Annotated in this window: 48 protein-coding genes and 4 tRNA genes (2 of these 52 cut by a window edge); 16 read left to right on the top strand and 36 right to left on the bottom strand. The window is 70.6% G+C overall.

Features of this window, described 5'->3' with window-relative positions; all coding sequences use genetic code 11:
• The 6 genes from B3G12_RS11830 to ftsY form a co-directional block, all read right to left on the bottom strand.
• On the bottom strand, positions 1–264 hold the beginning of the coding sequence (locus B3G12_RS11830) for a hypothetical protein (protein WP_290500503.1). Its footprint begins 585 nt before the window's first position; only the first 264 of its 849 coding nucleotides appear in the window; it begins with the start codon at positions 262–264; the stop codon falls past the left edge of the window.
• Positions 261–752 carry an NUDIX domain-containing protein gene (locus B3G12_RS11825; RefSeq protein ID WP_145009342.1) on the bottom strand — a complete coding sequence of 164 codons (492 nt, stop codon included), beginning with the start codon at positions 750–752 and terminating at the stop codon, positions 261–263. The genes B3G12_RS11830 and B3G12_RS11825 overlap by 4 nt, the downstream gene beginning before the upstream one ends.
• A gap of 13 nt (positions 753–765) precedes the next feature.
• On the bottom strand, positions 766–2,334 hold the full coding sequence (gene ffh, locus B3G12_RS11820) for a signal recognition particle protein (RefSeq protein WP_144942533.1): 1,569 nt from the start codon (positions 2,332–2,334) through the stop codon (positions 766–768).
• 113 nt (positions 2,335–2,447) lie between these two features.
• On the bottom strand, positions 2,448–2,786 hold the full coding sequence (locus B3G12_RS11815; RefSeq protein WP_126875005.1) for a P-II family nitrogen regulator: 339 nt from the start codon (positions 2,784–2,786) through the stop codon (positions 2,448–2,450).
• Positions 2,783–4,102 carry an ammonium transporter gene (locus B3G12_RS11810; RefSeq protein WP_244944673.1) on the bottom strand — a complete coding sequence of 440 codons (1,320 nt, stop codon included), beginning with the start codon at positions 4,100–4,102 and terminating at the stop codon, positions 2,783–2,785. The genes B3G12_RS11815 and B3G12_RS11810 overlap by 4 nt, the downstream gene beginning before the upstream one ends.
• A gap of 270 nt (positions 4,103–4,372) precedes the next feature.
• A complete protein-coding gene (gene ftsY / locus B3G12_RS11805) occupies positions 4,373–5,491 on the bottom strand; it encodes a signal recognition particle-docking protein FtsY (protein WP_144942531.1) in 1,119 nt (372 codons plus the stop codon).
• Between the two features lie 31 nt (positions 5,492–5,522).
• On the opposite strand from ftsY, the gene B3G12_RS11800 reads away from it, so the two are divergent.
• Both B3G12_RS11800 and B3G12_RS11795 read left to right on the top strand, forming a co-directional pair.
• Positions 5,523–6,818, top strand: a complete 1,296-nt coding sequence (locus B3G12_RS11800) for an MFS transporter (RefSeq protein WP_342353645.1) — start codon at positions 5,523–5,525, stop codon at positions 6,816–6,818.
• 7 nt (positions 6,819–6,825) lie between these two features.
• The gene (locus tag B3G12_RS11795; RefSeq protein ID WP_290500497.1) at positions 6,826–6,960 is read left to right on the top strand and encodes a hypothetical protein; all 135 of its coding nucleotides are present in this window, start codon (positions 6,826–6,828) and stop codon (positions 6,958–6,960) included.
• 334 nt (positions 6,961–7,294) lie between these two features.
• Here the strand turns inward: B3G12_RS11795 and smc are convergent, their stop codons facing one another.
• Positions 7,295–10,945 (bottom strand): chromosome segregation protein SMC, encoded by a 3,651-nt coding sequence (smc, locus tag B3G12_RS11790; protein WP_290500495.1) that lies wholly within the window; start codon positions 10,943–10,945, stop codon positions 7,295–7,297.
• Positions 10,946–11,298: 353 nt separating this feature from the next.
• On the opposite strand from smc, the gene B3G12_RS11785 reads away from it, so the two are divergent.
• From B3G12_RS11785 to B3G12_RS11775, 3 genes are all read left to right on the top strand, one after another.
• On the top strand, positions 11,299–12,324 hold the full coding sequence (locus B3G12_RS11785; RefSeq protein WP_144942529.1) for a 3-oxoacyl-ACP synthase III: 1,026 nt from the start codon (positions 11,299–11,301) through the stop codon (positions 12,322–12,324).
• A 26-nt stretch (positions 12,325–12,350) separates the two neighbouring features.
• A complete protein-coding gene (locus B3G12_RS11780) occupies positions 12,351–15,092 on the top strand; it encodes an alpha/beta fold hydrolase (protein WP_290500492.1) in 2,742 nt (913 codons plus the stop codon).
• Between the two features lie 161 nt (positions 15,093–15,253).
• Positions 15,254–16,417, top strand: coding sequence for an NAD-dependent epimerase/dehydratase family protein (locus B3G12_RS11775; protein ID WP_260983365.1), 1,164 nt, complete (start codon positions 15,254–15,256; stop codon positions 16,415–16,417).
• 119 nt (positions 16,418–16,536) lie between these two features.
• Here the strand turns inward: B3G12_RS11775 and mutM are convergent, their stop codons facing one another.
• The 5 genes from mutM to coaD form a co-directional block, all read right to left on the bottom strand.
• Positions 16,537–17,466, bottom strand: a complete 930-nt coding sequence (mutM, locus tag B3G12_RS11770) for a bifunctional DNA-formamidopyrimidine glycosylase/DNA-(apurinic or apyrimidinic site) lyase (protein WP_290500491.1) — start codon at positions 17,464–17,466, stop codon at positions 16,537–16,539.
• Between the two features lie 7 nt (positions 17,467–17,473).
• Complete coding sequence (gene rnc, locus B3G12_RS11765; RefSeq protein ID WP_290500490.1) at positions 17,474–18,178, bottom strand: ribonuclease III; 705 nt, start codon at positions 18,176–18,178, stop codon at positions 17,474–17,476.
• A 1-nt stretch (position 18,179) separates the two neighbouring features.
• Positions 18,180–18,383, bottom strand: coding sequence for a 50S ribosomal protein L32 (gene rpmF / locus B3G12_RS11760; protein WP_094394193.1), 204 nt, complete (start codon positions 18,381–18,383; stop codon positions 18,180–18,182).
• 2 nt (positions 18,384–18,385) lie between these two features.
• Entirely contained in the window at positions 18,386–18,979 is a 594-nt protein-coding gene (locus B3G12_RS11755) for a YceD family protein (protein ID WP_144942687.1), read from the bottom strand.
• A 205-nt stretch (positions 18,980–19,184) separates the two neighbouring features.
• Complete coding sequence (gene coaD / locus B3G12_RS11750) at positions 19,185–19,655, bottom strand: pantetheine-phosphate adenylyltransferase (protein ID WP_144942524.1); 471 nt, start codon at positions 19,653–19,655, stop codon at positions 19,185–19,187.
• A gap of 144 nt (positions 19,656–19,799) precedes the next feature.
• Between coaD and B3G12_RS11745 the strand changes: the two genes are divergently transcribed.
• Positions 19,800–20,978 carry an aminotransferase class I/II-fold pyridoxal phosphate-dependent enzyme gene (locus B3G12_RS11745; RefSeq protein WP_145010310.1) on the top strand — a complete coding sequence of 393 codons (1,179 nt, stop codon included), beginning with the start codon at positions 19,800–19,802 and terminating at the stop codon, positions 20,976–20,978.
• An 8-nt stretch (positions 20,979–20,986) separates the two neighbouring features.
• Here B3G12_RS11745 and rsmD read toward each other — a convergent pair whose 3' ends face one another.
• Genes rsmD through thiL form a run of 4 tightly spaced genes read right to left on the bottom strand, consistent with a single transcriptional unit; the run spans position 20,987 to position 25,863 of the window.
• Positions 20,987–21,571 (bottom strand): 16S rRNA (guanine(966)-N(2))-methyltransferase RsmD, encoded by a 585-nt coding sequence (rsmD, locus tag B3G12_RS11740; protein ID WP_145009356.1) that lies wholly within the window; start codon positions 21,569–21,571, stop codon positions 20,987–20,989.
• Positions 21,568–23,814 (bottom strand): ATP-dependent DNA helicase RecG, encoded by a 2,247-nt coding sequence (locus B3G12_RS11735; protein ID WP_290500487.1) that lies wholly within the window; start codon positions 23,812–23,814, stop codon positions 21,568–21,570. The genes rsmD and B3G12_RS11735 overlap by 4 nt, the downstream gene beginning before the upstream one ends.
• The gene (locus B3G12_RS11730; RefSeq protein ID WP_290500485.1) at positions 23,811–24,758 is read right to left on the bottom strand and encodes a DAK2 domain-containing protein; all 948 of its coding nucleotides are present in this window, start codon (positions 24,756–24,758) and stop codon (positions 23,811–23,813) included. The genes B3G12_RS11735 and B3G12_RS11730 overlap by 4 nt, the downstream gene beginning before the upstream one ends.
• The gene (gene thiL, locus B3G12_RS11725; protein WP_290500484.1) at positions 24,748–25,863 is read right to left on the bottom strand and encodes a thiamine-phosphate kinase; all 1,116 of its coding nucleotides are present in this window, start codon (positions 25,861–25,863) and stop codon (positions 24,748–24,750) included. The genes B3G12_RS11730 and thiL overlap by 11 nt, the downstream gene beginning before the upstream one ends.
• Positions 25,864–26,209: 346 nt before the next feature.
• Here thiL and B3G12_RS11720 point away from each other — a divergent pair, with 346 nt between their 5' ends.
• Positions 26,210–26,626, top strand: a complete 417-nt coding sequence (locus B3G12_RS11720) for a DUF3515 domain-containing protein (protein WP_244944675.1) — start codon at positions 26,210–26,212, stop codon at positions 26,624–26,626.
• A 102-nt stretch (positions 26,627–26,728) separates the two neighbouring features.
• On the opposite strand, the gene B3G12_RS11715 is transcribed toward B3G12_RS11720, so the two are convergent.
• The 6 genes from B3G12_RS11715 to leuC form a co-directional block, all read right to left on the bottom strand.
• The gene (locus B3G12_RS11715) at positions 26,729–27,880 is read right to left on the bottom strand and encodes a D-alanine--D-alanine ligase family protein (RefSeq protein WP_144942519.1); all 1,152 of its coding nucleotides are present in this window, start codon (positions 27,878–27,880) and stop codon (positions 26,729–26,731) included.
• Positions 27,877–28,989, bottom strand: coding sequence for an NAD(P)H-dependent glycerol-3-phosphate dehydrogenase (locus B3G12_RS11710; RefSeq protein WP_414672756.1), 1,113 nt, complete (start codon positions 28,987–28,989; stop codon positions 27,877–27,879). The genes B3G12_RS11715 and B3G12_RS11710 overlap by 4 nt, the downstream gene beginning before the upstream one ends.
• A complete protein-coding gene (locus B3G12_RS11705; RefSeq protein ID WP_145009366.1) occupies positions 28,986–29,894 on the bottom strand; it encodes a lysophospholipid acyltransferase family protein in 909 nt (302 codons plus the stop codon). Before B3G12_RS11705 ends, B3G12_RS11710 begins: the two co-directional genes overlap by 4 nt.
• Before the next feature lie 121 nt (positions 29,895–30,015).
• Complete coding sequence (gene murA / locus B3G12_RS11700; protein WP_144942517.1) at positions 30,016–31,335, bottom strand: UDP-N-acetylglucosamine 1-carboxyvinyltransferase; 1,320 nt, start codon at positions 31,333–31,335, stop codon at positions 30,016–30,018.
• Positions 31,336–31,430: 95 nt separating this feature from the next.
• Complete coding sequence (leuD, locus tag B3G12_RS11695; protein WP_144942516.1) at positions 31,431–32,030, bottom strand: 3-isopropylmalate dehydratase small subunit; 600 nt, start codon at positions 32,028–32,030, stop codon at positions 31,431–31,433.
• Positions 32,031–32,075: 45 nt separating this feature from the next.
• A complete protein-coding gene (leuC, locus tag B3G12_RS11690; RefSeq protein ID WP_144942515.1) occupies positions 32,076–33,551 on the bottom strand; it encodes a 3-isopropylmalate dehydratase large subunit in 1,476 nt (491 codons plus the stop codon).
• A 159-nt stretch (positions 33,552–33,710) separates the two neighbouring features.
• Here leuC and B3G12_RS11685 point away from each other — a divergent pair, with 159 nt between their 5' ends.
• Positions 33,711–34,523: an IclR family transcriptional regulator gene (locus tag B3G12_RS11685; RefSeq protein ID WP_144942514.1), complete on the top strand. Its 813-nt coding sequence runs from the start codon at positions 33,711–33,713 to the stop codon at positions 34,521–34,523.
• On the opposite strand, the gene B3G12_RS11680 is transcribed toward B3G12_RS11685, so the two are convergent.
• The 13 genes from B3G12_RS11680 to B3G12_RS11620 all read right to left on the bottom strand — a co-directional run bounded on the left by B3G12_RS11680 (position 34,510) and on the right by B3G12_RS11620 (position 50,051).
• Positions 34,510–36,177 (bottom strand): GTPase, encoded by a 1,668-nt coding sequence (locus tag B3G12_RS11680; protein ID WP_290500479.1) that lies wholly within the window; start codon positions 36,175–36,177, stop codon positions 34,510–34,512. The two genes, B3G12_RS11685 and B3G12_RS11680, sit on opposite strands and share 14 nt — an antisense overlap.
• A complete protein-coding gene (locus tag B3G12_RS11675) occupies positions 36,174–37,955 on the bottom strand; it encodes a dynamin family protein (protein ID WP_144942683.1) in 1,782 nt (593 codons plus the stop codon). The genes B3G12_RS11680 and B3G12_RS11675 overlap by 4 nt, the downstream gene beginning before the upstream one ends.
• An 86-nt stretch (positions 37,956–38,041) precedes the next feature.
• Positions 38,042–38,114, bottom strand: a tRNA-Glu gene (locus B3G12_RS11670).
• Between the two features lie 152 nt (positions 38,115–38,266).
• Positions 38,267–38,338, bottom strand: a tRNA-Gln gene (locus B3G12_RS11665).
• A 151-nt stretch (positions 38,339–38,489) separates the two neighbouring features.
• Complete coding sequence (gene gltX / locus B3G12_RS11660) at positions 38,490–40,007, bottom strand: glutamate--tRNA ligase (RefSeq protein WP_144942512.1); 1,518 nt, start codon at positions 40,005–40,007, stop codon at positions 38,490–38,492.
• Between the two features lie 200 nt (positions 40,008–40,207).
• The gene (locus B3G12_RS11655) at positions 40,208–40,981 is read right to left on the bottom strand and encodes a fumarylacetoacetate hydrolase family protein (protein WP_145009375.1); all 774 of its coding nucleotides are present in this window, start codon (positions 40,979–40,981) and stop codon (positions 40,208–40,210) included.
• Positions 40,982–41,065: 84 nt separating this feature from the next.
• Positions 41,066–42,163 (bottom strand): branched-chain amino acid aminotransferase, encoded by a 1,098-nt coding sequence (locus B3G12_RS11650; protein ID WP_144942510.1) that lies wholly within the window; start codon positions 42,161–42,163, stop codon positions 41,066–41,068.
• 139 nt (positions 42,164–42,302) lie between these two features.
• Positions 42,303–43,391, bottom strand: coding sequence for a 3-isopropylmalate dehydrogenase (locus tag B3G12_RS11645; protein WP_290500475.1), 1,089 nt, complete (start codon positions 43,389–43,391; stop codon positions 42,303–42,305).
• A gap of 132 nt (positions 43,392–43,523) precedes the next feature.
• Positions 43,524–45,077 carry a methionine--tRNA ligase gene (gene metG, locus B3G12_RS11640; RefSeq protein ID WP_290500473.1) on the bottom strand — a complete coding sequence of 518 codons (1,554 nt, stop codon included), beginning with the start codon at positions 45,075–45,077 and terminating at the stop codon, positions 43,524–43,526.
• A gap of 123 nt (positions 45,078–45,200) precedes the next feature.
• Positions 45,201–46,226, bottom strand: coding sequence for a ketol-acid reductoisomerase (gene ilvC, locus B3G12_RS11635; protein WP_055083385.1), 1,026 nt, complete (start codon positions 46,224–46,226; stop codon positions 45,201–45,203).
• A 110-nt stretch (positions 46,227–46,336) separates the two neighbouring features.
• Positions 46,337–46,846: an acetolactate synthase small subunit gene (gene ilvN / locus B3G12_RS11630; RefSeq protein ID WP_055083383.1), complete on the bottom strand. Its 510-nt coding sequence runs from the start codon at positions 46,844–46,846 to the stop codon at positions 46,337–46,339.
• A gap of 3 nt (positions 46,847–46,849) precedes the next feature.
• The gene (locus B3G12_RS11625; protein WP_145009381.1) at positions 46,850–48,727 is read right to left on the bottom strand and encodes an acetolactate synthase large subunit; all 1,878 of its coding nucleotides are present in this window, start codon (positions 48,725–48,727) and stop codon (positions 46,850–46,852) included.
• A 343-nt stretch (positions 48,728–49,070) separates the two neighbouring features.
• On the bottom strand, positions 49,071–50,051 hold the full coding sequence (locus B3G12_RS11620) for an NAD(P)-dependent oxidoreductase (protein ID WP_290500468.1): 981 nt from the start codon (positions 50,049–50,051) through the stop codon (positions 49,071–49,073).
• A gap of 162 nt (positions 50,052–50,213) precedes the next feature.
• On the opposite strand from B3G12_RS11620, the gene B3G12_RS11615 reads away from it, so the two are divergent.
• A tRNA-Lys gene (locus B3G12_RS11615) sits at positions 50,214–50,289 on the top strand.
• Positions 50,290–50,412: 123 nt separating this feature from the next.
• On the top strand, positions 50,413–50,844 hold the full coding sequence (locus B3G12_RS11610; RefSeq protein WP_290500466.1) for an MmcQ/YjbR family DNA-binding protein: 432 nt from the start codon (positions 50,413–50,415) through the stop codon (positions 50,842–50,844).
• Between the two features lie 106 nt (positions 50,845–50,950).
• Here the strand turns inward: B3G12_RS11610 and B3G12_RS11605 are convergent, their stop codons facing one another.
• Entirely contained in the window at positions 50,951–51,490 is a 540-nt protein-coding gene (locus tag B3G12_RS11605) for a MarR family winged helix-turn-helix transcriptional regulator (protein ID WP_144942505.1), read from the bottom strand.
• Between the two features lie 282 nt (positions 51,491–51,772).
• On the opposite strand from B3G12_RS11605, the gene bcp reads away from it, so the two are divergent.
• From bcp to B3G12_RS11575, 6 genes are all read left to right on the top strand, one after another.
• Positions 51,773–52,246: a thioredoxin-dependent thiol peroxidase gene (gene bcp / locus B3G12_RS11600; protein ID WP_144942504.1), complete on the top strand. Its 474-nt coding sequence runs from the start codon at positions 51,773–51,775 to the stop codon at positions 52,244–52,246.
• Between the two features lie 141 nt (positions 52,247–52,387).
• Positions 52,388–52,472, top strand: a tRNA-Leu gene (locus tag B3G12_RS11595).
• Positions 52,473–52,522: 50 nt separating this feature from the next.
• Positions 52,523–54,130, top strand: coding sequence for an ABC transporter substrate-binding protein (locus B3G12_RS11590; RefSeq protein WP_290500463.1), 1,608 nt, complete (start codon positions 52,523–52,525; stop codon positions 54,128–54,130).
• Positions 54,131–54,231: 101 nt separating this feature from the next.
• Complete coding sequence (locus tag B3G12_RS11585) at positions 54,232–55,716, top strand: malate:quinone oxidoreductase (RefSeq protein WP_094394212.1); 1,485 nt, start codon at positions 54,232–54,234, stop codon at positions 55,714–55,716.
• Between the two features lie 200 nt (positions 55,717–55,916).
• Positions 55,917–56,363, top strand: coding sequence for a MarR family winged helix-turn-helix transcriptional regulator (locus tag B3G12_RS11580; RefSeq protein WP_055083370.1), 447 nt, complete (start codon positions 55,917–55,919; stop codon positions 56,361–56,363).
• 281 nt (positions 56,364–56,644) lie between these two features.
• A protein-coding gene (locus B3G12_RS11575; protein ID WP_055083368.1) for a YihY/virulence factor BrkB family protein crosses the window boundary here: on the top strand, positions 56,645–57,671 show its 5' portion. 53 nt of this gene lie beyond the right edge of the window; only the first 1,027 of its 1,080 coding nucleotides appear in the window; it begins with the start codon at positions 56,645–56,647; the stop codon falls past the right edge of the window.

Genomic DNA, 57,671 nt, shown 5'->3' with positions numbered 1-57,671 from the left:
TGCCGTCACGGGCGGGCACACGCGCAGGGTGCGGCTCTCGCCGTCTGAGGTGAGCACCACCCAGACGCTGCCCGGGTCACCCGCAGCTGCGAGTGCCAGGGGATCCACGCCCGGAGTGACGAGCACCGCCGACCAGCCGTCCTGGGTGACGGCGGTGAACGGGCTGCCCAGGGCCCCGGCGAGGAATGGCAGCTGGGGTGCGTCCGCGTGCAGCAGCGCCACAGTGCGCGTCTGCCGGGCCGTGGTGTGCGCGGTCTCGCTCATGCCCCGCCACCGTTCACCACGCGCTCCACCACGCCCCCGGTCTCGAGAACTCCGAGTGCGTCGCGCAGGTGCTCCGCGAGGCTCGCCGGGAGCACGGTCTCCAGGTCCTCCGGCGCGACCCACCGATGGGACAACAGCTCCTCCTCCTGCACCGTGATGGGCGTGTCAGAGGCGATCTCGCCGCCGTCGTAGAGGAAGGAGACGGAGTCGCCCCACATGCCCATGGCCACGCCGTGACTCACGGCCAGCAGCCGCCCCTCGGGAAGGTGCAGGCCAACCTCCTCCACCACTTCGCGGAAGCACCCGGTGCGGGGGTCCTCCCCCTCCTCCACGGTGCCGCCGGGCAGGGTCCAGCCGTCCTTGTAGTTGGGTTCCACCGTCAGGACGCGACCGCTCTCGTCACGGATCAGCGCGGCAGACGCGAGTCGCCGGGTGGGCAGCGTGGCGATGAACGCCCGCAGCTCGTCGTCGGGAAGGTACGAACCCATGACCGCCTACTTTCTACTTTCCGAGGAACTTCTCGAAGCCCTTGGGCAGGTTGAGGGACTCGGCGTCCAGTTCCTGCCCCTGCGCTCCAAAGGAGCTGCCGCTGGCCGCGGGCTTCCGGCCCGAGGCCAGCGCCGCGTTCTCCTGCGCACGCTTGGCCGGGTTCCCCGACTTGGACCCCTTCTTCTTGGTCTTGCCGCCCTTCTTGGCCGCGCCGCCGCGACCCATCCCGGGGATGCCGCCGGGCATACCGGGGACGCCCTGGCCCGAGGCGAGACGCTTCATCATCTTCTGGGCCTGGGCGAAGCGCTCCATGAGCTGGTTCACCTCGGAGACCGTGACACCGGAGCCGCGGGCGATGCGCGCCCTGCGGGAACCGTTGATGATCTTGGGGGCCACGCGCTCGTGCGGGGTCATGGAGCGCACGATCGCCTCCACCCGGTCGATCTCGCGCTCGTCGAAGTTCTCGAGCTGCTCCCGCATGCCGGCGGCGCCGGGCATCATGGAGAGCATCTTCTTCATGGAGCCCATCTTGCGCAGCTGCTGCATCTGCGCGAGGAAGTCCTCGAAGGTGAAGTCCTCCTGGTCGGTGAACTTCTTGGCCATGCGCTCGGCCTCGGCCTTGTCCCACTGCCGCTCGGCCTGCTCGATCAGGGTCATGACGTCGCCCATGTCCAGGATGCGCGAGGCCATGCGGTCCGGGTGGAACTGCTCGAAGTCCCCCACGCCCTCGCCGGTGGACGCGAACATGATGGGCTTGCCGGTCACCGCACGGACGGACAGCGCGGCACCGCCGCGGGCGTCGCCGTCGAGCTTGGAGAGCACCACACCGGTGAAGTCCACGCCCTCGTCGAACGCCTTGGCGGTGTTCACCGCGTCCTGGCCGATCATGGCGTCGATGACGAACAGGACCTCGTCCGGATCCACGGCGTCGCGGATGTCGCGCGCCTGGTTCATCAGCGCCTGGTCGATGCCCAGGCGTCCGGCGGTGTCGACGATCACGACGTCGTAGAGCTTGGAGCGGGCGAAGTCGACGCCGTCGCGGGCCACCTTCACGGGATCCCCCGTGGGGTCGTCGAACTCCGAGGTGGCGCCGGGCTCCGGGGCGAAGACCGGCACCCCGGCGCGCTGGCCGACCACCTGCAGCTGGGTGACGGCGTTGGGCCGCTGCAGGTCGGAGGCCACGAGCACGGGCTTGTGGCCCTGGTCCGTGAGCCACTTGCCAAGCTTGCCGGCCAGGGTGGTTTTGCCCGCGCCCTGCAGGCCCGCGAGCATGATCACCGTGGGCCCGGTCTTGGCGAGGTTGATCCGCCGGGTCTCGCCGCCGAGGACGTTCTGCAGCTCCTCGTTGACGATCTTCACGACCTGCTGGCCGGGGTTCAGCGCCTCCGAGACCTCCGCGCCGAGCGCGCGCTCCTTGACGATCGCTGTGAACTCCCGGACCACGGGCACAGCCACATCCGCCTCGAGGAGGGCCCGGCGGATCTCCCGGACGGTGGCATCGACATCGGCCTCCGAGAGCCGGCCCTTGCCGCGCAGGTTCTTGAAGGTCGCTGTGAGCCGGTCGGACAGTGAATTGAACACGGGGTGGTCGCTGCTTTCGTCTGACAACGGATGAATTCAGTGTCCCAGGTTAGCAAGCGAAGCCCCGCCCGGTCGCCCGGACGGGGCCTGTGCCGAAGACGTCGCGTGCGACCTCAGAGCGCGACGTCACCCAGTTCGCCGGTGCTCACGCGCACGGTGTTCTCCACGGGAGTCACCCACACCTTGCCGTCCCCGGGTTCGCCCGTGCGTGCGGAGGTGACGATGACGTCCACAAGGTCCTGGACCTCGCCGTCCTCCACGACCGTCTCGATGCGCACCTTCTCGAGGAGGTCCACCGTGTACTCGGCACCGCGGTAGACCTCGCGGTGCCCGCGCTGGCGGCCATAGCCGTGGACGGTCAGCACGGTCATGCCCTGCACGCCGTAGCTCTCCAGGGCGTCTTTGACGTCACTGAACTTCTCGGGTCGCACCACTGCGGTGATCAGCTTCACTGGTTGTCTCCTTTGCTGGCGGCGGGCACGGGGGCTTCGGCGGTCCCGGGCAGGGGCCGCGCGGGGGCCTGCCCGGCGAAGTAGCCGGTGGCCTCGTCCTTCAGCGAGTACGCGGACTCCGCGTGCTGGGTGAGGTCCACGCCGATGACCTCGTCCCGGCGGGTGATCCGCAGCCCCATGGTGGCCTTCAGCACGAGCCCGATGACCAGCGTGAGGACGCCGGTGTAGAGCGTCACGAAGAGGGTCGCGGCGAGCTGGGTACCCAGCAGGCCCCAGCCACCACCGTAGAACACCCCGGCCCGGCCCTCGGAGGGGATCGCCAGGAAGCCCAGCGCCACGGTGCCGACGATGCCGGAGACCAGGTGCACGCCGCACACGTCCAGCGAGTCGTCCAGGTGGATCCGGTACTTCAGGCCCACGGCGATCGCGGAGCACGCACCGGCCACGGCAGACAGCAGGATCGCGCCGAGCGGGGTCACGTTGGCGCACGCCGGCGTGATGGCCACGAGCCCGGCGACGACGCCCGACGCCGCACCCAGCGACGTCGCGTGCCCGTCCCGGATGCGCTCGGTGAGCAGCCAGGCCAGCATGGCCGCAGCCGGGGCCACGAGCGTGTTGGTCCAGATCAGGGCGGCCTGCTCCACGGTGGTTGCGGCGCCGGCGTTGAAGCCGAACCAGCCGAACCACAGGATGGCCGAGCCGAGCATCACGAGCGGCAGGTTGTGCGGGCGCTGGCCCGAGTCGCGGCCGAAGCCGCGGCGGGCACCGATGAGCAGGATGAGCACCAGAGCCGCGATGCCCGCGTTGATGTGCACGGCGAGCCCGCCGGCGAAGTCGATCGGCTCGCCGAAGATCCGGCCCAGGGCGCCGTCCTCGGAGAACAGCCCGTCACCCCACACCATGTACGCGAGAGGGAAGTAGACCAGGGTGACCCACACGAGCGTGAAGACCACCCATGTGCCGAACCGGGCGCGGTCCGCGATCGCGCCGGAGATCAGGGCCACGGTGATGATCGCGAATGTCACGGAGAAGTCTGAGGACAGCAGGTCCTCGGTGCCCATCAGGCCGTGCAGACCGAAGTGCGCGAACGGATCCGCGGTGAGGCCGCCCAGCACCGGGTCCCCGGCGAGCATGGAACCGCCCCACAGCACCCACACGACGCCCACCACGCCGAGCGCGGCGAAGCTCATCATCATCATGTTCAGCACACCCTTGGCGCGGGTCATGCCTCCGTAGAACAGTGCAAGTCCGGGGGTCATGAAGAACACCAACCCCGCGGCCACCACGGTCCACACGTGTCCGGCGGTCAACTCCACCCGGATCACCTCGTCCCTGTTTCGTGTCGGCACAGCCTTTGCGCCTCTTGCGCACAGTCAACGGGGCGGGTGTTACCGCGACGGCGCGGGTTCGTGACGCCGGTGTTTCACGTCACGTCCGCGTGTGACGATCGTGTTAACTCCTCAGGTGCCGGTGTTGATGCCGGTTCCAGTCCGGGGCAAGGGCCAGGGCGAGTGCCGGTGCCCCGACGACGACGCCCGCTCCCACGAAGGGGGCGGGCGCCGTCGGCATCGCGCGGGGAAGCAGGCTCAGTCGATGATTGCGTCCACGAACTGCTCGGCGTTGAAGGGGGCGAGGTCGTCCGGGCCCTCGCCGAGACCGATCAGCTTGACGGGCACGCCCAGCCCGCGCTGGATGGCGACCACGATGCCGCCCTTGGCGGTGCCGTCCAGCTTGGTGAGCACGATGCCGGTGATGTCCACGGCCTCGGCGAAGACCTTGGCCTGGGCCATGCCGTTCTGCCCGGTGGTCGCGTCGATCACGAGCAGCACCTCGTCCACCTCGGCTGCCTTCTCGATCACGCGCTTGACCTTGCCGAGCTGGTCCATCAGACCGGCCTTGTTCTGCAGCCGGCCAGCGGTGTCCACGAGGACCACGTCCGCCTCCTGGTCGATGCCGGCCTTCACTGCGTCGTAGGCCACGGAGGCGGGGTCCGCGCCCTCCTGCTCGGAGCGCACCGTGGGCACGCCCACGCGGGCTCCCCAGGTCTCGAGCTGGTCAGCGGCGGCCGCGCGGAACGTGTCTGCCGCGCCGAGCAGGACGTCCTTGTCCTCGGCCACGAGCACGCGCGCGAGTTTGCCCACCGTGGTGGTCTTGCCCACGCCGTTGACGCCCACCACGAGCACCACGGCGGGCTTGCCGGGCACCGCCTCGGTGTGAACGGAGCGGTCCAGCGTGGGATCCACGAGGGCGAGCATCTCCTCGCGCAGCAGCGCCTTCAGCTCCCCCGGGTCCTTGGTGCCCGTGACGCGCACACGCTTCTTCAGGTTCTCCACGAGCTCCACGGAGGCGTCCGTGCCGAGGTCCGCCATGAGCAGCGTGTCCTCGATCTCGTCCCACGTGTCCTGGTCGATCCGCTCGCGCGAGAGCAGCTTGAGAAGGCCCTTGCCGAGCACCGTGTTGGACTTCGCCAGGCGGCCGCGAAGCCGCTCCAGGCGGCCGCGGGCGGACTCGGGGCGCTCCAGAGTGGCGACGGGGCTGTCCTCGACCACGCCCTCGTCAGTGATGTCCGGGACGTCGTCCACGTCCCGCGTGCCCGGGTACCCACCCTTCGGGGCCTTGGGCTTGCGCAGCAGCAGCACGCCGAACACCACGAGCAGCACCACCGCCGCGGCGGCTATCACGATCCACATCAGTTCAGGAGTCATCACCCGTCTAATCTCCCATAAACTGCCAGGCGTGTCCCACCTCGAACCCCGCGATCCCGCCGAGCCCCGCATCCCGACAGACCCCGACGAGCCCCCCGTCGAGACCGTCCCGGACGCCGTGCCGTCTGCCTCCCGGGAGAAGGTCCCCGAAGCCATCAAGGTGCTGATCGCCGCGGCGTTCGTGATCGCACTCGGCTACGGGATCGTGGCCCCGGTGCTGCCCCAGTTCGCGTCGAGCTTCGGTGTGGGGGTGGCCGCGGCCTCCGCGGTGATCAGCGCGTTCGCCCTGTGCCGGCTGGTCTTCGCCCCCGTGAGCGGCACGGTGGTCAACAGGCTCGGCGAGCGCCCCACCTACCTGATCGGTCTGATCGTGGTGGCGCTGTCCTCCGCGGCCACCGCGTTCGCGCAGACCTACTGGCAGCTGCTGGTCTTCCGCGGCCTGGGCGGGATCGGCTCCACCATGTTCACGGTCTCCGCGATGGGGCTGATCGTCCGGCTCTCCCCGCGGACCATGCGCGGGCGGGTCTCCGGCTACTACGCGACGGCGTTCCTGCTGGGCGGCATCCTGGGCCCCGTGCTCGGCGGCGCGCTGGCCGGGCTGGGGATGCACGCGCCGTTCCTGATCTACGCCGCGGCACTGTTCGTGGCCGTGCTCGTGGTGTGGCTGCGGCTCAAGGACGAGACGCTCGGGGCCAGGCGAGGCGCGGCCACCCAGCCGGTCATGCGGGTCCGGGACGCGCTCGACGCCGGGGCGTACCGCGCCGCGCTCGCCTCCAGCTTCTCCACGGGGTGGACCGCGATGGGCGTGCGCGTGGCTCTCGTTCCGCTGCTGGCCACGCAGATCGTGGGCGAGGGCCCCGCCGTCGCCGGGCTGGCACTGGCCCTGTTCGCGGTGGGCAACGCGTGCGCGCTGACGGTGACCGGCAGGCTCACGGACCGGTGGGGGCGCAAACCCCTGGTTCTCACGGGACTCGTGGTGTGCGGCGTGGCAACCATCGGGGTGGGACTCAGCTCCACCGTGGTGGCCTTCGCCGTGCTCTCACTGCTCGCGGGCGTGGGATCCGGCACGCTGAACCCCGGCCAGCAGGCGGCCGTGGCCGACGTGATCGGTCCGGACCGTGCCGGCGGCAAGGTGCTGTCCCGCTACCAGATGTGCGCGGACGCCGGGCAGATCGCCGGGCCGATCATCGCCGGAGCACTCGCGGACGCCGCCGGCTTCGGGTGGGCGTTCGGGGTCTCCGGGGCCCTCATGCTGATCGCCGCCCTCGCCTGGTTGCCGGTGCGGGAGACGGCGCCGGACGCGACACGGACGGAGACGAAGGAGTGAGGGCACGATGAGGACGAAGCGTTCGTCGTCGAGCACCACGAGCTACAACGTGCTCGGCTTCTTCCTCGGTTATGTGCTTCGCGGCGTCCTGGGACAGCTCCTGTTCCAGAGTCTGGGGCTGCCCTTCTCACGGAGCTGCTGACCGGGGCCGTCGTCGTGCTGCTGTTCATGGTGGCGCTGCGCTGCGTCATCCTCCCGTGGCTCGGTCGAAAACCCTCCCGGTACCCTCCACGCGCAGTGACAAGTGGTCGTCCACGGCTGACTCCGCTTCTGTCCCGACGGCGATCGAGAAGGCCCTGCACGAGCACGATCCCCGTGTGCGAGCACGGAAGGATGACACGGGCACTGAGCTTCACGCGGCCATTGGTGCTGACGCCGTCGTCCGTATCAGGGGCTCGGGATCACAGGAGGACTCGCCCGCCGGAGGCCGACACGGGCCGGCGGCGCGACCGCGCGTCGCCGTCAGCGGTTTGTGACTAGCGCAACTGCGAGAGCTGCTGGCCCACCACCAGGCTCACGCCGTCGCCGCGCATGGACACCCCGTAGAGGGCGTCCGCGATCTCCATCGTGCGCTTCTGGTGGGTCACGATGATCAGCTGCGAGCTCTCCTTGAGCTGCTCGAAGATGGATAGCAGCCGCCCCAGGTTGCGGTCGTCCAGGGCGGCCTCGACCTCGTCCATCACGTAGAACGGGGACGGGCGGGCCTTGAAGATGGCCACCAGCAGGGCGATGGCGGTCAGGGAGCGCTCGCCGCCGGAGAGCAGCGAGAGCCGCTTGATCTTCTTCCCGGCGGGACGGGCCTCGACCTCCACGCCGGAGTTGAGCATGTCGTCGGGATCCGTGAGCCGCAGCCGCCCCTCGCCGCCCGGGAACAGGGTGGCGAACACGGAGACGAACTGCTCGGCGGTGTCCCGGTAGGCCTGCGTGAACACCTCTTCCACGTGCCGGTCCACGTCCCGGATGATGTTGCGCAGGTCCGTGCGGGAGTTCTTGACGTCCTCCAGCTGGGTGACCAGGAACGTGTGACGCTCCTCCAGCGCCGCGAACTCCTCGAGCGCGAGCGGGTTGACCTTGCCGAGCGCCTTGAGCTGCTTCTGCGCGCGCTGCAGCCGGACCTCTTGCTCCTCCCTGCGGAACGGCGCGCCGGGGTCGGTCATCTTCGGCAGCTCGAGCTGTCGCGGAGTGTCCTCCTCCTCGGCCCGCTGTGCCTCCTCCAGAACCACGTCCGCGTCAGGCACCGGCAGATGCGGCCCGTAGTGGTCCACCAGGAAGTCCGGGGTCAGCCCGAGCTCCTCGAGCGCGGTGGTCTCCAGCCCCTCGAGCCGAGCGCGCCGCTGCGCGAGGTCGAGCTCCGCGCGGTGCAGCTGCTCCGTGATCTGGGCCAGGTCCTTCGTGACCTCGTCGCGTTCCGCGCGCAGCCGCTGGGCGGCCTCGTCGAGTCCGGCGCGCCGGGTCTCGATCTCGTCCCGCTCGGCGGCGGCCTCACGGGTCGCCTCCTCCGCTCGCGCCCGCAGGTGCTCCGCAGCCGTGGCGACGGCGAACGCGACCCGGGCCTGCACCCGGCGTCGCTCAGCGCGGCGGGCAGCCTCGGCCTGCGCGGCCCGCTCGGAGCGGGCGGCCCTGGCCTGTGCCTCGGCACGTGACGCCGCGTGGCGCTGCTGCTCCTCGAGCCCGCGCAGCGCGAGCCGGGCCTCGGTCTCCGCCTCCCGGGCGGCGCGCGCGGCGGCCTCGGCGCGGTCCTTCGCCGCGGCAGCTGCCAGCTGCTCACGTTCGAGGTCATCCTCGTCCCCGGTCTCCGCGGACTCGGCGCGCTCGACGGCGCGGCGCAGCTCGTCGTCGCGCTGGGACAGCCGCTGCTCGGCCGTGGCGAGGACGTCCCGGCGGCGCTGCAGCTCGGAGTCCGCCGACGACGCCGTGGCCTCTGCCCTGCTCAGCGCCGCTCCTGCTGCAGCGGCCTCCTTCTGGGACCGGGTGGACTCCTGCCCGGCCTCCCGCGCCGCGGCGACGGCTCGCGCGCGCCGCGCCTCCGCGCGTTCGGCCTCACGGGCGGCCTGCTCGGCAGCGTCCCGCAGCTCGGCGGTGCGGGACTCCGCCTGTTCGATCAGCGCGTAGAGCTCCAGCGGTCCCGCAGCCTCCGCCGCACCGCCCTGCGCCCGGTGCCGGGAGTACACGCTGCCGTCGCTCGTGGCAACGCGCACCGCGTTGGCCGTGCTCTCGTCCCGCGAGCGCGCGAGTTCCAGCACCCGCACAGCCGTCTCCGCATCAGGGGCGAGGACGGTGGTCGCCAGTTCGGCGCGCACCGCCGCGAGCACCCGGGCGGCGTCCCCGCCGGTCTCCCCCGCGCGCACGACCTCGGCGGCGCCCACGCAGCCCTCCGGAAGGGTGAGCCGGGCGACGGCCGGGTCCCGGGCGTCGTCGTCCCCTCCTGAGATCACGAGGTGCGCCCGGCCCTGCCCCGTCTCCGTGAGCTGCGCGAAGACGCGCGCCGCCGCGGTGTGCGAGGAGACGGCGAGCGCTTCCGACCACGGCCCGAGGGCCGCGGCAACGGCGCGCTCCCACCCGGGGGTCACGCGCACGGCCCGCGGCACCTCACCCAGGACGGGGACCACGTCCGCCACGGAGGCGGAGCCGTCCGGCTGGCGCACGGACTGGCGCAGCGTCTCCAGACGCACGGTGTTGGTCTTCAGCTCGCTCGCGGCGGCCTGCCTGCGGGACTCCGCGGCGCGGCTCTCGCGCTGGGCGGCCTCGGCGGCCTCCTCTGCCTCCCGTGCCCGGTCGCCCGCCTGCTGGGCCCGGGCGGCCGTGGTCTCCGCCGCCTCCGCGAGGGATGAGGTCTCCAACCGGGCCCTCTCGGCGCGCGCCACGACCTCCGTGATCTCGGTGCGCACGCGCTCCACGTCCGCCTCCGCGGCGGTCAGCCCGGAGCGCGCGGCGGTGACCGCCGCGGCGAGCCGGGCCTGGCCCTCCCGCCGGTCCGAGGCACGCCGCACGAGCTCCGCGGAGTGGGCCTCGGCCGTGCGAGCCGCGTCCTCTGCCGACTCCTTTGCCGCGTGCTCGCGGTCCAGGGTCTGCTGGGCCTCCGCGACCCGTTCCGCGAGCCGCTCGGCCTCGGCGAGCGTGCGCGCGGCCTGCTCCTCGAGGGCGCCCGCGTCCCGCCCCTGGGGAGCGGGCTCCTCCGCGCTGCCCAGCAGCCGACGCCGCTCCCCCGCGAGCGCGGACAGCGCCCGGAAGCGGTCCCGCACGGTGCTCAGCTCGTACCAGCTGGTGCGCGCGGCGTTCAGCGCGGGGGCGGTGTGCGCAGCCCGGGTCTCGGTCTCCTGCAGCCGCTCCGCGAGCGCGGCGGCGGACTTCTCCAGCTCGTCCCTGCGACGCCGGGCCTCCGTGCTCGCCCCCTGGTCCGTGTCCATTCCCGCGCGGGCGGCCACGAGGTCGTCGGCGAGCAGGCGGGCGCGGGCGTCCCGCACGTCGTACTGGATCCGCTGCGCCTTGCGCGCGGTGCGGGCCTGCCGCCCGAGCGGGGTCAGCTGACGCTGGATCTCCCCGGTGAGGTCCTCGAGCCGGTCCAGGTTCGCCTGCACGGACTCGAGCTTGCGCAGGGTCTTCTCCTTGCGGCGCCGGTGCTTGAGGATCCCCGAGGCCTCCTCGATGAAGCCGCGGCGGTCCTCGGGCGTGGCCTGCAGGATCCGGTCCAGCTGCCCCTGTCCCACGATCACGTGCATCTCACGGCCCAGCCCGGAGTCCGAGAGCAGCTCCTGGATGTCCAGCAGCCGGCACGAGCGACCGTTGATCGCGTACTCGGAGCCGCCCGAGCGGAAGAGCGTGCGGGAGATCGTGACCTCGGAGTACTCGATCGGCAGTGCACCGTCCGCGTTGTCGATGGTCAGTGAGACGTGTGCGCGCCCCAGGGCGGCACGGCCGGAGGTGCCCGCGAAGATGACGTCCTCCATCTTCCCGCCGCGCAGCGACTTGGCGCCCTGCTCGCCCATCACCCAGGCGAGGGCGTCTACCACGTTGGACTTGCCCGAGCCGTTGGGCCCCACCACGGCGGTGACCCCGGGCTCGAAGTCGAAGGTGGTGGCGGAGGCGAAGGACTTGAAACCACGCACGGTGAGTGTCTTCAAGTGCACGCCGGGGGTCTCCTGTGTCGAGCTGGTGGACGCTCAGGCGGGCGGCAGGGGGCGCCGGGCCCACGCGGAGCGCGCGCTGCGGGGGTGGAAGCGAGTCTACCCGGCGCCACCCGCGGACCCGGGCCCGGCGACGTCGCCCGTGCCTGCCCGCTCCAGCCACTTCCCCGGGTGGCCACGGTCCGCGTGGCCTGGGCGTTCATCCGCAACTGGGCCAACGCCTCGCGCGGGCGGAGAAACCTGTCAGAATCGGCCGTTAGACTGGGCCGGTCCTACCCGCTTGTTCACCCGAGCGCCGAGGCTCGTCGCGACCGATTCCTTGACCGTACGGGTGGCGTCTGATCGAAAGCGCCACATTGACCGGTAACTCCACCATCGCAAACCGCAACGCCGCCATCCTGTCCGTGACCAAGACGGAGGCGGACGTGGTCATCCCGTCCACCCGGTTCGATGAGGAGTTGGAGCACACCTTCAAGCGCCTGCGGATGCCCAAGGGGCTGCTGGAGCGGCTCGCTGGCATCAAGGAGCGCCGCGGGTGGGCCCCCGGTCGGCACTTCACGGACGGCGCCACGGAGGCCGGGGAGGCCGCGCTGCAGCAGGCTGGGATCCGACCGGAGCAGATCGGGCTGTTCATCAACGCGTCGGTCACACGCGACAACTACGAGCCCGCGGTGGCCGTGGGCATCCACGAGCGACTGGGACTGCCCAGCTCGGCCCTGAACTTCGACATGACCAACGCGTGTCTGGGCTTCGTCAACGCCCTCACCGTGGCCTCGTCCATGATCGACGCCGGTGCGATCGAATACGCCCTGGTGGTCGCCGGAGAGGATCCCTCCCCATGGCACGAGGCGGCACTCGCCCGGCTGAGCCAGGACGGCATCACCCGCGACCAGGTGGTCCAGGAGTTCGCGACCCTCACCCTCGGCTGCGGTGCGGCCGCGGCCGTGGTGGGCCCCGCGGACCGCCACCCGGACGGGCACCGGATCGTCGGCTCCGTCACCCGGGCCGGTACCGAGTTCAGCCGGCTGTGCATCGGAGGCGGGGACGGCATGTTCACGGATGCCACCGGGTTGCTCAACCACGGCGTGGGCCTCGTCGTGGAGGCCTGGCTGGACGCCGAGAAGGACGGCTGGGACTGGCGGGACATGGACTCCTACGTCACCCACCAGGTCTCCAACTCGCACACGAACAAGCTCATCGCGGACATGGGTCTGGACCCCGAGCGGGTCCCCCTGACCTTCCCCTACTGGGGCAACGTGGCCGCCGCCGCCCTGCCCATGACGCTCGCCCTCGAGGCCGAGCGACTGGAGCCCGGTGCCCGGGTGCTGTGCCTGGGAGTGGGCTCGGGCCTGAACACGACCCTCATGGAAATCGCCTGGTGAGCGCCCCAGAGAACGGAGCCGCACGCATGACCTCCTCCCCCTCCTCCTGCCCCGACGACGCCGCCCGGCTGCCGTTCACGGAGACTCCCCTCCCCGGTGTGGACCCCGCGTGGTCCCGTGTGGTCACCGTGGCCTCCACCGCCCCGGTGGAGCCGGTGCCTGGCCGCAAGCGCCGCTGGCACCTGCTCGACAACGGACAGGCCCTCTCCGCCGCCGGGCGCACGCCCCAGGGCGTCGTCCTCGCCGTGCACGGCAACCCCACATGGTCCTACCTGTGGCGCGACGTCGTCCGGGCCGCCACCGAGACCGAGCGGCCCTGGCGCGTGGTGGCCGTGGACCAGCTGGACATGGGCTTCTCCGAGCGCACCGGGCTCTTCCGCCGCCTCGAGGACCGAGTGACGGACCTCGGCGACCTCACCCGGGAGATCGGCCTCGACACCGCCGGGCTGCCCGTGGTCACCCTCGCGCACGACTGGGGCGGTCTGATCTCGCAGGGCTGGGCCCAGGAGCACCCCGAGATCCACGCCGCGACCGTCATGACCAACACCGCCGTGCACCACGACGACGCCGAGCCGATCCCCTCCGCGCTGCGACTGGCCCTGAACAAGGCCGTGCACGGGCCCGTGACCACTGGTTCCACCGCGTTCCTGGACACCACGCTCGCCCTGTGCGATCCCGCGCCGTCCAAGGACGTCAGGAAGGCGTACAAGGCGCCCTACACGACCCGTGAGCGCCGCGAGGGCATCGCGCACTTCGTCGCCGACATCCCCGCACCACCGGAGCACCCGTCCCACGCGGCGTACGAGCGGATCGCGGGTCGGATGAGCGCCCGCGAGGTCCCCACCCTGCTGCTGTGGGGCACCGGGGACCCGGTGTTCCAGCAGCGCTACCTCGAGGACCTCATGCACCGCGCGCCCCACGCGGACGTCCACCGCTACGAGGGCGCCAAGCACCTGGTGCCCGAGGCACGGGACATCTCCACAGCGATTCTGACCTGGCTGGACGAGCGCTTCGGCGGCGTCGACCCCGTGGTCGAGTCCCACCGTGACCGCCGCGCCCGTGGCCGGGCCGCGTTCGTCCCCTTCTTCGCGGAGCTGGAAGCCCGCCGCAACGACGACACCCCAGCCGTGGTGGACATGGGCCCGGTGACCGGGACCGTGGACGGCTCCGCGCCCGAGCTGAACATCGAGCGCAGCGTCACGTGGGCGCAGCTGTCCGCCTCCGTGGACCGGCTCGCCGTGGCCCTGCTGCGCACCGGCGTACGCCCGGGCGACCGTGTGAACCTCATGGTTCCCCCGGGCTCCATGCTCACCACGCTGATCTACGCGTGCCTGCGCATCGGCGCCGTGATCGTGGTCGCGGACCAGGGGCTCGGGCGCAAGGGGCTCACCCGCGCGCTGAAGGGCTCCTCCCCGCAGTGGTTCGTGGGCATCCGCAAGGCACTCGTGGGTGCCCGTGCCCTCGGGTGGCCGGGACGGCGGATCGCCGCGGACTCCCTGGACCCCGTCTCCAAGAAGCTGCTCGGCGTGGAGCACACCGTGGCGGAGCTCATGGATTCGGTCACGAGCGTGGACCCCGCCGAGATCCCCGCCGTGGACCCGGACGCCGAGGCCGCCGTGCTCTTCACCTCCGGCTCCACCGGCCCGGCCAAGGGCGTGGTCTACACCCACCGCCAGATGGCGGGGATGCGGGACACCATCCGGGACACCTACGGCCTGCGCGCCGGAACCGGCCTGGTGGCCGGCTTCGCGCCGTTCGCTCTGCTCGGCCCTGCGCTGGGTGCGGCGTCCGTGACCCCGGACATGGACGTCACGAGCCCCAAGACCCTCACGGCACAGGCGCTGGCGGAGGCCACCATGGCCATCCGGGCGACCGCGGTGTTCGCGTCCCCCGCGGCCATCGAGAACGTGCTGGCCACCGCTGACGCGCTCTCCCCCGCCGAGCGGGACGCCCTGGCCCGGGTGGACCTCATGCTCTCCGCGGGAGCCCCGATCCCCGAGCAGCTGCTCGCGCGGCTGCAGGAGCTCATGCCCGCCGCCGAGCTGCACACCCCGTACGGGATGACCGAGGCCCTGCCGCTCACGGATGTCAGCCTGGACGTGATCCGGGCGGCCCGCGAGGACGCGCAGCGCGGCGTCGACGGCGCGGGCCGCGGCGTGTGCGTCGGCACCCCGGTCGAGGGTGCCGAGCTCGGCGTCCTGCCGCTGACGGCGGACGGCTCCGTGTCGGACGAGATCGTCACCACGCCCGGTGTGACCGGCGAGATCGTGGCCCGTGCGCCGCACGCCAAGGACCACTACGACCGGCTGTGGATCACCGAGCGGGAGTCGGACCTGACCCCCGGCTGGCACCGCACCGGGGACGTCGGGCACTTCGACGCCCGGGAGCGGCTCTGGTACGAGGGCCGGCTCGCGCACGTGATCACCATGGCGCAGGGCCCCGTCTCCTCGGTGGCCGCCGAGCACGCCGCGCAGACCGTGCCCGGCGTGGGCCGCGTGGCCGTGGTCGGTGTCGGCCCCGTGGGCTCGCAGTCCGCGGTGGCCGTGATCGAAACGGAGCCCCGCGCCGAGAAGCCGCACCTCGCGCCCGCCGAGCTGAGCGAGCGTGTGCGGGCCACGGTGGACTTCGCCACCGGGCTGCCCGTGAGCGCGGTGCTGGTCGTCCCCGAGCAGCCCACCGACATCCGCCACAACTCCAAGATCGACCGGACCGCGTTGAGTGGCTGGGCCGAGCGCGCCCTGTCCACCGGAAAGCTGAGTGACCTGTGAGCGACGACCAGACCCGCGGCCGCCACCGCGCCGCTGACCCCCGTCCCGCCGACCCGGAGCCGCCCCGCACGGACTCCACCCCGGCCAGCGCAGACCGCGTGGCGGGTTCCGTCCAGATCGCGGACCCCGAGCGCGACGGCGCCACCGCCACGCAGGGCACCCTGGACGGCACCGGCCGCACCGCCCTGGTGACGGGCGCGTCCGGGATGCTCGGCGGCGACGTCGCCCGCGTCCTGCTCGCGCGCGGCTGGAAGGTGCGCGTGTTCCAGCGCGGCCACGCCGCGGTGGCCGAGCGCGAGGGCGTGGACGAGGTGCTGGGCTCGGTGACCGAACCCGAGGACGTGGCCCGCGCGCTCGACGGCGTGGACGACGTCATCCACCTCGCCGCGAAGGTCTCCTTCACGGGCGAGTGGTCCGAGTTCGTGCGCGTGAACGTGACCGGCACGCGCGTGCTGCTGTGCCAGGCGCAGAACGCCGGGGTGCACAACGTGGTGTTCGTGTCCTCCCCGTCCGTGGCGCACGAGGGCGTTTCCATCGAGGGCGCGGGTGCGGAGCCCGCCAACCCGGAAAAGGCCCGCGGCAACTACGCCCGCTCCAAGGCCGCGGCCGAGCTGCTGGCTCTGAGCATGGACGGCCAGCGCGAGCTCAAGGTGGCCGCGGTGCGCCCGCACATCGTGTGGGGTCCCGGGGACACGCAGCTCGTGGAGCGCGTGGTGGACCGTGCGGCCGCCGGACGCATGCCGGACCTGGACCACGGCGCCGCGATGATCGACACCACCTACATCGACAACGCGTCCGAGGCGATCGTGCGCGCGCTCGAGCGGATCGACGCCGTGCACGGCCGCGCGCTCGTGGTCACCAATGGCGAACCGCGCCCCGTGGGCGAGCTCGTGGCCCGCATGTGCGCCGCCGCGGACGTCCCCGCTCCCACGCGGTCGATCCCGGGCGGCGTGGCGCGCTTCGCGGGCCGCATGATCGAGAAGGTCTGGCCGCACATCCCCGCGAGGTTCCGTGGCGGGGACGACGAGCCGCCCATGACCGAGTTCCTCGCCGAGCAGATGTCGACCGCGCACTGGTTCGACCAGCGCGAGACGCGCGAGCTGCTCGACTGGACGCCGTCCGTGAGCCTGGACGAGGGCTTTGCGCGGCTCGCGGCGTACTACAAGGACCACCCACGCCCCAGCAGGGACACCGGCTCCACGTCCCTCGACCGCGTGGAGGAAGTGGCTGACGACCAGCGCGCCCGCGCGGAGGACTCCTCTGTGGCCTCGGAGGCCAAGGACAGCGGCGTGACCACGGACCTGCAGAGCGTGCGGGACCGGTAGGTTCCCCGTCTCCTGGCTGCGGAGACGACGACGGCGGGCGGTCCCCTTCCGGGGCCGCCCGCCGTTCTCTTGTTCCGGCGTGTCTGTCACCACGACGAAGACCGTCTACTGACCAGCTTCTACGGCCGCGCCCGCCGCGGCTTCCGCTGGCACCGCGAGCAGCGGTACGAGGACCGGTTCGCGAACTTCTCGCGCACGATGACGCCGTCGAGGCCGGCCTCCTCGCAGCGGTGGCACGGCTCCCCCGCACGGCCGTAGGCGTTCAGGGACCGGGCGAAGTAGCCCGACTCGCCGTTCACGTTGACGTACAGCGAGTCGAAGCTCGTGCCGCCCGCGTCCAGGGCACGACGCATGACCTGCTGGCAGGCTTCCACGAGTTCCCGCGTGCGCGGTGCGGTCATGGTCTCCGTGGGTGCAGCCCAGTGCAGCCGGGCAGCCCACAGTGCCTCGTCCGCGTAGATGTTGCCGATCCCGGAGATGAGCCCCTGGTCCAGCAGGGCGCGCTTCAACCCCGTGCGGCGTCGTCGCAGGGCGGCGTGGAACGCGTCGACGTCAAAGAGCGGGTCCAGCGGATCACGGGCGATGTGGAAGGCGTGCTCCGGGATGGTGCCCTGGCCATCAGCGCTGGGGACGAGCGGGTCCAGGAGCATCCCGCCGAAGATCCGCTGGTCCACGAACCGTGCCTGCTCGGGCAGCGGAGAACCGTCTGAGGCCACAGCGGGTGAGAGTCCCAGCCTGATCCGTTCGTGGCGCGGGGCCGGCTGATCCGCGGAGGCGACGAGCAGCTGCCCGCTCATCCCCAGGTGCACGAGCAGCGCGCGGGAGGGCTCGGCTTCGGAGGGGGCGCGCACGGGCAGCCACAGGAACTTCCCGCGGCGCTGCGCGGCGTCCACCGTGAGCCCGGTCAGGCTCTCCTGGAAGTCCAGCACGCCTGCCGTGTAGCGGCGCAGTGACCGCGCGTCGAAAACCTGCACGGAGTCGATCGTCCGACCCACGATCCACCGCTCGACGCCGCGGCGCACCACCTCCACCTCGGGCAGCTCGGGCACGGAGGCCTCAGCTCTTCGAGGGGAAGCGGGCGGCGATCGTCTCGCACGCGGCGGCAGCGGCGGCGCGCTCGGCGGCCTTCTTGGAGGTGCCCTCGCCGTGGCCGAGCACCTCGCCGTTCACCACGGCGTCGGCGGTGAAGTGGCGCTCGTGGTCCGGGCCGGTGCCCTTGACCTCGTAGCGGACGGTGCCCAGGCCGTGCTGGGCGACCAGCTCGACGATCTGGGTCTTCCAGTCTTTGCCCTCGTGCAGCACGCGGGTGTCCTCCAGCAGCGGGACCATCATGCGCAGCACGAGGTCGCGCGCGGGAACGGGCCCCTGGGACTCGTACACGGCTCCGATCACGGCCTCCGTGGTGTCCGCGAGGATGGACGCCTTCTCGTTGCCGTGGGTGCGGATCTCTCCCTTGCCCAGGCGGATGTGCGGGCCCAGACCGAGGGTGCGGGCCACACCGGCCAGCGCCCGGGCCGAGACCACGGAGGCCCGCAGCTTGGCGAGCCGCCCCTCGTCCCAGTCCGGGTAGCGGTGGTAGATCTCGTCCGTCACGGCGAGCTGCAGGACGGCGTCGCCCAGGAACTCCAGGCGCTCGTTGTGCAACTCCCCGGTGTGCTCGTAGGCGTAGGAACGGTGCGTCAGCGCAATGCGAAGCGTCTCGGTGTCGATATCGACACCGAGACGCTCAAGCAGTTCGCCGGAATCCGGCAACGTTGCCACGTTACGCGTCAGCGACCTTGCGACCCTTGTACTCGTAGAACAAGGGGGTGCCGGCGGAATCGGAGACCAGCTTGGCCTGGTGCGGCAGGCTGTAGCTGACCTTGCCGTTCTCGACGGTCTTCACCAGCTGGGGGGCTTGCGCCTTCCACTGCGAACGACGCATCCGCGTATTCGCACGGGACATTTTCCGCTTGGGAACAGCCACGGCTATCTCTCTTCTCTCGTGTCGGTTGTCGGCTCCGACGTGTCGGCATCCTGATCCGGCTTGGTCAGCAGCCCCTGCAGGGCGGACCAGCGGGGATCCGTCACGTCGTGGTGGTGGTCCGGGTCGTTCTCGAGCCGTGCGCCGCACTGGGCGCACAGGCCCGGGCAGTCGGCCCGGCACACCGGTTGGAACGGCAGCTGAGTGATCACTGCGTCCCGAAGCATCGGTTCGAGGTCGATCTCCTCGTCCGTCACCTCATACACTTGCTCGTCCTCGACGTTCTCGTCACCCTTGGGGGACGGTTCGAAGACGAAAAGCTCTTGCACGTCGACCGGTAGTTCGTAGTCAATGGGGTCGAGGCACCTGCTGCACTCCCCGTGAACACTGACGATCACGGTTCCGCTGACCAGAATACCGTCGTGGACGGATTCCAGCCGCAGCTGCAGATCCATGGGCGCGCCCTCGGGGGAACCGATGAGCGCCGTCCCGAAATCCTTCGGTGCGGGGACCTCGACGTCCAGGGTTTCCATGGTCCCCGGGCGGTGTTCGAGCTCCCTGACACCGAATGCGAGGGATGAACTGTTGCGGTGATTCACGAAACTCCTGGCGTACGACACTGGCCGACAGACCATCTTAGCACGCGGTGGGCCCCTGTTCACATCGCGCCTCCCCGTGGACGACGACGTCGCCGTCCACGTTCCCGTCGAGCATCGCCTTCGTAGGTCCCCGTGATCCGACGAGACGGGAGGCCGCGGCGCGCGGCGTCGTTGCCCGCCAGTCCGAGGGCCGGCGGGTGCGCACTCAGCGGGTGCGAATCGCGTGCAGCACCTGGGGCGGCACGAACGAGGAGACGTCTCCGCCGAGTGCCGCGACCTCCATCACGAGTGAGGAGGACACGTGCAGCAGCGAGGGTTCCCCCGGCAGGAACACCGTCTCGACGCCGGTGAGCGAGCGGTTCATGGTGGCCATGGGCAGCTCGTAGTCGTAGTCCGCGCCGTTGCGCAGCCCCTTGACGAGGGCCACGGCCTCCCGTCGCTGCGCGTAGTCGGCGATCAGACCGGACTCCAGGGGCTCCACCACCACGCCGGGTTCGTCCGCGAAGACCTCGCGGACCAGCGCGATCCTCTCCTGCTCCGTGAACCGGTGGGTCTTGTGCGGGTTGGTGGACACCGCCACGACCACCTCGTCGAAGAGGCGGGCGGCACGGCGGATTACCGAGCAGTGTCCCAGGTGCAGCGGATCGAAGGACCCCGGGCAGATGGCGCGTTTCATGGCACCACCCTAGCCGTGGCCCGGCGATGCGGGTGTGTCCCCGATGGTTCCTACACTGGGTCCATGACCGGCACCGCACAGAACCGACCGAACGCCGCGAGCTCCTCGGGTGAGGACCCCCGCCGCCCCGCACCGTGGCAGCGCATGGCTGCCGGCGGCGGCCTGCTGGATCCCTCCGGCCAGCTGCGCTCCACGATCTTTGAGGAGATGACCGCGCTGGCCCGCCGCACGGGTTCGGCGAACCTGGGCCAGGGCTTCCCGGACTTTGACCCGCCGGCCGAGATGGTGGCCGCCGCGGTGGACGCTCTGCACGCCGGCCACCACCAGTACGCTCCGATCGTGGGCGTCCCCGCGCTGCGGGAGGCGGTGGCCACGCACCAGCGCGAGCACTACGGACTCGACCTGGACCCGGACGGCCAGGTGACCGTGTGCGCCGGCGCCACCGAGGGGATGACCGCCGCCCTGCTGGCTTTGCTGCAGCCCGGGGACGAGGTGGTCGTCTTCGAGCCCCACTACGACCTCTACGGTGCCGTGGTCGAGTTCGCCGGGGCCACCACAGTCCCCGTTCCGCTGCTGCCGCCGACCTTCGTACCGGATCCGGACGACGTCCGCGCGGCCTTCTCCCCGCGCACCCGCGCGGTGGTCCTCAACGACCCCCACAACCCCACCGGCACGGTGGCCTCCCGGGAGTTCAAGCAGCAGCTCGTGGAGCTCGCCACCGAGTTCGACGCCGTCATCCTGACCGACGAGGTCTACGAGCACCTGCGCTACAACGGGCCGCACGAGCCCATTGCCCAACTCCCGGGAGCTGCGGGTCGCACCCTCACGGTGTCTTCGGCGGGCAAGACGTTCTCCGCCACGGGCTGGCGCGTGGGCTGGGTCAGCGGCCCGCGGGACCTCGTGCGCGGGGTGACGGCCGTGAAGACCTACCTCTCCCACAGCGCCGCCGCGCCCCTGCAGCACGCCGTGGCGTCCGTGCTGACCTCACCCGCCGGGTTCTACGAGCGGCTGCTCGAGGACTACCGCGAGCGCCGGGACGTGCTGGTTTCCGGTCTGCACGCCGCCGGGCTGAACCCGCCGATGCCAGCAGGCACGTTCTTCGCCGTCGCGGACGTCAGCGACCTCTACCCGCTGGCCGGGGTGCAGGACGCCGAAGGCCTCGCGCACCACTGGGCCGAGACGGTGGGCGTGGTGGGCATCCCCGTGTCCGCGTTCGTGGGCCCGGGCAACCGCGGGCTCTACTCGGACTGGCTGCGCCTGGCCTTCTGCAAGCGCACGGACGTGCTGCGCGGTGCGATGGCGGGACTGGTGGCCACCGTCTGAGGCGGGGCCTACTCAGCCGCCGCGGCGTCGTCCTCCGCCTCGAGGTACCACAGCCGCGTCTCGCCGTGGTTGCTGACTTCGAAGCGCTGCAGCCCGGCCGGCCACACCGGCTCCTCGGTACGTGCCGAGCGCTCCACCACGACGACGCCGCCCGGGCCGAGCCTGCCCCTGAGCAGGGACAGGGTGCGGACCAGCTCGTCGTTCTCCAGGGGGTAGGGCGGGTCCACGAGCACGAGGTCCCAGCGGTGGAACGGGGCGCGCCCCAGGTAGCCGCCCACTGAGGACTGCACCGTGGTGATGTGGGTGTCCGGGCACGACGCCGCCAGGGTCGCCGCGTTCTCACGGCACACCCGCGCGGCGGGTCCCGCGCGCTCCACGAGCGTCACGGTCGCCGCCCCGCGGCTCGCAGCCTCGAGCCCGAGGGCCCCCGAGCCCGCGAAGAGGTCCAGGACGCGGGCGCCGTCGCACATGCCCCACGCGTCCAGGCGCGCGAACAGGGACTCCTTGACCCGGTCCGTGGTCGGTCGGGTCGCGGAGCCCGGTACGGACTTCAGGCGCTGGCCACCGGCACGGCCGGCAATGATGCGTGTCATCCTCGCTCCAGGAATGCTTCTCGGTCCTCGTCCAGCACGCGGGCGATCGCCTCGCGCAGGTGCGGGTGGTTGGTGAGCTGCGGGTCCTCGGCCACCACGGCCTCGGCGGCGGTGCGGGCGCGGGCCACCAGGGCCTCGTCGCGCAGCACCCCCACCCAGCGCAAGCCGGAGCGGCCACCGGACTGGGAGGCACCCAGGATGTCGCCCTCCCGGCGCAGCCGCAGGTCCACCTCGGCGAGCTCGAAGCCGTCCGTGGTCGCGGCCACGGCGTCCAGGCGCGCGCGGGACGGGTGGTCCGGTGCCACGCGGGTCACGAGCAGGCACGTGCTCGCGTGCTCCCCGCGCCCGATCCGCCCGCGTAGCTGATGCAGCTGGGAGATCCCGAAGCGCTCCGGGTCCACCACGACCATCAGGGTGGCGTTCGGGACGTCCACCCCGACCTCCACCACGGTGGTGGAGACGAGCACGTCCACGTCCCCCTCCGCGAACTGCGCCATGGTCCGGGCCTTGTCCTGGGTCTCCTGGCGTCCGTGCAGCACCCGCACGCAAGCACCGCGCAACTCCGGCCGCGCCGCAACCAGCTCGGCGAGCCACGTGACCGTAGCGGCCTCCGGCTCGTCCTCCTGGGTCTCCAGGGACTCCCGCAGACTCGTGAATGACGGCACCGCGGCGTCGTCGCCGATCTTCGGCGCCACCACGTAGACCTGGCGGCCGTTGGCCACGTGCTCAGCGGCGAGCTCCCAGACCCGGCGTTCCCACGCAGGGCCGTGCTCCGCGAGACCCACCACGTGGGTCTCGATCGGGCGGCGCCCACCCGGCAGCTCCCGCAGCGTGCTGACGTCCAGGTCGCCGAAGACGGTCATGGCCACGGTGCGCGGGATGGGGGTGGCCGTCATCACGAGGGTGTGGGGGCTCTGGCCCGCTTTGTCCCGCAGGGCATCCCGCTGCTCCACGCCGAAGCGGTGCTGCTCGTCCACCACGGCCAGTCCGAGGTCCGCGAACTGGACGGCCTCCTGAATCAGGGCGTGGGTGCCCACGACGATCCCGGCGGCACCGCTCGCGATGTCCAGCAGCGCCTTGCGCCGGGCCGTGGCGCCCATGCTCCCGGTGAGCAGCGTGACCTCGGTGGCGTGCTCGTCCCCGCCCAGCCTGCCCGGCATGGCCAGCGGGCCAAGGGCACGGGTGATCTTCTCGTGGTGCTGGGTGGCGAGCACCTCGGTGGGCGCGAGCATGGCCGCCTGACCGCCGCTGTCCACCACCTGCAGCATGGCCCGCAGCGCCACCACCGTCTTGCCGGAGCCCACATCACCCTGCAGCAGGCGGTTCATGGGCGCGGTGCCCGCGAGCTCTGCCGCGATCTGCTCCCCCACCTTGCGCTGGCCGCGGGTGAGGTCGAACGACAGACCGGCGTCGAAGCGTGCGAGGATGCCGTCCGCCAGAACGGGGCGCGGGTCCACCGGGTGCGAGGCGTGCTCGGCACGGCGACGGCGCAGCTCGGCCTGCAGCACGAACGCCTCCTGGAAGCGGAAGCGGCGCTGAGCGGACTCGTACGCGGCCACGGAGTCGGGCCGGTGCAGGTCTCGGTAGGCGTCGCCCGGGGGCGGCAGCTTCTCCACAACCACCACCTCCGACGGCAGCGGGTCCACGAGGGAGTCGAGGTCCGCGGTGAGCAGGACCTGGTGGACCACCTTCGCGATCCGCGGCGTCGTGAGCTTGGCCGTCTCCGGGTAGACCGGAATGGGCAGCAGCTCGCCGTCCGGCGAACGGTCGAGTGACTCGGGCGTGTCCACGGGGGCGTAGTCCGCCCCGGCCATGGACAGCGTGCCGCGGTAGAACTCGGGCTTGCCCGTGAACAGGGCCAGTGAGCCCACGGAAAGGTCCTTCTGGGCCGAGTAGGCGTTGAAGAACGTGATCTTCAGGCTCGCACCCGTGTCGTCCGAGACGACCACGTCCGTGAGACTTCGGCGCGGGTCGCTGCGCATCCGTCGGGTGCTCGAGCTCTCCACCCGCGCCACGAACGAGGTCCGCTCCCCCGCCACGAGCTCCGAGAGGGCCTGGATCTTCCCGCGCCTGATGTAGCGCCGCGGGGCGTGGTCCAGCAGCTGGCCCACCGTGGTGATGCCCAGCTCCTTCTCGAGCAGGGCCACGGTGGAGCGCGGCGAGGAGCCGGGGACGTAGCGGGTCAGCGGCTGGTCGAGGACCCCGGCGAAGGCGCTGACACCGGCACCCCCGCGGGCGGTCACCGGGGCTCCACCGCGAGGGAGGTAACCGTGACGTTGCGGGCCTTGCCGCGGCGTCGCATCAGCTCCAGGGCGGTCTCCGGGTCCGTGACGTGCACGTGGACGCGCCACGTGTAGCCGTCCTCCTGCTCGCTCACGGCGCTGACGATGACGCTGTCACCGGCGTCGTCCAGCTCATGGCGCAGCTCTGCGGCGTCCAGGGCGGGCAGGTCCATGGTGCCCATGACCTCCCAGCCTTCCAGCTGATCCTGGGGTTCGCTCGTCAGTGGAAGCGCGTGCTGGCGCACGATCGCGGTCACGGGGTCCTCGAAACCCTCGTCCCCGCCGAGCTCCGCCCGCAGGGTAGCGAGGATCACGAGCATGCCGAGGGCACCGGAGTCCACCGTACCGCGCTCGGTGAGCACGGGGATCTGCTCCACGGTGTCCACGACCGCCTGAGCGCACGAGGCCAGCATGAGGTCCAGCCACTCGACGAGCTGCTGGTTCGAGCCCTCGGCGCTCGTGTCCGGGAGGGGCACCTCACCGGCGGCCTGCAGCACGGAGAGCATGGTGCCGGGCACGGGGTCTGTGAGGGCGGAGGAGCAACGGACCCTGGCCGCCGTGAAGGCATCCCTGAGCTGCTCCGCGGTCAGCCGCACGCTGCCCTCCACGGCGTGGCCCATGGCGGTGAGCGTCAGGGCCGCCAGCATCCCGGAGTTGCCCCGTGCCTCCTCAAGGGCGGCCTGGCCCGCGTAGAGCAGCAGCTCCCCGACGTCCCTGCCCTCGATCAGGTGGGCGGCCTGCGCGGCGTGGCCCAGGGTGACGCTGAGGTTTGCCCCGGTGTCCGCGTCCGCGACAGGAAAGACGTTGAGGTTGTCCAGCACGTCCGCGTGATCGCACAGACCGCGATGGGCGGCGTCGAGCCAGCTGCGCACCTCTTCGGTGGACGATCCGGGCTTACGGCTCAAAATGATCCCATCCTTCAACGACGTCGAACCCGAACCACTGCCTCGGGGACTGTCCCGCGATCGTGACGGCCGGGCCCTCGCGATGCTGCCCGCGCGCGTCGCAACCCGCCGGCGCTGAACTGCCGGACCGGGCCCGCGCGGGGGCCGCGGGCGCACACGAGCCTATCGCACGGACCTCCGGGGGCAGAGGGGAATCCACAGGCAGCACGGCGAGCAGACCGTGGTCCTCACCGCCGGTGAGCAGCCACTGCCACGGGTCCGTGCCCACGACCCACGCCGCCGGCTCCAGCTGCGCCAGAGCGGCCTCCAGTGCGGTGGGATCGAGGTCGATGTGCACCCCGCTGGCCTCGGCGATCCTTCGGGCGTCCCGCAGCAGGCCGTCCGAGACGTCCAGCATGGCGGTGGCCCCGGCACGGGCGAGCTCGACCCCGCTGCCCACCGGTGGGCGGGGTCGCAACTGGGCCGCGCTCAGAGTCCTGCGCAGCTCCCCGGGCACCTCGTCCCACCGGCCGGGCACGGGCGTCAGGAGGGCGTCGAGCCCCGCGGCGGCGTGGCCGAGCACGCCGGTGTGCACGAGCGTTCCCCCGCCCCCGGCGCCGCCGCGCAGCACAGGGGCCAGCTCGCAGCGTCCCAGCACGGTGGCGGTGACCGAGAGCTCCCGGCCTCGCCCGAGGTCCCCTCCCACGAGGGCGCACTCCGTGGCACCAAGCTCCTCGAACGCGCGGGAGAGACCGTCGGCGAAGTCCGTGACCCACTGCACCGGGGTGTCCCCGGGCAGGGTGAGGGAGACGACGACCGCGGTGGGCGTGGCACCCATGGCCGCCACGTCCGCAAGGTTCTGCGCCGCGCACTTGCGGCCGAGGTCCCAGCCCGTGGTGCGGTCTCCGCTGGGCCACACCGCCAGGAAGTCCTGCCCCGCGGTCAGCGTGTCCGTGGTGACGACCACTCTGCCACCGGGTGTGGCCACCACGGCACAGTCGTCCCCCGGTCCGGTGAGCACGTGCGGGCCGTGCGTGGTGGCGACGGGCAGGAACGCCCGCAGCAGCTGCGACTCACTCACCTGGGACACGGTGGCCCCCGGCGGTGTCGCGGACTCGTGCGTCATACGTCTCACCCTAGCCACACCCTCCGACGCGCATTACGCGCCCGCTCCACCGCCTATCCTGGATGCCATGGTTCTCCCCTCCCCACACCGCCGCCCGTCGTTCCGGAAATCGGTCGGGGTTCGGGCCCGTGTTCAGGACGACGCGCAGGTTCAGGCGCAGGACACGGGGCTCCCGGCCTCGCGGCGCTTCCGCGGCACCAGGCCCCTCGGGGAGAGGCTTCCGGGCACGGCCCGGACGACCGGGCACCCTGCTCGCGGCGCGGCGTCCTCGCGGGCACGACGCCGCACGGCGGGGCTCGGCGCGCTCGTCGCCGGAACGCTCGCACTCACGGGCTGCGGATCGAGCGTGACCGTGGAGAGCGCCCCGCACGCCACGGACCCGCAGTGCGCCTCGGTGATGCTGGCGATGCCTGACGTCGTCAGCGACCTAGACCGCCGCGAGACGTCCAGCCAGGGGACCACCGCGTACGGGGACCCCTCCGCGATGATCGTGCGCTGCGGGGTGGACGAGCCGGGCCCCACCACGGACCCGTGCACCAACGTCAACGGCGTGGACTGGCTGATCTCCGAGGTCGAGGACCAGAAGGACCAGTGGCGCGCCGTGACCTACGGGCGCTCCCCCGCCACGGAGGTGCTCTTCGACGGAAGCCGAGTGCCCTCCTCCACGGCACTGGTGGACACCGGGTCCGCCGTGCAGAGCGTTCCCCAGACCCGCCAGTGCCTCTCCGTCAAGGACACCCTGGAGCAGCAGGGACAGTCCTGACCCGGCGCTCACGTCACCGGGTCAGGATGTTCCGGGGCGCAGGAGCAGAGGAACGCGACCGAACGCGGACGCCGGACCCGCCGCGCAGGGGGGGTCACTCGCTCAGCGCAGCCCCACGGGCCGTTCGAGCGCGAGCGTGATGAGCTCGTCGATCAGCTCGCTGTACTCCAGCCCGCTCGCGGCCCACATGCGGGGGTACATGGAGATGGGCGTGAAGCCGGGCATGGTGTTGATCTCATTGATGACCACGCGGTTGTCCGCAGTGACGAAGAAGTCGCAGCGAGCGAGTCCCTCACCGTCCACGGCGTTGAAGGCCCGCACGGCGTCGCGGCGCAGGGTCTTGATCACCTCGTCCGGCAGCCGTGCGGGGCAGGAGAGGGTGGCGCCGTCGTCCTCCACGTACTTGGCGTCGAAGTCGTAGAAGTCGTGGCCCTGGACCTCGATCTCCCCGGGCAGGGACGCGCGAGCGGGCTCCGTCCCGTGATCCCCCAGGACGGCGCACTCGATCTCCCGGCCCTCGAGGCCCGCTTCGACGACGACCTTCAGGTCGTGCTCCCGCGCCGTCTCCATGGCGGCGTCCAGCTGCGACATCTCGTCCACCCGTGTAATGCCGAAGGACGATCCCGCGCGCGCCGGCTTCACGAACACCGGGAACCCCAGCGCCTCGATCCGCTCGCGCACACCCTCACGGTCCGTGCGCCACATCCGGTCCGGGACCACCGTGTAGGGGCCCACCTCGAGCCCGGCGGCCTCGAAAGCGATCTTCATGAAGTGCTTGTCCATGCCGATCGCGGAGGCGGCGACACCGCACCCCACGTAGGGCAGGTCCGCGAGCTCGAGCATCCCCTGGAGGGTGCCGTCCTCGCCGAACGGCCCGTGCAGCAGGGGGAAGACGGCGTCCACGTGGCGACCCCTCGTGAGCGGTGCCCCGAACTCGCCGGAGTCGTGGATCAGCAGGCGGTTGTCGCCGGCCTGCAGGGGAAGGCTCACACGGCGCTCCCCGACCGGCAGCTGCGCCAGGGGCGTCTCCTCCAGCAGCGCCTCCAGCTCCTCCTGTGAGAACAGGAACCATGCGCCGTCCCGGGAGATCCCCACGCTCACGACGTCCCACTTGTCCCGGTCGATCGCGCGTAGCACGGACCGGGCGGTGATGAGGGACACGGAGTGCTCGGAGGAGCGGCCACCGAACACGACCGCCACGCACGGCCTCTCGCCCTGCGCGGTGGCCTCGGCGGTCTCGTGGCTGGTGCTCATGCGGTATTCCCTTCGGATTTCAGGTCTCGGCCCAGCAGCTTGGGGGCCAGTTCGTCCACCGGGGCGCCGTCGCGCAGCACGCTCACGACGGCGTCCGTGATGGGCATGTCCACGCCGTGGCGCTGCGCGAGGGTGAGGACGGCGGGCGCCGAGGTGATGCCCTCGGCGGTCTGGGTCATGGCGTCCTGCACCTGGGCGAGCGTGAGGCCCGCCCCCAGGAGCCTGCCGGCGGTGCGGTTGCGGGACAGGGACGAGGAGCATGTGGCCACGAGGTCACCCATGCCGGAGAGCCCTGACAGCGTGGTGAGGTCCCCGCCCAGTGCGAGAGCCAGCCGGGTGGTCTCCGCGAGACCGCGCGTCATCACGGAGGCCTTCGAGTTGTCCCCGTAGCCGCGACCGTCGCAGATCCCCACGCACAGGGCGATCACGTTCTTCACGAGTCCGCCGATCTCCGTGCCCACCACATCCGCGTTGGTGTACGGACGGAAGTACGGGGCGGCACAGCAAAGGGCGACCCATGCCGCGGTCCCGTGCTCCGGGGCGGCCACGACCGACGCCGTGGGCTCCTCCCGAGCGATCTCCATGGCGAGGTTCGGTCCGGAGAGCACACAGGTGCGCCCTGCCCACTCCTCCTGCGAACCGGCCGCGTGCGCGCCGAGCACCTGCGCGATCACCTCGGTCATGCGCAGACCCGTGGTGGACTCCAGCCCCTTGGCGAGGGACAGCACGACGGCGTCCGGGTCCAGGTGCGGGGCGGCCACCGTCAGCTGCGCGCGCAGCGACTGGGCGGGGATCGCGGCGACCACGAGTCCCGCACCCTCCAGGGCCGCCGGGAGGTCGCTCGAGTACTCGAGCCCCTCCGGCAGGTCCACGCCCGGCACGTAGCGCTCGTTGCGGTGCTCGCGGGAGAGGGTGGCCATTGCCTCAGGGGAACGGCCCCACAGGCACACGGTGCGCTCGGCACCGGCGTCCGCGGCGGCGTCGGCGAGGACCTTCGCGAAGGTGGTGCCCCACGACCCGGCGCCCAGCACGGTGATCTTGGCGGGTCCAGCCTCGGAGCGCGGCACGGTGGCGGAGGTGGCGGGAGGTGTCCCGTCGGTACGTGTCACGGTGCCACGCTCCCGCCGGCGTTCCCGAGCGGGGCGCCCGGGTCTGGAGCGGGTGCGCTGCCGGGCGCCGCGTCCGAGGCGAGACGGGTCTCTGCGGGCGAGGCGCCGTCGCCGGCCGTGCCAGCCACGTCCATCGACGCCGCGCCAGCGGTCACTGCTCCCGGCTGCCGCGCCGCGCCACGGCGGGGGTCGAAGGGCTCCGGCGGCGGGGTCTCGCCGCGCAGCTCGCCCGTGAGTCTGGTGACGGCGGCCATGATCACCTCGGTGGCGCGCCCGAGCTCCTCGGGGGACGGGTGACCGGAACGTACGAGCCCGCCGGGCACGAGATCCTGTGCACGAAGCGGCTCGCCGATGACACCCGTGACCCTCTTGGGGGGCCACGCACTGAACGTGCGGTGTCCCTGCGGATCCCGGTACAGGATCTCCTGGTCCCCCCAGTGCGCCATCGGCACCACGGGAACACCCGTCTCCAGCGCCAGGCGGGCTGCACCGGTGCGACCACGCATGGGCCACATGCCCGGGTCCCTCGTGATGGTGCCCTCCGGGTACACGATGATCGCGCCGCCACTGTCCAGCTCCGCGCGCGCGGCCACCAGGGAGTCCTTGGCCCGCGAGGTGCCGCGGTACACGGGAACCTGGCCGGTCCGCCGGATCACGGAGCCCATCACGGGGACGCGGAACAGGGATTCCTTGGCAAGGAACCGCGGCATGATCCCGGCCTTGTAGACGGGGTACGCCACGGTGATGGGGTCGATCTCCGTGAGGTGGTTGGCCACCACCACGAAGCCGCCCTGCGCGGGGAAGTTCTCCTGCCCGCTCCAGCGCGGCACGGCGAGCGCCCGGTAGACGGGGATCACCATGCCCGCCAGCACGCGGAACACGCGGCGCTGGGAGGTCCTGCTCATGGGTTCATCCACTCCTCGGTGGGCAGCAGGCGCCGTCTCCCGGGGAGGCGCTGGCCGCTGTGGGATGCTTCGTGGGCCACGTCGGCCAACGCAGGTTCGGGGCGCCGACGACGCCGCGGCGTCACGACTCCTCGACGACGAAGTTCGCGCCGAGCCCGTCGAGCTTGTCGGTGAAGTGCTCGTAACCGCGTTTGATAAGCTCCACACCCGTCACCTGGGACACGCCCTCGGCGGTCAGCGCGGCGATCAGGTGCGAGAAGCCGCCACGCAGGTCCGGGATGTGGATGTCCGTGGCGTGCAGAGGCGTGGGTCCGGAGATCACGGCGGAGTGCAGGAAGTTGCGCTGCCCGAAGCGGCAGGGCACGGAGCCCAGGCACTCGCGGTGCAGCTGGATGACGGATCCCATGCGGTTGAGCGCGCGGGTGAAGCCGAAGCGGTTCTCGTAGACCGTCTCGTGGACGATCGACACGCCCTTGGCCTGGGTCAGCACCACCACGAGCGGCTGCTGCCAGTCGGTCATGAAACCGGGGTGCACGTCCGTCTCCACGATCAGCGGGTTCAGGTCCCCGCCGGGGTGGTAGAAGCGGATGCCGTCCTCGCGGATGTCCAGCCCGCCGCCCACCTTCCGGAAGGTGTTCAGGAACGTCATCATGTCCGCCTGCTTGGCGCCGGCCACGAAGATGTCGCCGCCGGTCGCGAGCGCCGCTGAGCCCCACGACGCCGCCTCCATGCGGTCCGGCAGCGCGCTGTGCACATAGCCCGTGAGCTCGGGGACACCCTCGATGCGGATCACACGGTCTGTCTGGACCGTGATGAGCGCACCCATCTTCTGCAGGATGGCGATCAGGTCCATGATCTCGGGCTCGGTGGCCGCTCCGCGCAGCTCGGTGTGGCCCTCCGCGCGCGTGGCGGTCAGCAGCACCTGCTCTGTGGCACCCACGGACGGGTACGGCAGGTCGATCTTCGCGCCCTGCAGCCCGTGCGGGGCGCTCATCCGGATGCCGGAGTCGAGCTTGTCCACCTTGGCGCCGAAGTTGCGCAGCACCTCAAGGTGGTAGTTGATGGGCCGGTCCCCGATCCGGCAGCCGCCGAGATCGGGGATGAAGGCCTCACCGAGCGCGTGCAGCAGGGGTCCGCACAGCAGGATCGGGATCCGGGAGTCCCCGGCGTGGGCGTCGATGTCCGAGTGTCGGGCGCGCGTGACATTGGTTGGATCGAGAGTGAGCTGCCCGAGGGCGTCGTCACGCGTGACGTCCACGCCGTGCAGCGCGAGCAGGTCCGTGACGACCTCGACGTCCTTGATCTCGGGCACGTTGCCGAGCGTGGACGGCGTGGACCCGAGGAGTGCGGCCACCATGGCCTTCGGAACGAGGTTCTTGGCGCCGCGTACCGTCACCTGACCCGACAGCGGCACGCCGCCGGTGATGCGCAGAGAAGTCATGACCTACCGATCTGGGGAAGCGTCGCCCGCACGCGGAACGCGCACGAGACCTCGACATTCTACCGACTCGCGGCGGGCCCCGGTCCAGTCACCGCTCAGGTTCGAGCGGGCAGCGTGGTGGGCTTGAACGCTGGGCGGGTGCGCTCGTAGGCCTCGATGTCCTCCTCCTGCTGAAGGGTCAGCCCGATGTCGTCCAGGCCCTCCATGAGCCGCCAGCGCGTGTAGTCGTCGATCTGGAACGGCACGGTCACCGGCCCGCACGTGACGGTGCGGGACTCCAGGTCCACGCGGACCTCGATGCCCGGCTGCTCCTCCATGAGCTTCCACAGCAGCTCCACGTCCGACTGCTCCACCTGCGCCGCGAGCAGCCCCTGCTTGCCGGAGTTGCCGCGGAATATGTCCGCGAAGCGCGAGGAGATGACGGCCTTGAAACCGTAGTCCCGCAGCGCCCAGACGGCGTGCTCGCGGGAGGAGCCCGTGCCGAAGTCCGAGCCGGCCACCAGCACGGAGGCGTTCTCGTACTCGGGGCGGTTGAGCACGAAGTCCGGATTCTTGCGCCACCCGGCGAACAGGGCGTCCTCGAAGCCGGTCTTGGTGATGCGCTTGAGGAAGACGGCGGGGATGATCTGGTCCGTGTCCACATTGGACTGCTTCAACGGCGCGGCCACGCCGGTGTGGGTGGAGAACTTCTCCATGGCGGTGTCCTTCAGTAGCTGGTGCGGTGGTCGGGGCTGCGGAGCTCAGGCCATGGGCTGGAGGCCGGACGGCACGGGCGCCGCGGCGCCGGCGGGCTCGAGGTCCGACGGCGCGCTGAGCGTGCCGCGCACGGCCGTGGCCGCGGCGACCACGGGCGAGACCAGGTGGGTGCGCCCACCCTTGCCCTGCCGACCCTCGAAGTTGCGGTTGGACGTGGAAGCGCACCGTTCCCCCGGGGCCAGCTGGTCCGGGTTCATGCCGAGGCACATGGAGCATCCCGCGAAGCGCCAGTCCGCGCCGAACTCGCGGAAGACCCGGTCGAGGCCCTCCGCCTCGGCCTGCAGCCGAACCCTGGCAGAGCCCGGGACCACCATCATGCGCACGTTCTCGGCCTTGCGGCGACCCTTGACGATCTCCGCGGCGGCGCGCAGGTCCTCGATCCGGGAGTTGGTGCACGAGCCCAGGAACACGGTGTCCACCGGGATCTCCTTCATGGGGGTGCCCGCCTCGAGGCCCATGTACTCCAGGGCGCGGCGCGCCGCGTCCTTCGCGTTGTCGTCCCCGACCTCCTCCGGGTCCGGGACGGGCTGCGACAGCGGCACGCCCTGGCCGGGGTTGGTGCCCCAGGTGACGAACGGCTCGAGCTCGTCCGCGTCGATGAACACCTCGCGGTCGAACGCCGCGCCCTCGTCCGTATGCAGCGTGCGCCAGTACTCGACGGCGGCGTCCCAGTCCTCGCCCTGCGGGGCGTGCGGGCGGCCCTGGACGTAGTCCATGGTGGTCTCGTCCGGGGCGATCATCCCCGCGCGGGCGCCGGCCTCGATGGACATGTTGCAGATGGTCATGCGCGCTTCCATGGACAGCGAGCGGATCGCCGAGCCGCGGTACTCGAGCACGTGGCCCTGACCGCCCCCCGTGCCGATCTTGGCGATCACGGCCAGGATGATGTCCTTGGAGCTGACGCCGGGCTTCAGCGTCCCTTCCACGTTGATGGCCATGGTCTTGAACGGGGCCAGGGAGAGCGTCTGCGTGGCCATCACGTGCTCCACCTCGGAGGTGCCGATGCCGAACGCCAGCGCGCCGAATGCGCCGTGCGTGGAGGTGTGGGAGTCCCCGCACACCACGGTCATCCCCGGCTGCGTCAGACCCAGCTGGGGGCCCACCACGTGCACGATGCCCTGCTCGGAGTCCCCCAGGGAGTGCAGGCGCACGCCGAACTCCTCGCAGTTGCGCCGCAGCGTCTCGATCTGCTTGCGGGAGGTCTCGTCCGCGATGGTCGAGAAAATGTTCTCGGTGGGGGTGTTGTGGTCCTCGGTGGCGATCGTGAGGTCCGTGCGGCGCAGGCCGCGCCCGGCCAGCCGCAGCCCCTCGAAGGCCTGCGGGCTCGTGACCTCGTGGAGCAGGTGGAGGTCGATGTAGATGAGGTCCGGGCGTCCCGCCTCGCCCTGGCGCACCAGGTGGTCGTTCCAGACCTTCTCGGCGAGGGTCCGCGGCGGGGTGGTCACGGCGGTCGTCGTCATCTCGTCTCTCCTGTTCTTGCTGCGGCGCCCCGGTGGCGGGCGGCTGCCCGTGGCGCTCCGGGTGCCGGAGGCGTCCTTTCGCACCATCGTCACCGCTGCCGGGCACCAGTTCCACTCCGCGAACTTGCTTCTCGAATTCTGAGACGGCAGTATCAGAAAATGGACACGACACACGCCATGGATCCGTCCGGCGCTCCCCTGGGCTCTCCGCTGGGCGGCCGGGGCACCGGCACCGCCATGCAGGAGGAGTCCTCCTTCTCACCATCCGGCGTGGGCGTGATCGACAAGGCCTCCCTGATCCTCGACGCGCTCGAGGCAGGCCCGGCTTCGCTCGCGGACCTCGTGGACGCCACCGGTCTCGCGCGCCCGACGGCGCACCGCCTGGCCGTCGCACTGGCCCACCACCGGCTCGTGGGCAGGGACGTGCAGGGCCGTTTTGTCCTCGGCTCGCGGCTCGTGGAGCTCGCCTCCGCGGCACGCGAGGACCGGCTGATCTCCGCGGCCGCCCCGGTGCTGCTGCAGCTGCGGGACAGCACCGGCGAGTCCTCGCAGGTTTTCCGCCGCCAGGGCGAGTGGCGCGTGTGCGTCGCGTCCGCGGAACGCCCGATCGGGCTGAGGGACACGATTCCCGTGGGCACCCAGCTGTCCATGAAGGCCGGTTCCGCCGCCCAGGTGCTCGTGGCGTGGGAAGACCACGCACGGCTCATCGAGGGCCTGCAGCACGCCCGGTTCTCCGCAACCACGCTCGCCGGGGTGCGACGTCGCGGCTGGGCGCAGTCGATCGGCGAGCGCGAGCCGGGCATCGCCTCGGTCTCGGCTCCCGTGCGGGGCCCCTCCGGGAGGGTGATCGCGGCCGTGTCCATCAGCGGCCCCATCGAGAGGCTGTCCAAGCAGCCCGGACAGAAGCACGCGGATGTCGTGGTCCAGGCCGCCCGTCAGCTCAGTGAGGCGGTGCGCGTCAGCGCGACGTGAGCCCCGCCCGCGCCACGGCGTCCGCGAACTCCCGGTGCGCCTCGAGCTCGCGGCGCACCGGTGCCTCCACGGACTCGGTGGCTGCCTCCCGCACCGAGCGCAGCAGGCGTCGTCGCACCCCCGAGGCGTGGACGCGGGACGCAAGGGACGCGAGCACCGCACCCGTGAGCGCGAGGAACAGTGCGAGGACCACACCGGTGAGGACCATCAGCGTGGGCACCGGCAGCGGGAAGTCCTGGACCGTGGGCGAGGGCGGCAGCTGGATCTGGAAGTACTGGGCCAGGAACAGCCCGAGCAGCCACAGCAGGCCCAGCACCGTGACGAGCATCGCGAGCCACTGCAGGAGGTCGAAGGCAAGCCACCACCACGACGAGCGGTGGGCCGAAAACTTCGTGCGGGCCACGGCCTGGTCGAGCGTGTCCGGCAGGCGGTGCTCGTTGGTGCGTGCAGCGGCCCTGACGCTGCGCCGCCACGGCTCGCCGGCCCCGGCGGAGACCTCGTCCGCGAAGCCGCGCACTGCGGAGTCCGCTGCCGCCCTGCGGGAGGCGTCCATCGCGGGTACCGAAGTGTGGTGCACCCCGGGGTCGGAAGTCTTCTCGTGGCTCTCGATGTGCAGGCGCTTGAGCGGGTCCTTGCGGAACCGGGAGAGCCAGCGGGTGGCGATCCACCCGGTGTGCCTGCCCGCCCTCAACCGGTAGGAGCGGGCAGCGGCGTCCGCGACCATCTCGATCCCCCCGGCGCGCGCGAGCCCCTCGGTGAGCCGTTCGCCCGCCGCCTTGTCGATGCCGTGCGGATCGCCCTGTCCCGCGGCATCCGCGAGCTCCCGGGCGGCGTGCTGCACGTCCGTCTCGAGCCGCTGCCCCGCCGCCGCACGCCCCGCGGCCACCGCGTGGATGCGCTCGCGCAGAAACTCGATGCCCTGTCCCGTGGCGGCCGAGACCGCCACGGGTGCGCTCTGCCCCGTGGCGGGCAGCCCGTCCTGGCGCACGAGGTCCGTGAGCGAGGCGAGCACGCCCGGCACGTCCCGTTCCGCGAGCCGGTCCGCCTGATTGAGCACCACCATGGTCACCGCCCCGTGCCGGGCGAGCGGCTGCACGAAGTCCTGGTGCAGCACGGCGTCCGCGTACTTCTGTGGGTCCACGACCCACACGACCACGTCCACCAGGCCCACCATGCGCTGCACGATCTGGCGGTGCTCACTGGTCACCGAGTCGAAGTCCGGCAGGTCCAGCAGCACGAGCCCACCCTGCGCTGTGCTCGCCCGCCGCCCGCTGCCGGTGGAGACGCTGAGTGCGGGGCCCACCACCCGGCGGTCGGCCACGTCAAGCCAGTCCAGCAGCGGCTGGCTGCCCTCCTCGCCCCAGATGGCGGCCAGGGGCTTCGACGTCGTGGGCCTGCGTGCCGCTGCGCGGGCCAGCTCCTGGCCAGCCACGGCGTTGAACAGCGTGGACTTCCCGGAGCCTGTGGCGCCGAAGAACCCCACCACCGTGTGGTCCGCGGACAGCGCACGCCGCTGCCCGGCCGTGTCGAGCGTGTGCCGGGCCCGCTGCACCACGTCCGCGTCCAGGCGGCCCTCCGCGATCTCGGTGGCCCGTGCGAGCCCCTCGATCCGTTCGGACAGGCTTACCGTCTCGTTCCGGGAACGGGGGCTCACAGGGCCTCACTCTCCCGGCGCACGAGCTCGGCCGCAGCATGCAGCTCCTGGGCGGTGGGGTGCTCCCCCAGCTCGTCGATGGAGTCCAGGAAGAGCTTGGCGCGCTGGTCCAGAAGGCCTTGGATGCGGGACTCAAGGTTGCTGCGCGCCTGGTCGCTCATGCGGCGCACGGCGTCCTCACCGAAGACGGCCTCGAGCAGCTTCATGCCCACCACACCGGAGCCGCCGGCGATCCCGACCTCCAGTCCCGTGAGCCCTCCGGTGGTCGAGAACACGGCGATCATCAGGATCACGGCCAGGGCGTTCACGCCCAGGGACATCGCCCGCGCACGCGTCCGCTTACCCGCACCCTCCTGCTGGATCATGAGCATCACGTCTGACTGCCAGGCGCGGATGCTCTCGGCCACCTGCTCGGGGTAGTCCGGTGGCAGGGCGGAGGCGTCCCGTCCCGCGAGCAGCACCTGCCCGGACGGCTCGTCCCGCCAGCGCCGCTCCGCGGACTCCGCGGCGCGCGCCGTGTTCTCCACGATCACCGCCTGCAGCCCGGTCTCGATGGCTTCCTCCACCCGCACCTCGGGCGTCGGCTGGCCCTTGAAGAACGCGGTCATCCGGTCCCGCACCCGGCCGATCCCGGCCTCCAGGCTGCGGAAGAACTCGCCGGTCCCCACGAAGTCCTGCCACCGGGAGAGCACCTCTCCGCGCAGCAGGGTGCCGTCCCGCGTGGAGTCCACGATCGCCCGCAGCGCCTCGCCGAAGGAGGTGGACACCTCCCGGCGCAGGTGCTCCTCGGTGCGCTGCTGCGCGGCGACGGCCTCGCCGGTGCGCTCGGTGGTGTCCGCCAGCTCGCGCACCGCTCCGCCGAGGGTGCGCGCCGCAATCTCGGAGCGCGCCTGGGCGTCCGCGCCGAGGCGTTCGAGCCACTCGCGCACCGGCTCCACCGCCGCCGCCGGAAGCATCCCGGTCTCGTTCAGCGGGGACTCGGTCACCACGAAGATCGGCGCGGCCCCGAGGCCCTCCTCGTCCAGCATCCGCCGGAGGTCATCCTCGATCTCCTTGGCGGAGGAAGCCTGCACCCGGTCCAACACCACGGCCACGGTGATGTCCCGGCCCGCGGCGTTGCGCAGCAGCTGCCACGGGACGGCGTCCGCGTAGCGGTTGGCGGTGGTGACGAACAGCCACAGGTCCGCTGCGGAGAGCAGCTGCGCGGCGAGCGCACGGTTGTCGTCGGAAATCGAGTCCACGTCCGGGGCGTCGAGGATCGCGAGCCCCTCGGGGATGTTCGTGTCCGCGAGCAGCACGAGGGACCCGGTGTCCTCGACGGTCCCGTCACCCGACTCCCCCGCGGGCGGCGTGTGCCCCGCGGCCACCACGGTGCCGTGCACCCTGGCCAGACGGGGCAGCACGCGCTGGGTGGTGAAGGCCCCGGCGTCGCTCGGGTGGTGGATCAGCAGCGGCCTGCGTGTGGTGGGGCGGATCGCCCCGGACCGGGTCACGGGGTGGCCCACGAGGGCGTTGACGAGCGTGGACTTCCCCGCCCCCGTTGAGCCTCCGACCACGGCGAGCAGGGGCGCGTCCAGGGAACGCACCCGGGGCAGCACGTAGTCGTCCAGCTGGGCGACGGCGCGGGCGGCGTCCTCTCGCTGCTGGGGCGCGCTGGCGGTGGCCAGTGGCAGGGTGGTTGAACGCAGGAGCTCGCGCGTGCCCTCCAGGGCCTCGATGAGCGGCACGGCCGGGGTCTCGTGGGTGTTCACACGGTCATTGTGCCAGCAGCTCGGCATGCCGCCGGCGCGCAGTGCCGACAACGCCGCGGAATCCGGACATGACAAAACCCCGGCTTCCGTGGAAACCGGGGTTTTGTGTCGCGTGACCCCAGCGGGATTCGAACCCGCGTTACCGCCGTGAGAGGGCGGCGTACTAGGCCGCTATACGATGGGGCCATGTACTTTTCGTGGGCCGCGTGAACTTTCCTGCGGCCCGGTTGACGCACCAAACAGTAACATCAACGGTGTGTTGTTCCAATTCGCCGTGTCAGGCTCAACAGAACGGTGTTCTCACACTCGCGAACGTCTCCATTCACGAGGAAGAATCGCTGGGATACCAGGACTCGAACCTAGAACGGCGGTACCAGAAACCGCTGTGTTGCCAATTACACCATATCCCAATGGCTGTCACCCGACTCGACTGCTCCGTGCCGCGCAACGAGCAACAACTATACCCATGTGCCGAGCGACTGCCAAACTGGGCCCCGGGGGTCCCCTCCGCACGGGAGGAGGCCCCCGGCCGCGCACCGTCGTGGGAGGACGGCGGCGGGTTCAGGACTCGAGCGTGTTCCGCAGGGCCCTGATCCGCGCCAGCGAGGAGTCCTTGCCGAGGATCTCAAGGGACTCGAACAGCGGCGGCGAGATGCGGCGGCCTGACACCGCGGTGCGCACGGGGCCGAATGCCAGGCGCGGCTTGATGCCGAGGCCGTCCACGATGGCCTCGCGCAGGGCTTCCTCGATGCTCGCGGCGGTGAACTCCGTGAGCGGCTCGAGCGCGGCGACGGCGGCGTCGAGGACCTGGGGTGCGCTGTCCTTGAGCTGCTTGGCGGCGTCCTCGGCCACGACGATCTCGTCGTCCGCGCGGAACAGGAACCCGAGCAGGCCCTCTGTCTCCCCGAGCAGGTTCATGCGCTCCTGGACGAGCGGTGCGGCGAGGTCGAGGATCTCGTTCTGCCGCGCGGTGAGGGTTTCCCCCACCAGGTCTGCCGCGCGCAGGTACGGGATCAGGCGGTCCCGGAAGTCCTGCGGGTCCAGCATGCGCACATGCGTGCCGTTGATCGCCGTGGCCTTCTTGACATCGAAGCGCGCGGGGTTGGCCAGGACGTCGTGGATGTCGAAGTTGGCCACGAGCTGCTCGACCGTGAAGATATCCTCGTCCGCGGACAGGGACCAGCCGAGCAGGGCCAGGTAGTTCAGCAGGCCCTCGGGGATGAACCCGTTGTCCCGGTGCAGGAAAAGATTGGACTCCGGATCCCGCTTGGACAGCTTCTTGTTGCCCTCGCCCATGACGTAGGGCAGATGGCCGAACTCGGGAATGAACTCGGCAACGCCGATGCCCATCAGCGCCCGGTAGAGGGCGATCTGGCGCGGGGTGGAGGAGAGCAGGTCCTCGCCGCGCAGCACCTGGGTGATACCCATCAGGGCGTCGTCCACCGGGTTCACGAGTGTGTAGAGCGGCTTGCCGTTGGCGCGGGCCACCACGAAGTCCGGGACGGAGCCGGCCTTGAACGTGATCTCCCCGCGCACGAGGTCCGTGAAGGAGATGTCCTCGTCCGGCATGCGCAGCCGCAGCACCGGCTGACGGCCCTCGGCGCGGTATGCGGCCTTCTGCTCCTCGGTGAGGTCGCGGTCGTAGTTGTCGTAGCCGCGCTTCGGGTCCTCGCCCCTGTCGCGGTGGCGCTGCTCGACCTCTGCGGGGGTCGAGAAGTCCTCGTAGACGTAGCCCGCATCCACCAGGCGCGCGAGCACGTCCTGGTAGATCTCGCCGCGCTGGGACTGCCGGTAGGGCTCGTGGGGACCGCCCACGTTCACGCCCTCGTCCCACGTGATGCCCAGCCAGCCGAGCGCTTCGAGGATCTGCTGGAAGCTCTCCTCGGAGTCGCGGGCGGCGTCCGTGTCCTCGATCCGGAACACCAGGGTGCCGCCGGTGTGGCGCGCCCACGCCCAGTTGAACAGGGCGGTGCGGATCAGGCCCACGTGCGGGGTGCCCGTGGGTGATGGGCAGAAGCGCACGCGCACGGGGGTGCCTTCGGGAACGTTGGGGTGCAAGGTCGCTGCGTCGTCAGTCATGATGGGCCCATTCTACGACGCCGCGCCCCGCCACCTCCCGGGCCGCGCGGCCGGGCTGTTGCGGCCGGGCTGTTGCGGCCGGGGGCGGCGCCAGGGTGCGGTGTCCGGGTTCCGTCCACAGGCCCTGTCCGGAGAAGCCGCGACGACCACGCGGCACCGCGGCGGCGGCGTCGACACGTCCGTGGTGGGGAACCCGGGTGCTACCGGCGCAGCACGGTGGTGAGCTCGCCGATCCCCTCGACGTCCACGCTCAACCGGTCGCCGTCGTCCACCGTCCCCACGCCGGCGGGGGTGCCCGTGAGGATCACGTCCCCGGGCAGCAGTGTGAAGGCCTCGGAGACGTAGGAGACCAGGGTGGGGACATCGAAGATCATGTCCTCGGTATTGCCGTCCTGCTTGAGCTCGCCGTTGACGCTGGAGCGCACCGACAGCGCGGAGGTGTCCAGCTCCGTCTCGATCCACGGGCCGAGTGGGCACGCGCCGTCGAAGCCCTTGGCCCGGGCCCACTGACCATCCGTGCGCTGGGCGTCACGCGCGGTGAGGTCGTTGGCGGCCGTGTAGCCGAACACCACCTCCGGAACCCGCTCCACCGGGACGTCCTTGCACATGCGACCGATCACCACGGCGAGCTCCGCCTCGTAGGAGACCTCCTCGGTCCAGGACGGCAGCGTGACGGGGTCACCGGGGCCGGAGACCGCGGTGTTCGGCTTGAAGAAAAGCAGCGGCCTGGTGGGAACGTCATTGCCCATCTCCCGGGCGTGGTCCGCGTAGTTGCGCCCCACGCACACGATCTTGGAGCGCGGGATCACCGGCGCGAGCAGGCGTGCCTCCGAGACGTCCACCGTGCGGTCCAGCTCCTGGACGCCCACGTAGAGCGGGTCCCCGGTGAGGTACTGCAGGGTCTCGTCCCCGGGCTCGCCGTGGACCGTGCCGTAGTGGATTTCGTTCTCGTGTGTGAAACGGGCGATACGCATGCTCACAGGCTACACAGCCGCCCCGGTCCCGGGGCACGGAACGGGGCGGCTGTGCGGTACCGCGAGGCGGTGCGGGGCAGGTGCTCAGACCAGGCGGGTCAGCCAGCCGTGGGTGTCCTCGGCTTTCCCCGTCTGGATGTCGAGCAGCTGCTGTCGAATGGACATGGTCACCTCACCGGGCTGTGCGTCGTCCGGGCCGATGGTCTCGTCGTGGCCCACGAGCTGGCGCACGGGGGCGATCACGGCCGCAGTGCCGCACGCGAAGACCTCCGTGAGGTGACCCGAGCGCACTCCCTCGCGCCACTCGTCCAGGGTGAAGGCGCGCTCCTCCACCGTCATGCCGCGCTCCCGTGCCAGCTGGATGACAGAGTCGCGGGTGATGCCTTCGAGGATGGTTCCGGTCAGCTCCGGGGTGACCAGACGGTTGTCGTCGAAGACGAAGAACACGTTCATCCCGCCGAGCTCCTCGATCGCGTCGTCGCGCTCGGGGTCCAGGAAGACCACCTGGCTGCAGCCGTGGGCGTCCCCCTCCATCTGGGCGACCAGCGACGCCGCGTAGTTGCCGCCGCACTTCGCGGCCCCCGTTCCACCCCTGCCGGCGCGGGCGTAGGTGCGCGAGAGCCAGATGTCCACGGGCTCCACGGAACCGAAGTAGTTCCCGGCCGGTGAGGCGATCACGGAGAACAGCGCCTGCCGGGAGGGGCGCACCCCCAGGAACGGCTCGGTGCCGATCATGAACGGGCGCAGGTACAGGGACTCCCCCTCCCCGGACGGAACCCACTGCTGGTCCTGGACCACGAGCTCTCTGATGGAGTCCACGAAGACCTCCTCGGGCAGCGTGGGCAGGGCAAGTCGCTGGGCGGAACGGTTCAGGCGCGCGGCGTTGGCCTCGGGGCGGAACGTCCACACCGAGCCGTCCGCATGCCGGTAGGCCTTCAGTCCCTCGAAAATCTCCTGGCCGTAGTGCAGCACCGCCGTGGACGGGTCCAGGCTCAGCGGGCCGTAGGGCTGCAACCGGGCGTTGTCCCACCGCCCCACGTTCTCCTGCACGTCCCCCTGCCAGTCGATGCACACCATGTGGTCGGTGAAGTGCTGCCCGAATCCCGGGTTCTCCAGGACGGCCTCGCGCACCTCGTCGGTGGCCGGGTGGGTGTTGAGCTGCTTGACGAATTCTGTGCTCACGGGTGTTCTCCTCTTGCCAACGTGTCCACGTCACCCGTCCGGCGGAGAGGGCAGGAACGCAGTCTTCTTCGTGCAGTATGCCGGGTCGGGCGCGCCCCGCCCAGGATCTGGGCCGCAGCCGGTCTCGGCGGGGGCGGATCTAGACGGCGGGCTCGCCGAGGAGGGCGACGACGTCATCCCCCACCTGGGACGTGCTGCGCGCGCTCGTGCCGCGCAGCTCCAGGTCCCGGCGCACCGCCCGCTCGACCCGCTCGGCCAGGTCCGCGTGGCCCAGGTGCTCGAGCATCATCGCGCCGGCCAGGATCGCGGCGGTGGGCTGGGCGGTGCCGGTCCCCGCAATGTCCGGCGCGGAACCGTGCACGGGCTCGAACATGGACGGCGCGGTGCGCTCGGCGTTGATGTTGCCACTCGGCGCGAGCCCGATGCCACCCGTCACTGCCCCTGCCTGGTCCGTGAGGATGTCCCCGAAGAGGTTGTCCGTGACGATCACGTCGAAGCGCGCGGGGTCCGTGGTCATGAAGATCGTGGCGGCGTCGATGTGCATGTAGTCCACCGCGACCTCGGGGAACTGCTCCGCGAACTCGTCCACGGTGCGCTGGTACAGGCGACCGGCGTTGACCAGCACGTTGTGCTTGTGCACCAGGGTCAGCTTCCTGCGCTCGCGGCTCGCGGCGAGCTCGAACGCGTAGCGCACCAGCCGGCGTACACCGTGGGCGGTGTTGACGGAGACCTCGGTGGCGATCTCGTGCTCGGTGCCCGTACGCAGGGTGCCGCCGTTGCCGGCGTAGAGCCCCTCCGTGCCCTCGCGCACGACCACGAAGTCGATCTCTCCCGGATTGGCCAGTGGACTCGTGGTCCCGGGGTAGAGCATGGCGGGGCGCAGGTTGACGAAGTGGTCGAAGCCGAACCGCAGCTTGAGCAGCAGGTCCCGCTCGAGGATCCCCGAGGGCACCCGCTTGTCGTTGGGTGCGGCACCCACGGCACCGAAGAGGATGGCGTCGTGGCCGCGCAGCCGCTCCATGGTGTCCTCGTTGAGGACCTCCCCGGTCTCGAGCCAGTGCTCAGCTCCGAGCGGGTAGGTGGTCTTCTCGAGCGTGACCCCGGCCGGACTGGTCACGGCGTCGAGCACCTTGACGGCCTCCGCAACAACCTCCGGCCCGATGCCGTCACCGGGAAGAACGGCGATCGAGTGGCTGCGGGCGGGTGCGGGGGCTGTCATTTCGCTCATGCGCTCAGCCTAGGCACGCCGTGCGCCCTCCATCCACATGCTGAACCGCTGTATCAGATAATGAGACGAGACGGCGGTGGGCACCCGTGACCTGTCCCTGGTGCCCACCGCCCCTCCACGGTTGAGCCAAGCTCAGCCCTGCAGCGCCTCCGGCTCCTCGTACCGGGGGAAGACCCCGGAGGGCTTGGGAAGCACGGTGCCCGGCGCGATGCGTGTGCCCAGGGCCTCGAAGCCACGGGCCTCTCCCTCGGGCTGGCCGAGCTGCTCCAGCAGGCGGGACATCGAGCCCGGCATGATCGGCTGCACCAGCAGGGCCACGATCCGCAGCACCTCGGCCGTCACGTACAGCACGGTGGCCATGCGCTCGGGGTCGGTCTTGCGCAGCACCCAGGGCTGCTGAGCGGTGAAGTACCGGTTGGCGGACGCGATGACCCGCCACACGGACTCCAGCCCGCGGTGGAACGCCAGGGAGTCGAACGCGGCCCGGTAGTCCGCCACCACGGCGTCGGCCTGAGCGAGCATCTCCCGGTCCTCCTGCGTGAACTCGCCCGGCTCCGGAACTGTGCCCTCGAGGTTCTTGGCGACCATGGACAGGCTGCGCTGGGCCAAGTTGCCGAGGTCGTTGGCGAGGTCCGAGTTGATGCGCCCGGCGATCGCGTCGTGCGAGTAGTTGCCGTCCTGGCCGAACGGCACCTCGCGCAGCAGGAAGAAGCGCAGCTGGTCCAGGCCGTACTCGGAGACCATGGCGTGCGGGTCGATCACATTGCCCACGGACTTTGACATCTTCTCGCCCTGGTTGAACAGGAACCCGTGGGCGAAGACCTTGCGCGGCAGCTCCAGGCCGGCGGACATCAGGAACGCCGGCCAGTACACGGCGTGGAAGCGCGCAATGTCCTTGCCGATCAGGTGCACGTGCGCGGGCCAGAACTGGCGGAACAGCGGGTCCTCGGTGGCCGGGTAGCCGAGCCCGGTGAGGTAGTTGGTCAGGGCGTCCACCCACACGTACATGACGTGGTCCGGGTTGCCCGGCACAGGAATCCCCCAGTCGAACGTGGTGCGCGAGATCGAGAGGTCCTGCAGCCCCCCGCCCACGAAGGACGCAACCTCGTGGGAGCGCGCCTCCGGCTGGACGAACCCGGTGCGGTACAGCTCCAGCAGGCGGTCCTGGTAGCGGGAGAGCCGGAAGAAGTAGCTCTCCTCCTCCGTCCACGTCAGCTCGGTGCCGGTTCCAATCGAGTAGCGCTGGCCGTCCGCGCGAACCTCGGTCTCGTCCTCGGCGTAGTAGGCCTCGTCCCGCACGGAGTACCACCCGGCGTACTTGTCCAGGTAGATGTCCCCGTTGGCCTCCATCCGCTTCCACAGCTCCTGCGAGGCCGCGCGGTGGTCATCGTCCGTGGTGCGGATGAAGCGGTCGTAGCTGATCCCCAGCTCGTCGTCCATGGCCCGGAAGCGCGCCGAGTTGGTGTCCGCGAGCTCCCGAGGCGTGGCGCCGAGCTGCTCCGCCGTCTGCTGCATCTTCTGGCCGTGCTCGTCCGTGCCGGTCTGGAACCGGGTGTCGAAGCCGTCCAGGCGCTTGAAGCGCGCCAGCGCGTCCGCGGCGATCGCCTCGTAGGCGTGGCCGATGTGCGGGGCCCCGTTCGGGTAGGAGATGGCGGTGGTCACGTAGAAGGGAGTCTGCTCAGTCACCCCACCACTCTATCGACCCCCGGGCACGACGTCGCCGCGGCGCCCTCCGTGGGGAGGGGCGCCGCGGCGAGGTCGTCGGGTCTCAGGCCGCGGCCCTCGCGGGGGCCACGGAACCAGCGCGGATCAGCGCGCGGCCGTGCCCTCGGTGTAGTCCTCGTCCGTCTGCTCCCACGCGAACAGCGAGCGCAGCTTGCGGCCCGTGGTCTCGATGGGGTGCTTCTCCTCCTTGGCGCGCAGCTCGGCGAACTCCTTGCCGCCGGAGGCCTGGTCCTTCATGAAGCGGTCCGCGAAGACGCCATCCTGGATGTCCTTCAGGACGTCCTGCATGCGCTCCTTCACGGAGGGGTCGATCACGCGGGGGCCGGAGACGTAGTCGCCGTACTCGGCGGTGTCCGAGATGGACCAGCGCTGCTTGGCAATGCCGCCCTCGACCATCAGGTCGACGATCAGCTTCAGTTCGTGGAGCACCTCGAAGTACGCGATCTCGGGCTGGTAACCGGCCTCGGTCAGGACCTCGAAGCCGTACTGGACCAGGTGGGACATGCCGCCGCACAGCACGGCCTGCTCACCGAAGAGGTCCGACTCGGTCTCCTCGGTGAAGGTCGTCTCGATGACGCCGGCGCGGGTGCCGCCGATGCCCTTCGCGTAGGACAGCGCGAGCTGCAGGGCCTGGCCGGAGGCGTCGACCTCCACGGCCACGAGGTCCGGCACGCCGCGCCCGGCCTCGAACTCGCGGCGCACGGTGTGGCCCGGGCCCTTGGGGGCAACCATGGCGACGTCCACGCCCTCGGGCGCCTCGATGTAGCCGAAGCGGATGTTGAAGCCGTGCGCGAAGAAGATCGCGTCGCCCTCTTCGAGGTTGTCCTTGATGGACTCGTTGAACACCTGGGCCTGGACCTGGTCCGGGGTCAGGATCATGATGACGTCGGCTTCCTTCGCGGCGTCCGCGATGGACAGCACGCGCAGGCCCTGGGCCTCGGCCTTGGCGCGGGATGTAGAGCCCTCGTTCAGGCCGATGCGGACGTCCACACCCGAGTCGCGCAGGTTCAGCGCGTGGGCGTGGCCCTGCGAGCCGTAGCCGATGACCGCCACGGAGCGGTTCTGGATGATCGAGAGGTCGGCGTCGTCGTTGTAGTAGATCTTGGCCATGAGCTTGCTCTGTCTCCTTGGATAGCGGGTGGGGTTGTGCGTGATCCGCGCTCCGCCGGGCGGCGGAGCCGGGATCGGGTCTGTGGGCGGCCCGCTCGCGCGGCCGCCGGTCAGTGGCGCAGGGCCCTGTCCGACATGGACTTGGGGCCGCGGCCCAGGGCCACGGTGCCGGCCCGGACGATCTCCCGGACTCCAAAGGGCTCCAGGACGTCCAGCAGGGCGTGGATCTTCTCGCGCGAACCCGTGGACTCGATCACCACGGACTCCGTGGAGACGTCCACGATGGTCGCGCGGAACAGGTCCGCCGCCTGCGTGACCTGCAGGCGCGTGCTCGCGTCCGCGCGGACCTTGACCATGATGTGCTCTCGCTGCACCGAGGACTCGGCCGTGAGCTCCACGATCTTGATCACGTTGATCAGCTTGTTCAGCTGCTTGGTGACCTGCTCCAGCAGCTCACCGTCCGCGTCCACCACCACCGTGATGCGCGAGATCCCGGACAGTTCCGTGGGGCCCACGGCCAGCGAGTGGATGTTGAACGCACGCCGGGCGAAGAGCCCTGCCACGCGGGTCAGCACGCCCGGCTTGTCCTCCACCAGAACGGAAAGAGTGTGTCGGCTCATCGATCAGTCCTCCGTGTTCCACTCGGGCGTCATGTTGCGGGCGATCTGGATCTGGTCGTTGGACACACCCGCGGGGACCATCGGCCACACCATCGCGTCCGCCGAGACCACGAAGTCGATCACGACGGGCCGGTCGTTGATCTCCAGAGCCTCCTTGATGGTGGCGTCCACGTCCTCGTCCCGCTCGCAGCGCAGCGCCGCGCAGCCGTATGCCTCGGCGAGCTTCACGAAGTCCGGGACCCGGCGGGAGTTGTGCCCCGTGTTCAGCTCGGTGTTGGAGTAGCGACCGTCGTAGAACAGGGTCTGCCACTGCCGCACCATGCCGAGGGACGAGTTGTTGATGACCGCCACCTTGATCGGGATGTCGTTGATCACGCACGTGGCCAGTTCCTGGTTCGTCATCTGGAAGCAGCCGTCGCCGTCGATTGCCCACACCACCCGGTCCGGCTGGGACACCTTGGCACCCATGGCCGCGGGGACCGCGAAGCCCATGGTGCCCAGCCCGGCAGAGTTCAGCCACTGGCGGGGACGCTCGTAGTCCACGAACTGCGCGGACCACATCTGGTGCTGGCCCACACCCGCCGCGTACACGGCCTCGGGGCCCGTGAGGGCGGAGATCCGCTCGATCACGTGCTGTGGGCTGCCGTGGCCGTCGTCGGTGCTGGTGTAGCCCAGAGGGTACGTGTCCTTGAGCGTGTTCAGGGCGGACCACCACGCCTCGAGGTCGGACGTGCCGGACTCCTCGACCACCTCGCGCACGGCCTGCGTGAGGTCCGGGATCACGTGCCTGAGGTCCCCCACGATGGGCACGTCCGCCATCCGGTTCTTGGAGATCTCGGCCGGATCGATGTCCGCATGGATTACCTTGGCCCCGGGGGCGAAGGTGTCCAGCTGCCCGGTGACGCGGTCGTCGAAACGCGCGCCCAGTGTCACGAGAAGGTCCGACTGCTGCATCGCGAAGACCGCAGGCACCGTGCCGTGCATCCCCGGCATGCCCATGTTCTGCGGGTGCGAGTCCGGGAAGATGCCGCGGGCGGTCAGAGTGGTCACCACGGGGGCGCCTGTGAGCTCCGCGAGCTCCTTGAGCTCGTCCGCGACATCCGCGCGCATGGCGCCGCCGCCGGTGTAGAGCACGGGACGCTCGGCGGCCGCGATCATGCGTGCGGCCTCCTTGATCTGCTTGGAGTGACCGCGGGTCACCGGGCGGTACCCGGGCAGCTCCATGGCCGGGGGCCAGCTGAAAGTCATCGTGGCCTGCTGCGCGTCCTTCGCCACATCCACGAGGACCGGCCCGGGGCGCCCGGTCGAGGCCAGGTGGTAGGCCTCGGCGAGCACGCGCGGGATGTCCTGGGCGTTGGTGACCAGGTACGAGTGCTTGGTCACGGGCATCGTCATGCCCACGATGTCCGCCTCCTGGAAGGCGTCCGAGCCGATCGAGGAGCTGGCCACCTGGCCAGTGATCGCGAGCATCGGGATCGAGTCCATGTTTGCGTCGGCCAACGGGGTGACGAGGTTCGTGGCACCGGGTCCGGACGTCGCGATGCACACGCCCACACGACCCGAGGCCAGCGCGTAGCCCTCCGCCGCGTGGCCAGCCCCCTGCTCGTGGCGCACCAGGATGTGGTTGATCTTCTCGGTGTCCAGCAGGGGGTCGTAGGTCGGCAGGATCGCACCGCCCGGCAGGCCGAAGACGTCCGTCACGCCCAGCTGCTCGAGGGAGCGGATGATCGCCTGGGAGCCGGTCATCTCCTCGGGGCCCACGACCTCCGCCGCGGCGCCCGTCAGCCGTGCCGGGTCCGTCTCCGCGGCCTGGGCGACCGCGGCGGACGGCGCACGTCGCTGTGCCATCACCGCCGGTGAGATCGGCTGGTCCTTGCTCATAGTGCTGTGTCCTTACGTGCTGTGATGTGCGTGGCGCCGAGCGGGGTGGTGCGGGGCGGGAACGAGCGGGTGGGACGTCGTGGTACATGAAAAAGGCCCTGGCCACGGGTTCCGTGGGCTGAGGGCCTGGAGGGTGCGTGCTCGGTACGCCTCAGGCCCGGTGTCCAATGAGGACGACCGGTACGAGGTCAACGAGGGTGCGCAGTGCCGTATTCATGCCCTCATGGTGTGACGTGGGAAACCTCCGTGTCAATCCGCGGACACCCAGTCTCAGAATGTGGACACCAGAATGAGACGGGTGCGAGACACGGCGCCGCACTCGGGCTCCCGGGGCCTCCGGGGCTCAGTCCCGCGGCAGGTCGAGCCGTCCGGGCTGCACCAGGAACTGCGGGCTCCGCCCCTGCTGGAGGGCCTCGAGCTGTTCGAGCACCAGCTTGCGGATGCGGGGCCGGAAGGAGTCGTTCGAGCCACCGATGTGGGGCAGCACGATGGAACCCTCCGCCGCCATCAGCGCGTGGTCACCGGGCAGCGGCTCCGGGTCGACGACGTCGAGCGCGCACCGCAGGCGCCCGGCCGTCACCTCAGCCGTGAGGGCCGCCGTGTCCACCACGGCGCCGCGGCCCACGTTGACCACGAGTGCGCCGTCCGGCAGCAGGGAGAGCATCCACTCCCCCACGAGGTGCTCGGTGGCGTCGTTGAGGGGGAGCGCGAGGACCAGGATGTCGGTGCGCGGCAGGATCTCCTCCAGCTCGGCTACGCCGTGCACGCGCCCGGAGGCATCCTCCCTGGCGCTCGAGGCCACCCGGGTGACCTCCACCTCGAAGGGCTCCAGGCGCGCGATGACGGCCCGGCCGATCTCCCCCGTCCCCACCACTGTGACGCGCGAGTCCGCGAGGGAGCGCGAGAAGTACCGCTCGTAGCGGCCCGCGCGCTGGTTCACGATCGCGCGGTCGAACTCGCGCTGGGCGGCGATCATCAGGCCGAGCGCCACCTCGGCCGTGCCCGCCGCGTGGACCCACCCGCCTGCCGCGAGGGCGACGTCCGGGCCAATCTGCTCCGGCACGCCGTCGTAGCCCGTGGACTGTAGCTGCAGCAGGGCCACGTCGCTCAGCACCGAGGTGTCCTTGCGCCAGCGGTTCGAGTAGTAGGGGGCCACGGCGATGTCCACCTCCTCGCGAGAGCACCCCTCCGGCTCCCCCACGAGGTCCCACAGCACGCAGCGAAAGCCCGAGGTGGCCGCACTGATCTCCTCGAACAGGCGCGGCTCGGGGAGGGAGATCACATGCAGGTCGGTCAGGGCGATGTCCCGGGGCGTGGAATCCATGCTCGGAGTCTACTCAGGCGGCCCTCTCGACAGCCTGCCGCGAGGACGGCATCGCCCCCGGCCCACCCCTGATTTGACTCCCTCCGCGGTGATGCTAAAGTTGTTTCTCGTTGCGAGGAAGAAGGCAACGGCGAAAGCAGAAAGCATCTTCCCGAGCGCCATGCGCCTCTAGCTCAATTGGCAGAGCAATTGACTCTTAATCAATGGGTTCAGGGTTCAAGTCCCTGGGGGCGCACCAGCACGAACGACGAAGGCCGAGTCACCGAGGTGACCCGGCCTTCGTCATGTTTCTGTGCCTGTCCAGCACGGCACCCATCCCGCAGAGATTCCGGCACCTGACCAGCGAAGAGGTGGCACCCGCATGGTTCCCGCCCACCAACCGGAGGACGCGCGCCACGTGCAGACATCAGGTGGGGACACGGTGCAGCAGTGGGCCTGCGAGCGTGCCGACGAGCTGCCCGGCACGGGTCTCGAGCACCCCTTCGGTCCAGCCTGGGACGTGTTCAAGGTGTGCGGCAAGGTCTTCATGCTGCTCACGGAGCTCGGTGGGGAACCGCTGCTCACGCTCAAGGCGAGCCCCCAGGACGCGCGAGCACTGCGTGAGCAGTACGCGGCTGTTACACCGGGCTACCACATGAACAAGAAGCACTGGATCACACTGCGCTCGAGTGCCGAGCTGGACCGCGAGCTCGTGCAGGAACTCGTCACCGAGTCATACCTGCTCGTCCTGGAGGCGCTCCCCCGGCACAGGCGCCCCGTGGACCCCGCCACGTTCGGGGTCACCCCGAGCTGACACGGACGCCGGGTTGGGCTCAGCAGCACCGCTCCGTGCAAGCCCGGGGACAGTGGGAGCGACGGCGCGTGAGGCCCATGGCGCTGACGAGCGAGGAACCGAAGACCTACAAGGCAGAGCCCGGGGCTCCCGTGATCGAGGAACTCGCCACCGACGCGTGCACACCCTCAACAGAGGCCGAGGTGTCTGCTGAGCCGACGTCGGGGTCCTCCTGGACCTCCTTGCGCCACCGGGCTCCCCCGAGTGAGGAGATGATCTCCGCGAGCCGGCGCCGGAACTGCTCGTCAGACTCGTCGCCCGCGCCCAGCAGCCCGCGCTCGAGCCCGGCCGCGTCCTCCAGCACCCGCTCGCCCGCCTGGGAGATGCTCACCACGTGCGAGCGCCGGTCCTGCTCGTTCTTCGACCGGGTGATGTGACCGTGGACCTCCAGGCGGTGCAGCGTCTTGCCCATGGTCTGTGCCTGCACCCGCACCTGGTGCGCGAGCTGCGCCTGCGTCATGCTGCCCTCGGAGCGCAGGACGTCCAGTGCCATGACACCCGCGTGGGTGACGCCGAGCGACGCAAGGTTCTCGTTCCACGCGTGCTCCACGAGTCGCGCTGCCGTGGAGAGCAGTCGGTTCGTAGGCCACTGGTTCCTGTCTTGCATGTGCTGATCATATCCGCACAAAAATTTCCGGAGCATTACAGTAAGTTCGCTGAGCGGTCAATTCCCTGCGGATATACGCAGCATCCGCCCTTGTCGGAGCGGCCTGTCAAGATCTGCTCCGCGGAGATCCTCGCGGCCCGCGGGAACGACTCGACCGAGGGGGACCAGGGACACTCCGAGCACTGCGACGACAGACCGGATCGTCCATGCTCCACGACTGCACTGAACGTGCAGGGCGCATACTGGGGGAACACGTGTCTCCCACGACGGAAGGAATCCACCGTGTCCGCACACCTGTCCCCCGGTGATCCCGCCCCCGAATTCAGCCTGCCGGACGCGCACGGCGAGACCGTCTCGTCGCAGCAGTTGCACGGTGAGCGCGTGGTCCTGTACTTCTACCCGAAGGCGGCGACCCCCGGGTGCACCACCGAGGCGTGCGACTTCCGCGACAGCATGGCCTCCTTCTCCGCCGAGGGCTACCGCGTGATCGGGATCTCCCCGGACGCCCCCGCCGCGCTGGAACGCTTCACGACCGCCCAGGAGCTCGGCTTCCCCCTGCTCTCGGACCAGGACCACCGCGTGGCCGAGGCCTACGGCGCGTGGGGCGAGAAGAAGAACTACGGCAAGGTCTACGAGGGGCTCATCCGCTCCACAGTGGTGGTGGACGAGCAGGGCGCGGTGACGCTCGCGCAGTACAACGTGCGCGCCAAGGGCCACGTGGCCAAGCTCCGTCGGGACCTGGGCCTCGACGCCTGAGCCAGCCGGCGTCGACGTCGCCGGCTGGTGCCACACGGCACGGCCCCACCGCGGCCCGGATCCACCCCAGTCGGCCACGGCGACTGGTTAGGATGGGTCACGATCTCGCCGGCTCGCGGAGCATCCCCGCGGCCGGCGACTGCGCGAGTGGTGAAACTGGCAGACACGCAGGATTTAGGTTCCTGTGCCTCACGGCGTGCGGGTTCGAGTCCCGTCTTGCGCACCATGCCCAGCCTGCCGAGCGCAGGACTTTCCGACGACGCCAGAAAGGTCCCGATGGCCGCTGAGAACCGCTTCGGCCGGCGCAGCTTCCTGGCCGCCGCCGGTCTCGGGCTGGCACTGTCGGGCTGCTCGAACGCCACGGCCCGCCCGTCCGCCGGCGCATCCGTGCCCAGTGGGCACTTCGTCCTGGCCCACGCGGCCGCGCCCGCCGGTCTGGATCCGTCGCGCCGGAACTCGCAGGAGACCTCCCGGATCTCTGCCCAGATCCTGGAGGGGCTGGTCTCCGCCGACCGCTCCACGGGAGAGCCGGCACCCGGTCTCGCCGAGTCGTGGACCGTCTCGGACGACCGCCGTTCCGTGACGTTCACGCTGCGCCGCGACGTCGTCTTCCACGACGGCTCCCCGCTGGACGCCGAGGCTGTCAAGGCCAACTTCGACAAGTGGCAGGCGCAGGCGGAGTCGGACGAGTCCTGGGCACCGCGCTGCGCGTTCGCCACGACTTTCCGCCACGGCCACGCGAACCCGCAGATCAGCACCGCGTACTCCGGGGTGGAGGCCACTGACGAGCACACGGTGGTCCTGCACCTGACCCGCCCCTACACGGCCCTGCTCTCCGCACTCACCCAGCCGGCGTTCGGGATCGCCTCCCCGGCCAGCATCGCGGACGGCTCCGGGGAGGAGCACCCCGTCGGCACCGGACCCTTCCGCTTCGACTCCGCCTCGGACAGCTCCGTGACCCTGGTGGCCCACGACCGCTACTGGGGACAGCTCGGAGACGTGGGCACGCTCGAGATGCGCGTGGTCCCCGACGCCGACGTGCGCTGCGCGCTGCTGCTCTCCGGCGACGTCGACGCGTACGATCTCGTGGGGCTCGACGCCTTCGGTCCCCTGGCCCGGCAGGGCGTGCAGGTGCTCTACCGAGACCCGTACTCCGTGAGCTACCTCGGCCTGAACCCGAGCGCCACGATCCTGCAAGACGTGAACGTGCGCCGCGCCGTCGCCGCCGCCATCGACCGCGGTGCGATCGCCAAGTCCCTGTTCCCCAACGGCACGAACGTGGCCAGCCAGTTCGTCCCGGCCCGGTTCAACGTGGACGGCGACAACCTCCAGATCCCCGGCTACGACCCGCAGCACGCCAAGGACCTCCTCAAGGCCAGCGCGTACAACGGGCAGCGGCTACCCTTCTACTACCCGCGCCACACCTCCCGCATGTACCTTCAGGAGCCCGAGCGCGTGTACGCGCAGATCTCGGCACAGCTCACGCGGGCCGGCTTCTCGATCAAGCCCGTTCCCGTGAACTGGGCGGACGGCTACGCGGACGTGGTCACGGACCCGGAGAAGGGCCACGCGTTCAGCCTGCTCGGCTGGAGCGGCAGCTTCCGGGACCCGGACAGCTTCATGGCGCCGCTGCTCGGGAACCCGGACTCCCAGATGGGCTACTCGGACAACGGGATCATGACGGCCGTCAACCGTGCCGCGATGATGCCGGACGGCGATTCCCGCAGCGCCGCGTACAAGGCCCTCAACAACCGCGTGTCCGACATCGTGCCGGCCGTCCCCCTGTGCCACCCCGTCTCCGCAGTGGCCGTGAACTCCCGCGTGACCTCTTTCCCCCTCACCTCAACGGGTTTCGAGCGCTTCAACGAGCTCCAGCTCGCCTGACCTCGGCTCCACCCGTTGGGACTTGCCCCGGGCGGGCGATACCCTGGACGACGAACGCCAGGGTGCGATGCCGCGCCCATCACGCACGCACGGGAGAAAACGTGACTTCACCTCAGCACACCGAAACCGCCGACGTCGTCCTTGTGGGTGCCGGCATCATGAGCGCCACCCTGGCCACACTGCTCAACGACCTCCAGCCGGAGTGGAAGCTGACGGTGCTGGAGCGTCTGGACGCGGCCGGCCTCGAAAGCTCCAACGCCTGGAACAACGCGGGCACCGGCCACTCCGCCCTGTGCGAGCTCAACTACGCCCCCCAGGCCTCGGACGGCACAGTCAGCGCCACCAAGGCACTGAACATCAACGAGCAGTTCCAGATCACGCGCCAGCTGTGGAGCTCGCTCGTGGAGAACGGCACGCTGGGCGCGCCCAGCACATTCATCAACTCCGTGCCCCACATCTCCATGGTCTTCGGCGACGACCACGCGAACTACCTACGCGCCCGCTACGACGCCTTCAAGCCCCACAAGCTCTTCGAGCGCATGGAGTTCACCGAGGACCGCGAGCAGATCGCGCAGTGGGCTCCCCTGACCATGCACGGCCGCGGTGCCGGGCGCGTAGCGGCAACGTTCGCTCCCGAGGGCACGGACGTGGACTTCGGCTCTCTGACCAACCAGCTGCTGCGCCACCTGGGAGGCCGCGGCGTGAGCATCCAGTACGGCCAGCAGGTCACCACGCTGGAGCGCCAGAGCGACGGCTCCTGGCTCGTGTCTGTGAAGGACCGCCTCAACCGCGACAACAACCGCGTGATCCGGGCACGCTTCGTGTTCCTGGGTGCCGGCGGCGGCGCGCTGCCGCTGCTGCAGAAGTCCGGGATCAAGGAGGCCAAGGGCTTCGGCGGATTCCCCGTCTCGGGGCTGTTCCTGCGCAACGTGGACCCGACCATCACGGCCCAGCACAATGCCAAGGTCTACGGCCAGGCGTCCGTGGGTGCCCCGCCCATGTCCGTGCCCCACCTGGACACGCGCTACGTGGACGGCGAGCGCGCCCTCATGTTCGGTCCCTACGGCGGGTTCCGCCCGAACTTCCTGAAGCAGGGCTCGCTGCTGGACCTGCCCAAGAGCGTGCGCGCGCACAACCTCTACCCCATGACCCGGGCGGGCATGGCGAACCTGGACCTGGTCAAATACCTCCTGGGCGAGCTCACCAAGACCCGCTCCCAGCGCATCGAGGCGCTGCACGAGTACTACCCCAGCGCCGAGGAGTCCCAGTGGGAGCTCATCGAGGCCGGTCAGCGCGTGCAGGTCATGAAGGCCGACAAGGCCAAGGGTGGCGTGCTGCAGTTCGGCACGGAGCTCGTGACCAGCGCGGACGGCTCCATTGGGGCCCTGCTCGGCGCCTCCCCCGGCGCCTCGACCGCGGTGCCGATCATGCTGAACCTCCTGACCAAGTGCTTCCCGGCCAAGATGTCCGAGTGGGAGCCCCGCATCAAGGAACTCATCCCCGCCTACGGTGTGAAGCTCAACGACAACCCGGGGCTCGCGGACGAGATCATGGGCCACACCGCCTCGGTGCTCGGCATCAAGTAGATCTCACGCGCTCTTTCGCGGGGGCTTTCGTGCACAGCGTGCGGAGGCCCCCGTTCTCTTTTCCCCGTGCCCCCTTTTCGTGGACAGGCCCCGTGGCTTCGGCCAGAAGTGTGGACACAGGTCATAAGAGAACTGTCAGTACCCTCTCGTAGCATGTAGATAACGCCCATCGGGGGGTGGGCGTTATTAAAGGGGGAAGTATGACGTCAAGGGGGAGTATCGAGGCGTGGGATGCTTTGAGTCGCTGCCATGTCTCCGTCACGCGGGAGCTGCAGCGCGAAGTCGATCTTCGCGGTCTGTCCCGTCGTGAGTTCGAGGTGCTGACAACGCTGCACAGCGCCGACCGAGGGGGCCTGAGGCTGCGAGACCTCAACAGCCACGTGCTGCTGACGCAGTCGAGCCTGTCCCGCATGCTCGAACGTCTCGAGAACAAGGGACTCGTGACTCGCCGTCAGGACTCCCAGGACCTGCGCGGAGTGCGCGTGGCCCTGACCGAGGCCGGGAACCGGCTCCACGACGAGATCTCGCAGGACAATGACCAGAAGGTCGCGGACGTGATGAGCACTGCGCTCGACGCCCAGGAGATCAGGGTCCTCACGCGGCTCAGCGAGCGGATCCACCAGTACGCGCTCTCGCTGTCGCGCTGACACGCGCCTCACACCCGCACCGCGCCCGTGAGTTCTCACGGGCGCGGTGTCGTCGTCCGGGGTCGCGACGGCGCGCGGCGGGGTTCCGCGGCGGCTGGCTTTGGATCCCGTAACCCCGAGCCCGGGGGTTCCATGACGGACGGCAGGGCGGGGAGCGACGTCGTCGCCGGAGCGCGCGAGCGCCGTGACCGTAAGTGCCGGGCTGCGGACCGTGAAGTCAGTACACTTCTGGGAGTAATCCCGCTCCGCATCCGTGCCTTCCGCTCCCCGAGAGGATCCCCATGACCGATCAGAACCCGGAGTCCACCGTCCACCGGAAGGACGCCGCTCCGCACCCTGACCACGACTCGAAGCCCGAGTCCCCCCACCAGCTCCAGGGCCGGTCCTGGGGGTACATCTTCAAACGCGGCCTGGCCGAGTTCTCGAAGGACGGGTGCACCGACCTCGCGGCTTCCCTGACGTACTTCGCCGTCCTGTCGATCTTCCCGGCGCTTCTCGCGCTCGTGTCCCTGCTGGGCGTCTTCGGACAGGGCGAGGCCACCACCACCGCGATCCTGGACTTCCTGGACCAGTACGCCCCCTCGGCACTGGTGGAGCTGCTCTCCGGCCCCATCTCCCAGCTCACCACGCAGTCGGGGGCAGGGCTGGCACTGGTCGTCGGCATCGTCGGTGCCCTGTGGACCGCCTCCGGCTACACCGGGGCCTTTGCGCGGGCCATGAACCGCATCTACGAAGTCACGGAGGGGCGCCCCTTCTGGAAGCTGAAGCCGGTCATGCTGCTCGTGACCCTCGTGATGGTCCTGATCGTGGCACTGGTGATGATGATGGTGGTGATCTCGGGCGACATCGCACAGACCCTCGGGGACCTCGTGGGCCTGGGCAGCACCGCCGTGACTGTCTGGAACTGGGCCAAGATCCCCGTGGTCATCCTCCTGCTCGTGCTGCTCATCGCGATCCTCTACTACGCCACGCCCAACGTGAAGCAACCCAAGTTCAAGTGGCTGAGCCCCGGTGCCGCGATTGCCCTGGTGGCCATGGCTGTGGCCGGCCTGGCGTTCGCGTTCTACGTGGCGAACTTCGCCAAGTACAACGCAACCTACGGCGTGATCGGCTCCGTGATCATCCTGCTGCTGGGACTGTGGATCATGAACAACGTGCTGCTTCTGGGCGCGGAGGTGGACGCGGAGATCGAGCGCGTCCGCCAGCTGCAGGGCGGCATTCGCGCGGAGCGAACCATCCAGCTTCCCCCGCGCGACATCACCCAGGCCGAGAAGCTGCAGAAGAAGGAGGAGGAGCTCGAGGCGCAGG

Origin of the sequence: Kocuria sp. UBA5001 (assembly GCF_002398425.1) — a bacterium.
GTDB lineage: Bacteria > Actinomycetota > Actinomycetes > Actinomycetales > Micrococcaceae > Kocuria > Kocuria salsicia.
This window is presented reverse-complemented; position numbering and strand designations above follow the sequence as displayed.

Bases quoted from the DNA above. Each gene is read 5' to 3' on its own strand.
- B3G12_RS11655 (WP_145009375.1), bottom strand. From the start codon at position 40,981: ATGCGTATCGCCCGTTTCACACACGAGAACGAAATCCACTACGGCACG.
- B3G12_RS11745 (WP_145010310.1), top strand. From the start codon at position 19,800: ATGGCTGCCGGCGGCGGCCTGCTGGATCCCTCCGGCCAGCTGCGCTCC.
- B3G12_RS11580 (WP_055083370.1), top strand. From the start codon at position 55,917: ATGACGTCAAGGGGGAGTATCGAGGCGTGGGATGCTTTGAGTCGCTGC.
- rsmD (WP_145009356.1), bottom strand. From the start codon at position 21,571: ATGACACGCATCATTGCCGGCCGTGCCGGTGGCCAGCGCCTGAAGTCC.
- coaD (WP_144942524.1), bottom strand. From the start codon at position 19,655: ATGAAACGCGCCATCTGCCCGGGGTCCTTCGATCCGCTGCACCTGGGA.
- B3G12_RS11685 (WP_144942514.1), top strand. From the start codon at position 33,711: ATGGACACGACACACGCCATGGATCCGTCCGGCGCTCCCCTGGGCTCT.
- B3G12_RS11795 (WP_290500497.1), top strand. From the start codon at position 6,826: ATGAGGACGAAGCGTTCGTCGTCGAGCACCACGAGCTACAACGTGCTC.
- leuD (WP_144942516.1), bottom strand. From the start codon at position 32,030: ATGGAGAAGTTCTCCACCCACACCGGCGTGGCCGCGCCGTTGAAGCAG.
- leuC (WP_144942515.1), bottom strand. From the start codon at position 33,551: ATGACGACGACCGCCGTGACCACCCCGCCGCGGACCCTCGCCGAGAAG.
- B3G12_RS11620 (WP_290500468.1), bottom strand. From the start codon at position 50,051: ATGGATTCCACGCCCCGGGACATCGCCCTGACCGACCTGCATGTGATC.
- ftsY (WP_144942531.1), bottom strand. From the start codon at position 5,491: ATGACTCCTGAACTGATGTGGATCGTGATAGCCGCCGCGGCGGTGGTG.
- ilvC (WP_055083385.1), bottom strand. From the start codon at position 46,226: ATGGCCAAGATCTACTACAACGACGACGCCGACCTCTCGATCATCCAG.
- B3G12_RS11610 (WP_290500466.1), top strand. From the start codon at position 50,413: ATGGTTCCCGCCCACCAACCGGAGGACGCGCGCCACGTGCAGACATCA.
- B3G12_RS11645 (WP_290500475.1), bottom strand. From the start codon at position 43,391: ATGAGCGAAATGACAGCCCCCGCACCCGCCCGCAGCCACTCGATCGCC.
- gltX (WP_144942512.1), bottom strand. From the start codon at position 40,007: ATGACTGACGACGCAGCGACCTTGCACCCCAACGTTCCCGAAGGCACC.
- thiL (WP_290500484.1), bottom strand. From the start codon at position 25,863: ATGACGCACGAGTCCGCGACACCGCCGGGGGCCACCGTGTCCCAGGTG.
- B3G12_RS11625 (WP_145009381.1), bottom strand. From the start codon at position 48,727: ATGAGCAAGGACCAGCCGATCTCACCGGCGGTGATGGCACAGCGACGT.
- B3G12_RS11705 (WP_145009366.1), bottom strand. From the start codon at position 29,894: ATGAGCAGGACCTCCCAGCGCCGCGTGTTCCGCGTGCTGGCGGGCATG.
- B3G12_RS11605 (WP_144942505.1), bottom strand. From the start codon at position 51,490: ATGCAAGACAGGAACCAGTGGCCTACGAACCGACTGCTCTCCACGGCA.
- B3G12_RS11675 (WP_144942683.1), bottom strand. From the start codon at position 37,955: ATGCCGAGCTGCTGGCACAATGACCGTGTGAACACCCACGAGACCCCG.
- B3G12_RS11590 (WP_290500463.1), top strand. From the start codon at position 52,523: ATGGCCGCTGAGAACCGCTTCGGCCGGCGCAGCTTCCTGGCCGCCGCC.
- B3G12_RS11715 (WP_144942519.1), bottom strand. From the start codon at position 27,880: ATGAGCACCAGCCACGAGACCGCCGAGGCCACCGCGCAGGGCGAGAGG.
- ilvN (WP_055083383.1), bottom strand. From the start codon at position 46,846: ATGAGCCGACACACTCTTTCCGTTCTGGTGGAGGACAAGCCGGGCGTG.
- B3G12_RS11825 (WP_145009342.1), bottom strand. From the start codon at position 752: ATGGGTTCGTACCTTCCCGACGACGAGCTGCGGGCGTTCATCGCCACG.
- murA (WP_144942517.1), bottom strand. From the start codon at position 31,335: ATGACTTCTCTGCGCATCACCGGCGGCGTGCCGCTGTCGGGTCAGGTG.
- B3G12_RS11780 (WP_290500492.1), top strand. From the start codon at position 12,351: ATGACCTCCTCCCCCTCCTCCTGCCCCGACGACGCCGCCCGGCTGCCG.